We start from the raw sequence: 55486 nt of genomic DNA, 5'->3' as shown, positions 1-55486 counted from the left end.
TCCGACACCAGCGTACTGGCCTCGTCGATCGCCCACGGGCCACTGCGACAGGTGTCGCCGGACAGCCTCGCTTCGATCCGGGCGTCGGCCGAGTTCACGATCCACGTCGTGTCCCCGGCGTCGAGCACGAAGCGTTTGCCGGCGCGCGAGACATGGGCCTGCAGCCACTCGTCGCTGGCGCGGACCTCCGCGAGCCGGCGGACCTCGATCGTGCGCTCGGGTCCGAGGGCGCGGTAGATCGCCACCTTTCCGCCGCCGACGCCGACGAGCGCCGCACCGCCGTCGAGGAACCATACCTTAGCGAGTGCCTTGCCGAGGTCGCGATGGACCGCGTGTTCGGCAGGGTCGGGCGTCGACAGGTCCCACTCGTGGTATCCGCCGTCCTGATCGACGGCGATGAGGCGCGGGGTGTCGCGCACGAACGCGACCGCCGTGATGGGCCGCGAGAGCGGCGTGCGCGGCAGCAATTCGGCGCCGGTCTCGAGATCCCAGGCCGCGATCGCCGAGCCCGCGAGCGCGAGGGCGCCGCCGTCGTCGCGTACGGCCATCAGCGACCGCTCCTCATGCACGGCGGTGAACTTGTGCCGACGCCGAGTGGCCAGCGACCAGACCCCGACGGCGCCTTTATGGTTTTGCAAGATCAACGCGTCATCGGTCAGCACCGCTTCGTAGACCGTATCGTCGGGGAACGGCACGAGGCCCCAGGGCGGCCGGCGGGTTCCCATCCGCCAGATCAGGGGCTCGTTGTCGTTGGAGAAGGTGATGCCCCAGCGGCGGTCTGGGCCGAGCGGCACGTCGAACGGATAGGCCAGCCAGCCATCGTGTTCGATCGGCCGTGCCGGCGCGATCCGCCGCTGGTTCACGAGTCGTCCGTCGACGACCTGGTACACGCATTGATCGCCGGAGTCGTGCAGCGTGAAGAAGGTCCGCTCGTCGGGGCTGAAGCCCATCGAGTAGACGAGCGAGTGGATGCTGGCGCACGCCGTCCCGTAGACGTCCACCTCCTCGAAGCGAAGGGCGGCGCGCCGCGGTGGCTCCGGGAGCGGCTCGGCGACCGGCGCGACGGCGACCGGCGCGGGTGCGGCCTCTGTTCGCGGCGAAGCCGCCTCGACGCCTGCGGCCGCTCGCGGCGGTTCGGCTGCGCCGCACGCGGCCGTCAGCGCCAGCGCGATCGCCCTGCGGAGGCGCAGGCAGGGCTGCGGAGGGGTCGCTGCGGGGGACACGAGCGAGATTCAGAGTAGTCCGCCGTGGAGCCCGGGGCAAGCGCCGCGGGGGCGCTCACGGAGTATGTAGTTTGGGACATGTCCGATAGGACATTGATACATGTCCGCGAGCTTCGCCCTCCCGGTTTGCGCTCTTTCCGAACGGCGCGGTCGTCAGCGAGCACCAGGACGTGTGGGGGGCGGGTCGACGAGGTCGCGCAGATCGCCTGCAAACTCCGCCGAGCGTCTCGCCGTCTTGATGGGCGCCGAGACCGTCGGTCGTCGTCAGTGGCGGCGTTCGAGGCGGCGGCGGCTGGCGAAGATGGTCGAGGTGGACGGCTCGGCGCGCTCCACCTCGGCGATCGCCGAGCAGAGCGTCGACTCCGGGACGGCCTCGCGGCCGTCGAGTTCGTCGAGTTGATCGCCCAACCACGCCAGCTCGCGCGCGGCCTCCTCGTAGGCGCGGGCGCGGACCTACGCCTGCGCGTAGTCGAAGCGCAGGCCCGCGTCGCGCTCGCGGCCGAGCAGCTGCACGCGCTGCACAGTCGCGGCTATCGCCACGCGCGTGCGGTGGCCGCCGTCGCTGGCACAGTTGCGGTCGCGGTCGGTGTCGGAGCCGGTGGCGCCGGCCGACGATTCAATTCGCTTCGCCCTACAAGAACCGGCGGCCGATAGCGAACGCGAATTCATCGGGGCTCGTGTTGCTCGCGTTGCCGAGGACCACGCTCGTCAGGTCGAGCTCGTGGTAGCGGATCAGCATCGTCTGCGCGCCCATGATCTGGCCCGGGCGGCGGTACACGCGGACCATCTTTCCGCCCGCCGGGACGGTGTCGATCCACAGCCCGTAGCCGTAGTCGTCGAGGCCCGGGGTCAGCATCCGCTCGCGGCTGTCCGGCTGCAGCAGCGCGCCGGCGAACAGCGCGTCGGCGAACTTCAACAGATCGTCGGCGGTCGAGACCATCGCCCCGGCGGCGAACCAGTTCTCCATGTACACCGGCAGGTCGTTCGTCAGCGACTGCGAATCGTCGCGGGAGAAGTACGTATCGGCCAGCCGCTCGACCACCTCCGCCTGACGCAGCATCCCCGTCGCTCGCAGCCCGAGCGGTCCCGCGGCTTCTGGTGGATCGCCTCGACGATCTTCCCCAGCAGCACGTAATCGGCGTTGTTGTAGTCGAACTTGCGGCCCGGCTCGGCGGCCAGCGGCCCGCTGTAGAACCGGCGCACCAGCTCGTCGCTCGACATCGGCGTCTGGTAGTGGGGCACCCCCTTCGCCGGATCGGCGCCCTCGTCCGCGTTCTGCATCCCCGACGTGTGGTTTAGCAGTTGGTGCACCGTGACCTTCGTCGCCGCCTCGCCGGCGTAGGACGGTAGGTAGGTGTGGATCGTCGCGTCGAGGTCGAGCTTGCCCCGATCGCGCAGCTGCAGGACGAGCGCCGCGGTGAACAGCTTGGTGATCGACGCGACCTTGTACTTCGTGTCGTCGCCGTGAGGCACCGCGAACGGCCGATTGGCGAGCCCGTAGCTGCGGCGATGGAGCAGGGCCCCGCGCTGCTGGACCGCGATGGTCCCGTGGAACTCGTGCGTCCGCGCGTACTCGTCGATGAACCCGGCGAGCGCGTCCTGCTGGGCCGGCGCCGGGTCCCCAGCCGGCTCGCCGCGAGGCGCGGCCTCCTGGCGAGCCGGCGCCTCCTCTCGCGCCGATGCGTCGCACCCGACCAGCGACGCGAAGGTCACCAGCAGCGCGCCGAGACCCGACCTGCGCAGAACCTCGCCCGGTGCGATCGCCATGTCTCCGAACCAACCTCTCGAGAAGACCGTGCGCGCGCTGCAGTGCGCGTCGACGAGAGCTTGCCGTCGTTCGGCGAGGTGTTCAAGCGCTGGCGCGGGGTCAGCCCCGTCGCGGTTCGGCGGAGAGAGGCCGCGCCGTGACGGTGAACTCGGCGCGGGTTTTTGCCGGAGCGTTCGTCAGTACCACGCGAAGCGGAGCCCGACGTACGGCGTGTGCCGGAGGCCGTCGCCGGGCACGGCGCGGATGTCGTAGAGCAGCGCGACGCCGAGGGCGGCGCTGGCGTTGAGCCAGAACTCGTAGCCGAGGCCCACCACGCCGCCGGCGCCCATGCGGACGCGGCGGCCGTCGCCCTGGGGCACGCCGCCGATGCCGATACCGGTGCGGATGAAGAAGCCGCGGACGATGAAGACGTTGGCCTCGACGTCGCCGCCGAAGAACACCTTGGGGCCGAAGCGGCTCGACATGTACGTGCCGAGGTGGAGGTTGACGCCGAGCGTGAGGCGCTTGCCGACGCCGCCGCCGAGGGCCAGCTCGATGCGGCCGCCGGGGATGAAGGCGGTCGCCTCGTTGAAGGTGCGGGCGAACAGCGGGCTGTCGAAGTACGTGGCGCCGAAGCCGATGCCGGGGCCGATGAAGAAGCCGCGGCGGTCCTGCGGGCCCTCGATCTCGATGCCGCGACGGCCGAGCACGCTGGCCTCGGCGTCCGGCGCGAGGCTGCACAAGCCGAGGTAGGCGCCGACGACCATCAGGAGGGAGTGCAGGGCGCGGAGACGAAGGCGACGACGCAGCATGGGGCACCTCGAGGAGAGCGTAGGAGTGAGACGAAGCGCGAGGCGGGTGACGATCAGCGTAAGCGAGGGTCAGCGCAGGGTGGTGACGTCCAGCACAACGAAGCCGCCGGCCGGGACATCGAACGAGTAGTTGCGGGTCTCGCTGCCCCCGCGGCCTGACGCGACCACGGTGGCGGCGTGCGGGCCCGGCTGCACGGGGACGCGCGCGACCAGGACGAGGCCCGGGAGCAGGGTCCAGGAGCGGGTGTCCGGCCGGTCGGCCGCGAGCAGGGCGCCCTCGGCCGCGAGCGCGGCGAACAGGCCGATGATCGCGCCGCCCTCCTTCGCGCTGTTGCCGGCCGCGCGGGCGCCCTCGGCCACCGCCGCGCGGACGATCAGGCGCGAGATCGCGGCGCCGATGATCTTCGGCTTCATCTGCTCGTACTCGTCGATGACCTCGGTCTGGATGTCGCTGGCGATCTCGAGCCCGACCGGCTGGCCGTCGACGCGCAGCTCGGCGGTCTCGAACGCGCTGCCCGACGGCACCAGCTCGGGGTAGACGACCATCTTGAGCGCGCTGCGCTCGAGCACGCGGCTGTCGCCGGTGATGTAGGCGTGGGCCAGGCCGACGGCCGCGCCGATCGGCATGTGCCGCGCCTCCTTGAGCGGGACCCGGCCGACGCTGACGACCACCACGACCTCGCTCGGCGCCTGGGCTGCCTCATAGGACATGCCCCCGAGGACAGCGTCGAGCCGCGGCGAGCGGTAGCCGGCCAGCGCCGACAGCCGCTGGACCGGGCCGACGAGGCTGGCGAACGGGCGCGCCTGCAGGGCCTCGTCGTAGTAGCGCAGCGCCGACTCGTGCTCGCCGAGGCGCTCGAACACGAAGCCGGCCAGCCAGCTGCCGAACGCGCCGTGGGGGTGGGCGACGTCAGCCTCGCCCTCGGCCCGCGGGCGGCCGCGCTGGTCGTAGCTGGTGAGGTACTCGTGCATCACCGTGAAGCGCTTGGCCTCGACGCGCGCGCCCGAGAGGTCGCCCTGCAGGAGGTAGTTGAGGAGGTTGTAGGCGTTGAGGACCAGCTTCTCCGACGGCGGCGCCTTGTACTTGGTGGAGCTGTCGGAGAACACGTACTTGCCGAGCTGGCCGGCGCCGTCGCGGGCGATGTCGAGGAGCTCGAGCTGCTTCTCGGCGACCGAGAGGTCGCGGGCGCTGAGCTTGTAGGCGCCGCTGGCGTGGAGGATCATGCCGCGCTCGAGCAGGGCGAGCGCGGTGTCCTTCTTCCACTTGGTCGGCATGTCCTTGCTGCTGCGGGTGCCGAGCAGCTTGTTGACCTGCTTCTCCGCGCCGGGCAGATCGCCCCGCTGGGCCGCGCCGCGGGCCTCGCGGGTGCGGTCCGAGTAGGTCGCACAGCCTGTCGTGAGGACCAGGCCGAGCGAGAGCGCGGCGAAGCCGGCTCGCGGGCGCGCGGACGGGGCGGACATGGGCCCTCTAGCGGACGATCGCCTTGCTGCGCTCGGCCTTGTACTGGAAGCGCACCAGGCTGGTCTCGACCTCGATCACCTGGATGAACAGGGTGTACTGGACCCGGCGCTCCTTGTTGAAGAACTCGTCGACGCTGCCGACCTTGCCGGTGACGAAGTACTTGGCGCCGATCTGGCGCGAGATCTGGGCGGCGAAGTTCGGGTCGTAGACCGAGCGGTTCTGCTGCACCGCGGCCTCGCTGGCCATCTCGGCCTGGCGCTCGCGGCTGACCACCTGGACCACCCCGCTGTTGACGAGCTCGGTCTCGAGGTCGCCGAGCAGCGTGTTGAGCTGGTCGTCGATGTGCTCCGAGGTCTCGTTCTTGAACGGCCAGATCGCCACGATCACCGGGGCCGGGAAGCTCGTGATCTGGGCCCAGAAAGGCGAGGCGTGCAGCTTCTCGAGCGAGACTTGCAGCAGGTCCTGCAGGTCCTTGCGGTCGAGCGTGGTGCTCATCGCGCCCTGGTCGAGGTTGGGGTTCTCGGTGCCGGGCCCGCCGCGCACCGCCTTGGGCTTGCAGCCGAGGTTGGCGCCGAGGCCGGAGGTGAGCGCGACGCCTAGGGCGAGGAGCTGGAGGGGACGTGCAGGCATGGCGTGAAGGGGGCTTGGGTGACGGGGGCCGCGCGGTGAGACCCGCGGCGCCGCGGAGACATTCAGGGGCGTGCAGGGAGTGAGCGACGTTCCCACGCTCAAAAGATTAAGAGGACGGCGGGCATGCTGTACAGCCGGGCGTACACCTCCTCGACCTCCTCGACCTGCTCGGCGTGGAGCGTGAACGTGAGGCAGAGGCGGTCGCCCGAGCGGGTCAGTCGTTCGCTCACGGTCACCCGCGCGGGGCCGACCACGCCGTGCGCGAGGTCGACCGCGGCGGCCCGGAACGCGTCGTCCGCGGGGCCGAAGGCCTTGATCGTGTACTCCCCGGGGAAGCTGTGGGCGGCGAGGATCGCCTCGCGCGCGGGGGCCCGGCGCGTCTCGTCGGGCCGGTGGGTAGATCCGGACATGGGGCCGTGGTTAGCACGCGCCGGCGCGCCCGGCACCTCATTGGTTCAGGACGGCGAGGATCAGCTCCGGCCCGCCCGGCTCCGCGACCCCGAGTGCGGTCCCCGAGGGCCACGGCACGAGATCGCCGGGGCGAGCCGCGCCGGTCTCCTCGTGACTGAGGCCGCCCTGGAGCACCAGCACGCGCGCCTCGCTGTGCGGGTAGCGGGACGGGATGACGGCGCCCGGCGCGACGCGGACGATCAGCCGCCGCGGCCAGGCCGCGCGCTGGACCACCGTGATGTCGCTGTCGCCGACGGCATCTGGCTCTTCGGACATGCTCTCCGGGACACGGACTTCGGACCCTGTCTCGAGGGGCAGGATCCGCAGGCCGGCGTCGTCGCGCCAGCCGCGGGGGGCGTCGACGCGGGCGAGGATCTCGCGGGCGTCGTGGAGCGGCAGGCGCAGCAGCGCGGCGAGGTCGTCGGTGAAGGGGCTGAGGCGCTCGGGGCCGGCGATCGCGGCGACCAGGCGCGCGCGCGTCTGCGGCAGCAGGGCGGCGGGGAAGGTGTAGAGCGCGAGGCCGTGGACGTTGTCGCGCTGGGCCGCGACCTCGCTGGCCTGCAGCTCGCCGATCGCCTCGCCGCGGTCGAAGCGGGCGCGGTCCTCGAGCGAGAGCTCGTCGAGCAGATAGGCGGCGGCGAGGCGGTCGTGCGGGCGCGGGACGTCGATGCTCGGCGCGGTGCCGGCCAGCGCGGCCGACAGCCGTCGCAGGCCGTCGGCGACCTGGGCGCGCACGACCTCGGGCGAGGTGCGGGCGCGGTCGGCGATCTCGCCGGCGCCGAGGCCCTCGAAGTAGGCCAGCTGCAGGGCGCTGCGCGGCTCGTCGTCGAGGTCGAGCATCGCCGTCTGCACGGCCTGGCGCAGCGGTCCCACGTCGGACGCCTCGGTCTTGTCGTCGAGGGTGGTGATCTGGGTGTCGTGGACGGCCGCCATGCGAGCGGCGCGGTGCTCCGGCAGGGCGCGCAGGGCCGCGGTGCGGGCGCCGATGGTCCACCACACGCGCACGCTGGCCTGGCGCGGGTCGAACTGCTTGGCGCCGCGCCAGGCGTCGAGGAGGACGCCGTAGACGGTGCTCTCGGCGGCCACGCGATCGCCGAGGATCCGCAGGGTCGCGCCCAGCAGGGCCGGGGCGTAGCTCTCGCACAGCTCGATGAAGGCGACGGCGTCGCCGCGGGCGGCGGCGGCCATTCGCTGCGCGGCCCCGACGTCTCCGGGCACCGCGAAGTTGATCGGGGGGGCGCCTTGCATGCGTTCATGAGGGTTTCGCGGCCGGGTTCGCTTGTCAAGCGCGCGGCCGCGGGGATGTCTCTTGGGGCATGTTCGTGGCGGCCGCGGCGTACGCTCCGGCTCGCTGTCGCCGCCGTCGCCGGCGCGTCGAGCGACGATCGCGCAAGGCCGGGCGAGCGCGCGCGAGGCGTCGCCGCCGCTGGCGAACTCGTCGCGGCCCGGGCATGCTGAGAGCCCCTGGATGCACGCCGACGACGACGACGACGAGGATGAGGCCGAGGCGGGTCCGACCGCCGCCGGCCCCGCCGGTGACCCCGCGCTGCAGTCCGTGCGCCTCGACAAATGGTTGTGGGCGGCCCGCTGCTTCAAGACCCGCGGGCTCGCGAGCGAGGCGTGCGCAGCGGGTCACGTGAAGGTGGGCGGCCTCGCGGCCAAGGCGGCCCGATCGCTGAAGCGCGGCGAGGAGGTCACGATCAAGACCGCCGACGGGGTGCGGATCCTGGAGGTGCTGGGGCTCAGCGAGCGGCGCGGCCCGGCTGCCGTGGCCCGCACGCTCTACAACGATCGGTCGCCGCCGCGCCCGCCGTCGACCGAGGTGCCCGGGATGGTGGTGCGCGATCGCGGCCTCGGCCGGCCGACCAAACAAGAACGCCGTGACATCCGCCGCCTCCGCGGCTACTGACGCCGCCGCTCGCACACGACCTGTCGCCGCCGATGCAAAAGCGCAGCGGCGACATCGGCGCCGGTCGGTATGAGAGAAAAGATCGTGACGTCTCGTGGGGCGAGCTTGTCTCACTCGAGGCGGCCCGGTCCGCGCTCGAGTGAGTGCGCGTCAGGTGGTGCGAGCGCGATCGTCTCGCCCGGGTGAGGCGGGTCGGCGCGCGAGCGTAGGGGTGCGATCGGGTCTGCGCCCGACCGCGGGAGAGTCGTGGTCGAGGTCGGGGCCGCGGTTGTCTCGTCGGGGTCGAGTTCGGGGCCCGCGCTCGAGTCGGGTCGCGGGAGCGCCACCTCCTCGCGGCGCGCGAGTGATTGCGAGTCGGTTCGTGCGAGCGCGACGACGGCGAGGACAGCGACGCGTGCCGGAGCTCGCGCAGGCGAGTGAGAGTGCCGAGTTGGAGCCGTGGGAGTGAGGGCCGGTGAGAAAGAGCGGGCGGAGCTGGAGCGGAGTGAGGACGGTGAGGGAGTGCGTGCTGAGCTGGAGCGCGGCCGAGGTCGCGGGAATGAGGACGGTGAAGATCCGGGCCGAGGTCGAGAGGACGGCGAGTGAGGGAGCCGGAGGTCGAGTCGCTAGCCAGGGGTGGAGAGCGTGCGAGCCGAGGTCGGGAGGGACGGCGAGTACGAGCGCGAGTCAGGTCGTGGGGGCGACGTGAGACGTCCCGCCCGAGGCAGGCCGACGGAACCGGCGGTGAGTGGCTACGCCGGCGGCGGCTCGAGCGGCCAGAACCGCTGCGCCCGCACGACCGCGAGGTGCGGTTCGTCGCGCAGCGGCGATGTCGGGCGTGCCCCGAGACGCCGTCCGATCACGCACACGCGGTCGCCGGGGCGGACCAGGGCCCGTTCGGTGCGCATGCCGACGCCGTGGCGCGTGAGCAGGTCGCGGTGGAAGGCGTCGAGGTCGGTGCCGTGGTCGACGCAGACGAGGACGCGGTGCGGACCCTCGGCCACGAGGAAGTCGACGGCCTGCTGGCGGGCGACGTGGAAGGTCCGCGAGATGACGCTGAGCGCGCCGGCGACGCCGACGACGCTGTGCGGCGGCGCGGCGCGGTAGTCGATGGCGACCGCGAGCTCGCCGCTGACGGGATCGTGGATCGCCTCGAGCGGCTCGACGCTGCCGGCGAAGGTGACGAGCTCGTCACGCCCGGCCCCGAGGATGTCGGACAGTCGTTCGAGGCGACGCGGCCGCGGGGGCCAGAGGTGCTGCCACAAGCTCACGGGTGAGCCGTAGAGTAGCGCGCGTGACCGGGCGGTTGACCGCCGTGGACGGGATTTCCCGCGGCCAGCCGGACGCTGCAGACGCCGCCGCGGACGATGTACGGAAGAAATTCCGCCGGGGTGGCGGCGGCGAGGTGCTATGCTCCGCCCGCCCGATTGCCGGGCTTTTGAACTAAGGAGATCGGACGATGAGGCGGTTCGCCAGCGAAGGCCGCGATCGGAGAGGGCGACTCTCCGGGCCCGGATGGACGTGGATGTTCGTGCTCGGCGCGGCGGCGCTGCCCATGGCGTGCAGCGACGACGACGCCGCGGGAGGTGGGAGCTACGTCGGCTCGGCGACGCAGACCAGCCAGTCGCCGGCGACCACGACCGACGGCGAGACGACGACGACGACGACCGACGAGCCGACGTCGCCCACCACCGTGACGACCGAAGAGCCGACCACGACGCTGGTGACGACCGACGAGCCGCCGCCGGCGCTGGCGGTCGACTGCGGGGCGCTGCCGAAGGGCGCGCAGGGGGCCGAGTACCAGCACCAGCCGACCGCGTCGGGCGGCGTGCCGAAGTACACCTGGGCGGCCTCCGGTCTGCCCGACGGCCTCGCCATCAACCCCGCCAGCGGCGAGATCTCCGGCGTCCCCACCTCCTCGGGCGAGTTCACCGTCGAGATCACCGTCACCGACCTCGAGGACAACGTGGCGACGGCGAGCTGTCCGGCGCTGACCGTCGGCGACCAGCTCAAGGTCGACTACGACGCGCTCGCGGCCGACGGCCCGTGTGTGGCCGCGGGCGGCGACAAGACGATCCTCGACTACATCACCGGCGGCGACGGCTCGCCGATCACCTGCTCGACGCCGTCCGGCTCGGGCGACGGCAAGGTGCCGACGGGCCTCGGCGTCGACGACCAGAGCTGCGCGATCGTCGGGACGATCGGCGAATCGCGCTACGGCAATTGGGCGTGGATCGTCGCGGCCGAGCAGTCGGGCGTGAAGGTGTACGCGCCGTACTGCGCCAAGCAGACTCAGCAGGCGCCGAAGGCCTACGCGATCTCCGGCGACCACAGCGGGCAGATGGACAACGCGCTCGAGCCGATGGTGGTGGACTTCGAGCCCGACCAGCCGCTGCGCTTCGACGGCGACGCCGATCCGCGCTTCGAGGTGAAGAAGGGCACCTGCGGTGATTCGTGCTTCTTCGGCTTCCTCTACCGCGTGACGATGTCGCCGTTCGGCACCGGCGAGTGCAAGGCCGACAAGGACGGCTGCTCCGGGCTGTGCCCGCTGGTCGCGGACGCCAACGAGCCTGACGGCGACAAGGCGATTCAGTGCTCGCTCCTGCCCCTGATGGGCACGCCGAAGACCGGGTTTTCGCACGAGATGTGGGCGAAAGGCGACGTTCCCCCGGAGGAGTTCAAGACGCGCCCGTTCGTGGTCCAGTGGAGCATCGACTACTGCCTGTCGAACGCGGCCCCGGATTGCCAGGGCAAGGACGCGATCCTGGCCAACGGTGACAACTCGAGCTTCGAGTTCCCCGTGATCTTCCGGCCTCAGTGAGGCATCATGGGGCGCAAGCCCGCCCGATGAAGCAGCCCGAGGATCCGTCGCCCGCCCCCGAGGCGACGCTGGCAAGCGCGTCGACGTCGCAGGCTCACCTGCCGTCCGACATGGCCACGCCGTCGGGCCCGACGACGACCGACCCCGGGCTGCGCGCGCCGACGCAGAGCATCCCGGGCATGCGGACGACGATGGCCACCACGCTCGATCGCTCCGGCGCGCACGTGGGCATGGTGCAGCCGCGGCGGCGCGTGCCGAGCGACGTGCGGGCGGCAGCGCTGCAGCCGGGCACCGAGATCGACGGCAAGTACCGGCTCGAGGCGATGCTCGGGCGCGGCGGCATGGGCATCGTCTGGCGCGCCGAGCACTCGCACATGCACGGCAGCGTGGCGATCAAGTTCCTGGCCGACCGCTTCCGCCACAAGCCGCAGATCATCGAGCGCTTCTGGCAAGAGGCCAAGCTGATGGGCGAGATGGGCCACCCGAACATCGTGCGGGTGCTCGACATCTCGCCGGCCTCGGCCGAGCTGCAGTACATCACGATGGAGCTGCTGACGCAGGGCAGCCTGCGCGACCACCTCAAGCGCAGCGGCGGCAAGCTGCCGACCGACGAGGCGGTCGAGCTGATGGACGGCGTGCTGTCGGCGCTGCTGGCCGCGCACAAGCGGGGCATCGTCCACCGCGACATCAAGCCCGACAACTTGATGCTGGCCAACATCCGCAACTTCGAGACCGACACCTTCGAGCTCGGGCTCAAGGTGCTCGACTTCGGCGCGTCGCTGCTGCTGGCCACCAGCACCGAGACCAGCGCGCCCGACGGCCTGCTCGGCACACCTTATTACATGTCGCCCGAGCAGGCCGCGAGCCTGCAGCTCGACCAGCGCACCGACCTCTACAGCGGCGCGGTGGTGCTCTACGAGGCGATCGCCGGCAAGCTGCCGCACCAGGCCGACGACGTCCACTCGCTGGTCTACAGCATCGCCACCGACCCGGCGACGCCGATCGAGCACCACGTCCCGAACATCACCCGGCCGTTCCGCGAGTTCTTCCAGCGCGCGCTGGCCATGGACCCGAGCGCGCGCTTCCAGTCGGCCGACGAGATGCGCGAGGCGCTGCGCAAGCTGTCGCGCCGGCTGGCCGGCAAGGTCCGCAACACCGCGCTCTACCTCGCGTCGGGCGACACCGGCCAGATGCCGACCGTCGACCCGCCGATCCACCGCTCCGACGCGCGCATGGTCCCGTTCCGCAAGGCGCTCGACGAGCGCCCGCCGACGCTCAAGCGCCTGATCCTCCGCGACAACCGACCGGCCGCCCGCCCGGCGGTGATCGTGCTCGGCGCCGCGCTCGGCCTGATCCTCGGCTTCGCGATCCAGGCGCTCCGCTTCGCCGGCGAGCCCCGCACGCACGGCGTCGACACGCTGTTCGTCTGCGTCGCCTTCGCGGGCCTCGGGGCCGGACTCGGCTGGTTCCTGCCGTCGCAGCCGAAGAACCGCCTGAAGTGATACGATTGACGCGTGGTGCTTGACCCGGCCTGGGTCGTACTGTATAGAGTGCGCATCGCCTCTCACCAGGCGGTTCGGTCATGTCTCGCCACTGAGCCACATCCGCTCGAACGCAGGCCCGCTCGCCGCGTCCGTTCGTCTTCGCCCGCGGTCCGCATTTCGGACGCGCGGCCGAAGCAGTCTCCCCGCCGTCTCTCGGTGAGGTGCGTCGCCCTCGTGGCGACGCCCGCCGACCGCGTCGCACTTGCGACGAGGCCCTGACGACGGCGAGGCGCAGGACGCCGCTCTCGGGGCCCAGGAGGCCGTTTCAGGCCGTCCTGGTCGCCCGTGAGCCTTGGCAGCGAGGGCCCGCGCGACGCGGACGGGGCGGCGACGTCTTCGCACGTCGCCGCCCCGTCCGCGCCCGCGGGCCGGCCTGACGCGGCGGCGGAGGCCTCCCATCGTTCATTCGCCATTGCGGCGAATGGGGGCAGCGTCGCCGCGCCTGCCCCGGGCATTGTCGTGTGTCGAGATTACTGCCATGGGCAATTCGAACTGCTGTGATTCCTGGGAGACCCACTCCATCGCCCTTGCGGGCGGAGAGGCGAGGTGTTGATTGCGTTGGGACATGTATGAAGTGATCATCGAGCGGCCGCGCACCGGCGGCGGTTGGGGCGGCAAGGGCCGGCGGGCGGAGATGCGCCGCCGCGCCGAGCCGGAGGCCGCGCCGCACGTCGAGCCGATCAGCCGCGGCCGCGGCTCGAAGCACCTGAACGAGAACCTGGCGCCGCTGCGCCGCTTCCTGCTGAGCCGGGTGGGCCGTCCGTGGGACGCGGTGCACTCGGAGATCGCGGCGCACCTGCGGGTGACGAGCGCGGTGCAGAAGCACGTCCTCGACCACCTGCGCGACATGGTCTACACCAACGTCGTGGAGATCGACGGCCGTCTGCACGAGCACGGCACGTGGGGCGTGCGGCCGATCGGCTATTACCGCAGGGCGCAGGTCTACGTGTGCCCGGAGACGGGCCTGCTGAAGAAGGTGCCGTTCGTGCCGGGCCCGGCGACGCCGCCGCCCGCGATCGAGGTGGTGCCGATCGACCGCGAGGCGCAGTACCGCAAGATCGACGGGCAGTGGTACCGCATCACGCTGTCGCCGCTGCCTCGCGAGCGGGACCGCGAGGTGCACGACCTGCTGCTCGGCGACCTGGGCAAGCTCGGGACGGCGTGGCAGCGCGGCTGGGAGCTGAACCAGCTCTACGGCTACTGGGACCGCTACGCGACGGCGAAGCGGCAGATCGGCAAGCGCGAGCTGCGGCGGCTGCCGCCGGGGGTGCGATGATGGGCGCGAACGAGAAGAGCGTGGGACAGCGGCCGCCGCCTCGAGGGAGCGCGGCGATGGCGACGAACGACGGAGACTTGGGGCCGCTGCAGGCGCCAGGCGGAGGTGCAGGGATGGAAGCGCAAGACAGGCCGGCGGTGCGGATCGTGGCGTCGCCGAAGACGTGGATCGAGGGCGAGGCAGTGCAGCAGCTCGAGCGCACGGCGACGCTGCCGGGGATGATCGCGGCGGTCGGCATGCCCGACCTCCACCCGGGCAAGGGCTCGCCGATCGGGGCGGCGTTCGTCAGCGAGGGGCGGATCTACCCGCACCTGGTCGGCAACGACATCGGCTGCGGCATGGCGCTGTGGTCGACCGAGCTGCCGCAGCGCAAGCAGAAGCTCGAGCGCTGGGCCGACCGCCTCGGCGACCTCGACGGGCGGTGGGAAGGCGATCCGCGCGATTTCCTGGCCGAAAGGACAGTCGCACCGACCGACCACGACGCGTCGCTCGGGACGATCGGCGGCGGCAACCACTTCGCCGAGCTGCAGCAGGTCGACGCGATCGAGGACCCGGCGGCGTGGGCGTCGCTGGGGATCCCGGCGGGCGCGCTGGTGCTGCTGGTCCACAGCGGTTCGCGCGGGCTCGGCGAGGCGATCTTGCGCGCCCACGTCGACCGCTTCGCGGCGGCCGGGCTCGACAGCGCCGGCGAGGACGCGCGCGAGTACCTGCGCGCGCACGACGGGGCGGTCGCGTGGGCGCAGGCCAACCGCGCCCTGATCGCGCGCCGCTTCGCCGACGCGCTCGGCACCTCGATCGCGCCGGTGCTCGACGTGTGCCACAACGCGGTGGTGCCGTGCCCGGACGGGGCGCCGCAGCGCTGGCTGCACCGCAAGGGCGCGGCGCCGTCGACGGCGGGGATCGTGGTGATCCCCGGCTCGCGCGGGACGCTGAGCTATGTGGTGAAGCCCGACCCGAGCCACGCGGAGGCGGGCTGGTCCCTGGCCCATGGGGCAGGTCGCAAGTGGCGCCGCAGCGACGTCAAGGAGCGGCTGCAGGGCCGCTACCGCCCCGACGACCTGGTGCGCACGCCGCTCGGCGGGCGGGTGATCTGCGAGGACCGCGAGCTGCTCTACGAGGAGGCGCCGGAGGCCTATAAGAAGATCGACGCGGTCGTCGGCGATCTGGTGGCGGCCGGCCTGTGCACCGTGGTGGCGACGCTGCGCCCGGTGCTGACCTACAAGACCCGGAGTCGGCGATGAAGGCGTATGTGCTGATCTCGGGCGGTCACGGGCCGCCGGAGCTGGCGTGGGTGGTGCACCGCCTCGGGCCGGTGTTCGCGGCGGCGGCTGCGGCGGCGGGCCTCGGCTGCGAGGAGCTGTCGCGCGCGCCGGGGCCGGCGGCGGAGACTGCGTGGTCGCTGGTGTATGAACTCGAGGACATGTCCGAAGGGGCAGGGATCGCGGCGCTGGTGTCGCAATGGGAGGGCACCGTGCAGTGGATCGGTCGCAGCCCGCTGCGGCCGACGCACCGCCGGCGCAACTGGTTCGTCAAGCTGACGCGCCTGCCGGTCGAGGCGGAGGCGAGCACCGCGGTGCACGAGGCGGATCTCGAGGAGACGGCGGTCCGCAGCGGCGGCGCGGGCGGACAGAACGTCAACAAGCGCAGCACGGCGGTCCGCCTGCGCCACAAGCCGACGGGCCTCGAGGTGGTGGCCCGCGAGGAGCGCTCGCAGGGGCAGAACCGCCGGATCGCCCGCGAACGGCTGGCAGCCCTGCTGCTGGCCGGCGCAGCCGCGCGGCGCAGCGAGGCCGAGCGGGCCCGCTGGGACGAGCACAACGCGATCGAGCGCGGCAACGCCAGGCAGGTGTTCCGCGGGCCGGAGTTCGCGCGCGTGCAGGGGTGAATCGGCGGCTCAGCGAGGGAGCGCGACGACCTCGCTGCGGACCTGATCGGCCTCCGCGTAGGCGATTGCGAGGCGCCCGTGCGACCACGCGAGGCTCGGGCTCGAGACTCCGCGGCGTTGCCACACCGGCGTGCTCGCGCCCTTGTCGTCGAAGCGGAGGACGCTCGCGCCGTCGCCGTCGACCGCGGCGACCATGAACCCGCGATCGCCAGCGCCGACGATCGTCAATGGACCGCCGGCGGCCGTCGCCAGCGTGCGGCTCCACGCGACCTCACCGAGCTGGGACACGAGGTGAACGCGGGAGACGCCGCGGTCGTCGCGAGTGCCGACCAGGCAGCGATCGCGCAGACACCCGAAGCCCACGACGGCCTCGCGGGCGTCGATCTTGACCCTGGCGACCAGGCCCGAGCAATCGCGTGGGCCGCAGAAGTTGAGGTAAGTGTGCTTGCCCTTCCACATCAGGGCGATGTTCCGTTCGGCCGAGGCGATGCCGCACCAGTCGGCCCGCAGTGGCTCGACGGCGGCCGTATACAGGGGCTCGGCGGCGGCGGCGTGCGTCGTCGGGCCGTGGACCAACCACACCTTGCCGTCGCGCTCGATCCACCCGACCGCGAAGCGGTCGTCGCCCGTGGCCGCGCCGTCGCACAGGCGCTGGACCGACTTGCCCCACGTCGACGGCTCCCTCAATCGGCCGTGGTCGTCGAGCGCGGCCAGTCGGACCTTGGTGCCGTCCTTCCAGCCGAGGGCGGCGCCGCGGTACGTCCCCACCAGGCGCGCGTCGGCGTCCAGCGCGACGGAGAGGTCGCGTCGTGGCGCGCCGTTGGAATCGAGCTCGACGAAGCGGCGAGCACCCGGGTCGCCGTGGAGCAGGCCGAAGCCGCTCGACAGCACCGCTAGCTGGATCGCCGCGGTCGACGGCGCGGCGGAGCGCTGAACGCCGAGGCCGATGAATGCCACGAGCATGACGCAAGCGAATAAGGCGAGTCGGGGCCGACGCCATGCGTACAAGCCGAGGAGTTCACCGATTAGGCCGAGGAGCGAGCGAGGACGCGGCATGCCGGCCAAGATAGCGGAGATCGGGGCAGGCATGGCGAGGGGGCGCGGAGCGGAACATTGTTCATATTTCGGCGACTCGCGAATCGATTGACGCTGTGTCCGCGGGCGTGGCAGCGTGACGGTGTGACGAGCGATGATGCGTTGAAGATCTTGGCCCTGACGCGCGAGGAGCTCGAGCGACTGCCGGTCGACAAGCGGTCGGATGTGGTGCGACGGGCGTATCTGCGGGCGATCCGCGCCGCTTCGCCCGAGCGTGACCCCGCGGGGTTTCAGCGGGTCCGTAGCGCCTTCGAGTTGCTGTCCGCCGGGCTCCAGACGTCGACGCCGGGGTGGGGTCCTCGTCCGGGGCCACGTTCGGGAGCGACGCGACAGGCCGAGCCGCCCGGTCCTCGTCGGCCGCAGCACGACGAGGCCTTGCAGGCGTGGGCGCGGCGGAATCACTCCTTGTTGATCGCCGGGGAGGAGACCGAGGTCGCGCTCGGTCGGCCGGTGACGCGGCTGCTCGGCGTGGCGCACCGGCTCATCGACAGCGGTGCGAGCGAAGCGGGCGTCGAGTTGGCCGAGCTGCTGCTGGCTCGCGCCTGCGCCGAGCCGTTCGGCGAGGTGGGCGAGGTCCGGGTGTCGCTGGTGATCGACGTGCAGCTGATGCTGCTGGTCCGGGGCGAGCTGGCGGCGGCGCGGCGGGTCGGCGCATCGAGCCAGGAGTGGCTCATGCTGCAACGCGCGCTCGACGTGCTGGCCGACGAGGGCGAGCGGTGGATCTTCAGCTGTGAGTTGTTGTCGCTGCCGGACGAATTTTCGTCCGTGCTGCGGTCCGAGCTGGCCGAGGCGTTGCTCGAGCAGCGCGACGGAGGACTGGCGCGGGTGTTCGCGGCGCATCCGTTCCTCACTGACGCCAATACGCTCCTCCTCCGGCGCTGGGCCCCGCTGCTCCATGAGCTGTCGTGGCGGGAGCACGACCAGTGGGCGGACCGCTACCGTTACGCGTTCTTGGCCGTCGGCGTGCTCATGATCGTGATCGGGTTGTTGCGATCGATCTCGGGGATCGCATGATCGTCGGCATCGATCTCGGGACCACGTATTCGCTGATCTGTGCGCTCCAGGACGGTCGGCCGTGCGTGCTGGCCAACTCGCTCGGCGAGACGCTCACCCCCAGCGCCGTCAGCCTGCTCGAGGACGGGCGTTGGGTGGTCGGCGCGGCCGCGCGGGCCCGGATCGTCACGCACCCCGAGATGACGGCGGCGGTATTCAAGCGCGACATGGGCACGTCGCGCACGTACACGATCGGCGGGCGGGAGTTCACGCCGCAAGCGCTGTCGGCGATGGTGCTGCGCAGCCTCAAGGAGGACGCCGAGGCGGCACTCGGGCATCCCGTCGAGCGGGCGGTGATCACGGTGCCGGCGTACTTCGGCGAGCTGCAGCGCTCGGCGACCCGCGAGGCGGGGCAGATCGCCGGCCTCACGGTCGAGCGCCTCGTGCACGAGCCGACGGCCGCGGCGATGGCCTACGGGCTCCACGTGGCCGACCGCGAGCGGCGCGTGGTGGTGCTCGATCTCGGCGGCGGGACCTTCGATGTCACGGTGCTCGAGATCATCGAGGGGGTGATCGAGGTCCAGGCGTCCGCCGGCGACGCGCGGCTCGGCGGCGAGGACTTCCTCGACGCTCTGGCCGAGCTGGTCCACGCGAAGGTGGCGAGGACGCGCGGGGTCGACCTCCGTGCCGACCGCCGCGCGTGGTCGCTCTTGCGCGAGCTGTGCGAGTCGGCCAAGCACCGGCTGTCGAGCGTGGAGGTCGTCCAGGTCGCACACCCTGAGCTGCGCGTGGGCCGGGAGCGGGTGACGCTGAGCGAGGAGATCACGCTCGCCGTGGCCGAGCAGGCGTGGCAGGGTCTGCTCGAGCGGCTGCGGCGGGTGATCGTCCGCGCGCTGCGAGACGGGCGGATCGATCCGACGCAGGTCGACGAGGTGCTGCTGGTGGGCGGCGCGACGCGCATGCCGTGCGTGCGTCGGCTCGCTGCGCAGATGTTCGGCCGCCTGCCGCTTTGCACGTTGCCCGTCGACGAGGCGGTGGCGATGGGCGCGGCGGTCCAGTCCGGATTGGTCGCCGGCGACGTGGCCCTCGGCGATTTGGTCGTCACGGACATCACGCCGTTCACGCTCGGCACCGCCGTGGTCAGCCGCTACGGCGGGGCAGGCGTGGCCGACGTGTTCTCGCCGATCATCGACCGCGGGACGGTGATCCCCTGCAGCCGGGTCCGGCGCTACAGCACGGTCCGCGACCGGCAGACCGAGATCGAGTTCCTCGTGTGCCAGGGCGAGCACCCGCAGGCCAGCAAGAACGTGCTGCTCGGCCACGTCGAGGTGAAAGGCCTGCCGAAGCGTCCCGCCGGCGAGGTGGAGGTCGATGTCCGCTTCACCTATGACCTCAACGGGCTGCTCGAGGTCGACGCCGCGGTGGTCGGCACCGACAACAGCGTGTCGGCGCTGCTCCGGGGCAGCGCGGTCAAGCTGACTGCGGCGCAGATCGAGCGCGCGCGCGAGGAGATGCAGCGACTCAAGTTCCATCCGCGCGACGCGCTGCCCAACACGACGGCGTTGGCGCGGGCGACCGCGCTGTACGCCGAATTGACCGGTCCGGCCCGGTCGGCGCTCGGCGAGGCGATCGCGGCCTTCCGCGCCGCGCTGGACGCCCAGGACCCGGTGGAGGTGCAGGCGGTGCGGGAGGGGCTGGTGGCGTTGACGCACCGTCTGGCGGCGCACTGGCGCTCCTGAGCCTGATGACCTTCAGGGCATGTCGCCATGGTCATGCTCTTCGAGCCATGTCTCTTGCGACATGTCCCGGACGGCGTCACGCGCGGCGGCGGCGGACCGACTCGGTCATCTCGATGACGACCTTCCACTGCTCGAGCGCGCGGGTCTTGCTGTCGCCGAGCTCGGCGAGGGCGCGCATGCGCAGGCGGAGGGTGGTCGCGGTGGCGTCGGCGAGCTCGGCGAGCTCGGCCGAGCGGGCGGCGCGGCGGAAGGGGTTCCACTTGCCGATCACCAGCGCGAGCACGACGAGGCCGCCGGCGACGAGGCCGCCGGACAGGCCGTATTCGCCCTGGACGGCGGCGTAGAGGCCGGCGCCGACGATGGCGGCGGCGAGGCCGGCGACGAGGATCGTGACCTGCCGCAGGCGCGAGCCCTGGGTGCGCAGGGCCTGGGCGCTGCGCAGCGCCAGCAGCTCGAGCTCGCCGAGCGGGTTGCTGGCGAACACGTCGGGCGCGGCGACGTCGCGCAGGAGGTCGGCGCTCCAGCTCTTGGGTTCGCGCGTGCCGAAGGCGTCGAGCGCGTTCGAGTGCGCGTGCTCGCGCGGGATCACTGTGGCGCTGTCGGAGCCGCGCGGGACCGTCGGGTGCGGGGCCGAGTCGCGGGCGTCGAGGACGGTGTCGGCGATCGCGGCGTCGCGGATCGCAGCCTCGGCGCGTTGCCGGAGCTTGCTCAGGCTCGCGGCGATCGCGGGGCTGCTGCGGGCGGCTTCGACGAGGAAATCACTCATGCGCACGAGCCCGTGGGGCGTGCGCCCCCGGCCTCCGGGCCTGAGATTTACACAGTCGGCTGTGCCTCGGGGCAGGAATTGTCGGCACGGGTACGAGCGGGCGGGCCCGCGCGCGCTCACAGGTGGGCCTGCGCCCGCCGTCCGCCACCGACGAGGCCGCCGTAGCTCGCCGGGTCGGCGAGTCCGAGCCAGGGGTCGCGGGCAGGCGTCATGAACAACTCGTCGTACACGCGTCGGACGAGTGACTGCAGGTCCGCGGGCGCGGTGGCCCCGCGCGCCCACCAGCCGTGGATCTCCCGGTGGATCTCCTGCTCGTTGCGCAGGGTGTCGAGCGCGAGCGTGCGGCGCAGCGCGACGATCGCCGCGGACCTGTCGGCGGCGTCGCGCGACGCGTCGCCGCTGCGCCACTGTTGCGTGCGTACGAGGCCGAGGCTCGCGCGCGAGAGGGCGATCGTCGGCGCGGTGACGTCGGCGATCCGCTCCCAGCGCTCGGCGACGCGGTCGACGGGCTCGCCGGTGACGCCGAGCAGCGGCGCCTCGACTGCCATCTTGCTCATGGCCAGCGGCGCGGCCTGGCCGGCGCGCGGATCGCCGCCAGCGGGGCGGGCCGCGCGGGGCGGCGGAGACGGGCGCTGACCTGCGGTGAGCGCCTGGCTCTTGAACGATTCGTCGAGGGCGCGCACGCGGGCCTCGTGGTGGTCGGCGAGCGCGTCGCGGAGGTCGCCGCCGGCGAGGACGGCGGTGCGGCGGGCGAGGTCCTCGGCGCGCTGCAGGGCGGCGACGAAGTCGGCGGGGGCGTAGAGGCCGGGGACGACGTCGACCGGGCGTCCGCCGGCGTCGAGGACGAAGTGGGCGCTGTTGCCGGTGATGGTGGTGACGACCTGGCGGCCGTCGCCGAGGTCGATGGTGATCTTCGGCGCCGGCCGTTCGCTGGCCCAGTGGAGCACGAAGCGGTCGCGCAGGAGGGCGCGCACCGCCGGGTCGGGGTAGAGGAGGGCGCGGAAGAAGCGGCTGTTGGCGCAGCTCAGCTCGTCGCGCAGGTCGCCGAGCAGGCGCAGCGAGAGGACGGGCTTGCCCTCGCGCCTGGCCGTTTGGACAGCTTCGTCGAGGTCGGTGTGCCAGTAGAGGCGCGACAGCAGGCAGTCGCGCTGGCCGCACACCGTGTCGAGGGCGGCGAGCAGGCGGGCGCGGGCCGGGTCGGTGAGGCCTGCGGGATCGCGGCGGTCCTGCGGGGCCTCGGCGGCGGCGAGGACCGCGTCGTGGGCGGCGGTCAGCGCCGCCTCGTGGGCGCGCTCGAAGGCGCGGAGGCCCTCGGGGCCGGCGGCGCGCAGACGCTGGCGGGCAGCCCGAGCGACGGCGTCGTCGTCCGCGACGGCGAGTTGTGCGAAGCCCGCGAGGCCGAGCGCCTGACCGAGGATGTCCTCGAGGACAGGTGGAAGGTCGCTCGCGCTCGCGCTCACCGGCGCGCCGAGGGAGAGGAACAGGGCCATGGTGGTCCAGAGCGCGCCGCGGATCTGCATCGTTGCCTCCGACGTCGGGTGTAGCGGAGGACGTGATGGGCGACGGTCAAGGCTGTGTAAAAGGTGGGGGGCCCGTGGGGGCGAGGGGCCGGCGGAGGCGGCCGCGTGACGCCGAGCGCGGTGGAGCGCTGACTGCGAGGTTGCACGCCCGGATGCCTCGAACCATGGGACATGTCTCGTGGAGCATGTCTTCAAGAGCATGCCCGTGAGAGCATGTTCAAAGGGTCATTTGTCGAGGTTGCGCTGCAGCACGAGGATCTTGTGCTGCTCGTCGACGGTGCGGAAGCGCTGCTGGGCGCGGAGGTTGCGGAGCAGCGGCATGTGCTTGGCGTTGATGTCCTCGCGGTGGAGGACGAGGTAGTCGACGTCGAGGCGGGCGGGGAACCAGGCGAAGCAGCGGCGGGCGGCCAGGTGGGCGCCGACGTCGCCGGTAGCGGCGACGCAGGCGTCGGCGGGCAGGGTGCGGGCCAGCTCGGTGAGCCAGGCGTGGCGCTCGCGCTCGGCCTCGGTGAGCGCGGTCGGGACCGGGTGAAAGCCGGCGCGAAAGCTGCCGCCGGGCAGGCCGAACGACCAGCCGAACGCGAGCGCGGCGACGACGATGCCGGCCGCCAGCTCGAGCGCCAGGGGGCGGCCGAGTCGCTGCTGCAGGTTGGCCGCGCCGACGGCCGCGGCGGCGAACACCGCGGGCAAAGAGAAGGCCGAGTAGTGAAAGTACGGATCGGCGACGTACTGGTTGCCGCTGAGCACGAAGATCGCGGCGCCCGGGAGGAGCAGCACGAGCAGGCGGCCGGCGCACACGGGCAGGAGCAGCAGCGGGGCGCCGAGGCACAGCAGGTAGCCGAACTTGTCGGGCCGCAGCAGCTCGAGCGGGAGACGCAGCGGGTTGGCGAGCAAGGCGAGCGCGAGGTCGCGGTAACCTGTCGCTTCGGCCAGGTTGCCGCGCAGGCCGTCGGCGTGGGCGCCCACGCCGGTGCCGGGGGCGAACACGCGGGCGACGAGGGCGAACCACGCGAGGCCGAGGGCGAGCAGGACGAGGCCGCGGCGCGGGCGGGCGTCGAGGGCGGCGAACAGACCGAAGGCGGCGACCACGAGGCCCATCTCCTCGCGCACGAGCAGGAGGGCGGCCACTGCGAGCGCGAGGCCGAGGCGGCGATCGCCGTCGTGGGCCCACAGCGCCCACAGCACCAGCGGGACGGCGAGGGTGAGGTCGTGGAAGTCCCACAGCGCGCTGGCGTGGACCAGCGGCGAGACGAGGAAGGCGAGGGTGACCGCGAACGCGAGGGCGAGGCTGCCGCTGCGTCGGCGTGAAAATAAGTAGAGCGGGAGCGCGGCCGAGCACAGCCACAGCACTTGCACGACGATCAGGGTCTCGGCGCGCGGGCTGACTGCGTAGATCGGGACGAGCGCGAGCAGCAGCGGGGCGAAGTGTTGACTATTAAAAGTGTCGTCGGGGAACAGGCTGGTGGCCAGCAGATCGCCGTGGAGCGAGCGCCACAGGACGTTCTCGAAGATGCCCAGGTCGTGGATGTTGCTGACGAGCGCGTGATGGCGGACCACGCCGAGATGGATGAGCAGCGCGGCGACGCCGAGGCCGAGCGCGAGCAAGACTCCGGCGACGAGGCGCGGTCGCGGGCGGCGTTGCGCGAGGAGGTCGCGCCATCCGGTGGCGCTGGCGGCAGCCAGCAAGCCGAGGCCGAGGCTGGTGACCAGCGGAACGAAGCCGCGGCGCTCGGCGAGGCCGGGGACGGTGAGCAGGATGCCGGCGGGGGCGCCGGCGAGGAGCAGGAGGCGACGGTTCCAGGCGACGGCGAAGTCGGCGAGCGGTCGGCCGAGGCGGCGCGCGGCCAGGAAGTAGCTACCGAGCAGCACGACGAGGCCGGCGAGGCCGGCGCGCACGGCGGCGAGGCGCTGGCCGAGGTCGAGGTCGTCGCCGACGAGCGCGGCCGGGTCGCCGCGCGAGACGGCCCAGGCGGTCCAGCCGGCGGCGAAGCCGAGCAGGGCCGCGAGCAGGCCCCAACGCCGCGCGTGGGCGAATCCGGCGGAGGCGACGGCGGCGAACGGCACGAGTCGTATTGGTGGCCCGGCGCGGGGGAGGACGTCAAGGTCCGTCACTGGGTCGGGTCACGCCAAACCGGGATGCCGAGGTCAGGCGAGCGGCGAGGTCATGACAGGGACGTAAGCATGACGCGTGAGGTCTTTGGGGAGACCGGCGGGGGGCGGCAGAAGCGACCGCGCACGAGTGATGGGCGCGGTGAGGAGACCTCGGCGCGAGGCGAGGTCGTGAGGACGCTCGAAGGAGCAGCGCAGCACGGGAGACATCGGCGCGAGCCGAGGTCGTCTGGACGCTCGATCTCGGCGCGGTCGTGAGGACGCTCGAGGGGGGCGCATCGCGGAGACCTCGGCGCGAGGCGAGGTCGTGAGGACGTCTCGAGGTCGGCGAGGTCGTGATGACGCTCGAGGTCGGCGAGGTCGTGATGACGCTCGAGCTCGGCGCGGTCGTGATGACGCTCGAGTTCGGCGAGGTCGTGTGATGCGCGCAGCGCGGAGAATCAGCGCGAGGACCTTCGCGCTGCGACGGTCTCACGGGCTCGGCGTCGCGGCGGGCGCGGGCGCGGCGGGCGTCGCGGGCTCGGGTGGCTCGGGCAGGCCGGGGATCGGGTCGGGCGGCGGGGAGCTCAGCTTGGGCGGCTGGGGGCCGCCGCAGATCTTCGAGGCGGTCTTGCAGCCGCGGACCTTGAGCTCGCCGGTGATCTCGGCGACGCGGGCCTGGTAGGCCTTGGCGTGCTCACGGTCGCCGGCCAGCTCGAGCGTGAACTTGTACTCGTCGGTGACGAACAGGACGACGGTGTAGAACTTCGGCGCGTCGGTGCCGGGGATCGTGTAGTCGAAGTCGAAGCGGGTGCCCTCGCGGCCGTTCTTGCTGCGCGCCGGCTGCTGGTTGGTGAGGACGTAGCCGCGCTTGCCCAGCTTGGTGACGAGGTCGGCGGCCCAGTAGCCGAGGGTGCCGCCGCGGACGTTGGCGAACCGGTGGACGCGCAGGCCGACGTCGTCCTGGGCCTTCATGCGCGTCTCGTAGGAGTGGCTGCTGACCTCGACGAAGCCGACCGGCGGCTCGATCGCGTACTTCTTGCAGCCGACCAGCAGCCCGGCCATGGCGATGACGAGTGCGAAAGAACAGGTATTTTTGAACATGGCCTTCAGTTCCACTCGGTGGCCTCGACGCCGAGGGTGTCGACCCACGGGAAGGGATCGTTGCTCGACGGGACCGCGTTCTGGGGCCCGCGCTCGCTCATCCGCACGGTGAGCGTGGAGAAGCCGATCTGGTTCTCGAGGAGGCGCAGGCGGCCGAGCGCCTGCTCGAGCTCCATGGTGATGGCGTCGAGCGAGCGCCGGACCTCCAGCGCCTCCTGGACGTTGCGCGCCTGCTTGAGCAGGGTGATGAGCTGGCTCTGGGTCTCGCGCAGCACGCGGATCCGCGTGGTCAGGTCGACGTACTCCTGGGTCACGTCCTGGGCCTGCAGGTTGCGCGACTCGACCACGCCGAGCTTGCCGAGCTCCTCCATGACGCGGCGCAGCTGGGCGGCGGGGATCCGCAGGACGAAGTAGCCCTGCGACATGGTCTGCACGTAGCCGCCGGACTCGAGCGTGAGCGCCTCGGCCCGCTGCATGGCGTCGTCGAGCTTGAAGCACGAGATCGCCATGTCGGCGGTGTAGATGATCTGCCGCGCGAACTGCTTCTGCGGCTCCTTGCCCTTCTCTTCGCCCTGGCCGCTGCTGGCGGTCGGCGTGTCCGCCGGCTTGGGCTCGGGGCGCGTCGGGCCGGCCACGCCGCCCCTCGGCGGGGCCGGGGCGCCCAGCGAGGTCGCGGCCGGGGCGGCGTCCCGCACGGCGGCGTCCTCGTAGTCGTCGGCCTTGGAGGCGACGGTCGGGTACGGCATCTCGGGGGCGGCCGCTTCGCCGCCGGCCATCGCGCCGCCGCCGCCGTAGGACTCCTCCATCGGGGGCGAGGGCGCGGCCGCCTCACTGGCCGACTTGGCGCAACCGAACGAAGTGAGGATGAACGCGGCGGCCAGGAGGTGTCGGAGTCGATGCATCACGGGCTCACGAGGCGGCGAGGGTGCCGATGATAACCGGCGAACGTCGGGCCCCGGGCGCGACTTACAGGCGCGGCGTGTTGTGGCATCATGGCCCCGTGCGCTCGTGGCTCCGGTTCGCCCTCGTCGCGCTGTGCCTGGCCGGCCCGGCGCTCGCTGGTTGCTCGCGCGAGGAGGCGACGATCGAGGCCTGGCCCGAGGGGCTGCCGCGTCCGAAGGACGCCGCCGAGGCCGAGCGGCTCGAGCAGACCGGCACCCGCTGGACCAATCGCCAGGCGCGTCAGCTCTATCTCGAGCGCGTGGCCGCGATCGCCGGCGAGGTCGAGCGCTGGAAGGCCGAGCAGATCCCCGCGGAGGAGCAGGCCCGCCGCGCGTACCAGCTGCGCCACGACGCCCGCATGACCGCGCGCGCGATGATGTCCGACCCCGTCGAGCTGGCGGCCCTGCAAGAGCGCGATCGCGCCAAGTACGGCAACCCCGACGGGCCGACCTTCGACTGGCTGCTCGAGCGCAACCACGCCAAGGGCCTCGCGGGCGAGGCGGCCTACCTGGCGATCGTCGAGAGCGCGCAGAAGACCGACGCCGGCGTCAACCAAAGCCTGGGTTTTTAAAGTTCAAAGAAAGATGCAAATGGACGGGCGGCTGCGGCGAGTCATCGAATGGTCGAAGGGACAGGACCTTTCGGCCATGTATGTGGCGACCGTCGACGGCGAGCGCTGGACGATCCGCCTCGGCGACTTCCCCGACGAGCCGCTCTACGCGCTGGCGATCGACGGGGTCGAGGTGGTGCGCTTCGACGACTGGCCGCCGCTGTGGACGCGGCCGGCGTAGCGCGACGCGCTGGCCCGAGAGACAGGTGTTTTTAGAAAACTGTCCCGAGGGACAGCTACTCCTGGACGCCGCCGACCTCGTCGGCCTTGCCGGCGATCGGCTCGAGCACGCGGCGGAGCGGCTCCTTGAGGCGCTCGAACAGGCGGGTCCTGGCAAGGATCGGGTTCAGCCAGCCGGACGTGATGCAGTAGTAGGTGTTGAACGGCGGCGTGTGGTGGCGCGCGTGGTGCTCGCGGCCGAGGATCAGGCCGGTGCGCTGGAGCCGACGGATCCACGCAGGCGGGTTCGGGTGGTGGGCCCAGCTGTGGAACTGGTTGGTCAGGAAGATGCCGAACAGGAACAGGCCGATGTAGGCCGAGAAGAACAGCGAGGCGGTGCCGTGGATCGGCACGAAGTACCAGGTGCCGACCAGGACCGGCAGGCTGATCAGGCAGTTGGCGCCGTTGACCTCGAGGAAGTCGTGGCGGGTGATCGCCAGGGGGTCGACGTGGTGCTCGCGGAACGGGCGGATGAACACGGGGCCGAAGAAGGGCGTGCGCGTCGAGCCGATGTTGTCGGCCAGGAAGTGCACGAAGCCCGAGACGAAGTCGGCGGTGACGTAGCCGAGCAGCAGCGCCAGCGGCAAGAGCCAGGTCGCAAGGCCGCCGGGCGCGGTGTCGAGGTGCAGGTACACGTCGCGCGCCAGCAGGTACTCGAAGAAGAAGAACACCGACATGCTGGAGGCGTCGACCAGACGCATCCACAGCGAGCCGCTCATGTCGTAGTCGCGAGGGATGTCGTCGGGGGTGGCGGACATCGCGGTCGCTACGATGATCGCGGCAGTTCGGCCGCTTTTGCAAAGGGCTTCCGCGACGAGAGGGTGCGCACGGACCGACGCGGTTGGCGAATCCGCGCGTGCGATCGGGCGCGGAGCGGCGTCCCGCGGGCAAATCTACGCTCGCGCCCGCGAGCTCACGCGTGGGCTTGAGTGGCCGGCGGCGGCGGGCGCGGCTCGAGTACGGGCGGTGGTTCGGCTGGTTTGGCCGGCGCAGCCCGCGGAGCGTGCCACTCCTTGTTGACGATCAGCCGGGCGCCGCGGCGGAAGCGGATATACGACCAGGTCCACTCCCACATGACCTGCAGGCGGTTCTTGAAGCCGATCAGGTAGTAGACGTGGACGAGCAGCCAGGCCAGCCAGGCGACGAAGCCGGCGATCTCCATGCCGGCGAACTGGGCGATCGCGCGGCGGCGGCCGATGGTCGCCATCTGGCCCTTGTCGAGGTAGCGGAACGGCTCGCGCGGCTTGCCCTTGAGCTCGTGCAGGATGTTGCGAGCGACGTGGCGGCCTTGCTGGATCGCCACCGGGGCCAGGCCGGGCAGCGGCGGCTTGCCGGGCTCTTCCTCGAGGTGGGCCTGGTCGCCGATGACGAACACCTCGCGGTGCCCGGGGATGCTGCAGTCCGTCTCGACGAGGATGCGGCCCTGGCGGTCGAGCTCGACCCCGAGCGAGCGGTTGAGCTCGGACGGGGCCACGCCGGCGGCCCACAGCACGGTGGCGGACTGCACCGACTCGCCGCCGAGGACGACGCCCTCGGCGGTGACGTTGGTGACCATGGTGTTGGTCCACACGGTGACGCCGAGCGACTCGAGGTCGCGGGTGGCCTTGTCGGACAGCTTCTCGGCGAAGGTCGGGAGGATCCGCGGACCGGCCTCGATGAGGATCACGCGGGCGCGCTCGGGGTCGATGCGGCGGAAGTCGCGGGACAGGGTGAACCGGCTGATCTCGCCGAGCGCCCCGGCGAGCTCGACGCCTGTCGGGCCAGCCCCGATGACCACGAACGTCAGTAGGCGCCGCTGTTTGGCCGGGTCCGTCTCCTTCTCGGCCAGCTCGAACGCGGTGAGGACCCGGCGGCGGATCTCCGTCGCCTCCTCGAGCGATTTGAGGCCGGGCGCGTAGTCTTCCCACTCCGTGTGGCCGAAATAGCTGTGACGCGAGCCACAAGCGAGGACGAGCCAGTCGTAGTCGAGGTCGCCGAGGCCGGTCGTCTTCAGTTTTTTGTTTTCGAAATCGATGCCGACCGCGGACTCGAGGATGACGCGACAGTTGCGCTGGCGGCTGAAGACGGTGCGGATCGGGACGGCGATCTCGGCCGGGCTGAGGCCGGCCATGGCGACCTGATACAGCAACGGCTGGAACAGGTGGTGATTGCGCCGGTCGAGCAGGGTGATCTCGAGGTCGTCGGCGCCGGCCAGCCCGCGAGCCACGCGCAGGCCGCCGAAACCCCCGCCGACGATGATGACGCGCTTCTTGGCTTTCCCGGCGTTCATTGTGCCGGAAGTGTACTCGAAGACCTCCGAGGGGCCGCTGAAGGGTCCTTTAACCGGGCGGCCAGGTGTGCGCTTGACGCGCGGCGGACGGAAGTGTTAACAAGGCGCACTCATGTCCTCGTCCGAATCGTCTGAGGAGATCAGGCTGTACATGCCGGACCCCAGCACGATCCGCGCGGTCGAGTGCTCGCCGCCGTGCTGGATGGTGCGACTGGCCCTCGAAGAGAAGGGGCTCGACCACGAGTGCAAGCTGCTGAACTTCGCGGCAGGCGAGCACAAGAGCCCCGAGATGCTGGCCAAGAACCCGCGCGGGACCGTGCCGGTGCTGATGGACGGCAACATCGTCGTCTACGAGACGCTGGCGATCTTCGACTACCTCGAATACGCCTACCCGCAGCCGGCGCTGCTGCCCAACACCAACGCGCTGCGCGGGCGGGCGCTGACGCGGCTGCACGAGGCCAACAACCTCAAGCAGGTCGGGATGGCGCTGTTCTCGTACCTGATGAACACCAAGGCGATCGACCTCGACCCGGGCGAGGTCGACCACCTGGCGTCGTTCCTCCACGACGAGCTGTTCTTCTGGGAGTACTACTACGGCATCGGCCACTGGGCGTCCGGCTCGGCCATCGGCCTGGCCGACCTCGCGGTGTTCGCCTACGTCGCCACCGCGGCCCACCTCGGGCTCGAGCTCGAGCAGCGCTACCCCAACCTCCACGCCTTCTGCCTGCGCATGAAGGAGCGGCCCAGCGTGATCGCCACCTGGCCGTCGGTGTGGAAGCAGACGCCTTACTCGTATCTGACCGAGCCCGAGTCGTGAGCGCGCCGCTGCTGGCCGACATCGCTCCCTTCACGGCCCTCCGGGCCTGAGGGCCGCCGACGTTGCTGCTCGACTCGCTCCGTCTCGGCTGGGCCGGCCTTTTGGTCTGCCGGGCATCGTCACCCTCGCGGTGTTCGCCGGCCGGGGGGTGCGTCGGCGCGGGCGCGGCCGCGGGGCGGCGATCGCCGTCGGCGTCGCGGTGTTCGTGGCGCTCGACCTGGTGGCCTACTTCGTCGGGCTCGAGCGGATGTTCGCCGCCAAACGCGAGCGCCGGGAGCTGCTCGCGCCGCCCGTCGAGCAGGCCCGAGAGCCAGGTCCTTCGGGACAGGCCCCTTAGGACAGGTCCCTCGGGACAGGATCAGTCGACCCACTCGGCGAGGAACACGTCGGTGTCGCCGTGGCTCTTGGCGCCGCGGTTGGAGGCGAACACCAGGTGCTTGCCGTCGCGGGTGAACATCGGGAAGCCGTCGAAGGTGTCGCTGAAGCTGACCTGCTCCTGGTTCTGGCCGTCGTCGCCGATCAGGTAGAGGTCGAAGTTGCGGCCCTTGGGGTCGCCCTGGTTGGAGCTGAAGATGATGCGCTTGCCGTCGGGGTGGAAGAACGGGGCGAAGTTGGCCTTGCCGTTCTTGGTGATCTGGCGCTGCTCGCTGCCGTCGGCGTTCATGACGAAGATCTCGAGGCGGGTCGGGCGGACCAGGTGCTCCTTGATGATGTCGTCGTAGGCCTTGAGCTCTTCCTCGCCCTCGGGGTGGTTGGCGCGATAGACGATGCGCTTGCCGTCGGGCGAGAAGAAGGCGCCGCCGTCGTAGCCGACGGTGTTGGTGAGGCGGACGAGGCCGGTGCCGTCGACGTTGATCTTGTAGAGCTCGGGGTCGCCGTCGCGCGTCGAGGTGAACACGATCGCGTCGCCGGTCGGCGAGACGGTGGCCTCGGCGTCGTAGCCGGGCCCGGTGACGAGCGGCTGGATGTCGCTCCCGTCGGCGGCGGCGGTGTAGATGTCGAACTCGGGGTAGAGCTTCCACACGTAGCCGCGGCTGCGGTCGGGGTTGGGCAGGCAGTCGTCGGCGGCCGCGTGGGTCGAGGCGTAGAGGATCCGCTGGTCGCCCGGCAGGAAGTAAGCGCAGGTGGTGCGGCCCTTGCCCGAGCTGACCTTCTTGGCTGTCTTGTCGGCCAGGTCGAGCGTGTAGATCTGGTCGCAGCCGGCCCCGTCGCGGGTGCTCTGGAACACCAGCCGCTTCTCGTCGCCGGCGAAGTAGGCCTCCGCGTTCTCTCCGCCGAAGGTCAGCTGCTGCAGCGACTTGAAGTGACGCTCGCCGGCCAGCGGGACGCCCGGGTCGGGCTTGTCCGCCGGCGCGACGGCGGGCTTGTCGGTCGCGGGCTTGTCGGTCGCGGGCTTGTCGGTCGCGGGCTTGTCGGTCGCGGGCTTGTCGGTCGCGGGCTTGTCGACGGGCTTGTCGGCGGCGGGCTTGCTCTGGCCCTGACACGCGGCGAGGGCGAGGACGGTCAACGGGGCCGCGAGGCGGGCGAGGAAGGGACGCATGGCGGGGAGGATAACAGGATGGCCGCGCGGTTTCGCCGGCTTGCGCGTGCTACGTCGCCAGTGGTATCCGCGCGCCCCCGGAACCCCCCAATGGACGCAATTCACGGACTGACGATCGAAGCCATGGCCGAGACCATGAGCAAACACAACGAGCTGCGGGCGCAACACGGCGAGCCCGCGTTCAAGCCGTACTTCCTGCGCTACCTCGCCACCAAGGGCGTCGACGAGTCGGCCTGGGCGCAGGCGTGGAACAGCTGGCACACCCGCATGGACGCCGACAAGAGCGGGCAGCTGTGGGCGCGCTTCAACGCGGCCCAGACCGCGCTGACGATGCAGGCGCACTTCGGCGACGTCGCCGACATGAGCCAGGAAGTCCGCGGCGGCTTGACGCTCGACATGTTCGCCCGGCTGTCGGCCGAGGCGACCCAGCCCGGCGTCGACTTCGACGGCCTGCTCGCGCGCCACGGCGTCAGCGCGGCAGCGTGGCACAGCGGCCGCGACGCGTGGAACCAGGCGATGAGCCAGGACACGATGCACAAGATCACGACGCAGTACGGCCAGCTGTACGCCAAGTACAACCCAGCCCACGTCGCGGCGATGCAGGCCCAGGCGGCGCAGATGATCGCCAACCGCGCGGCGGTGTCGGCCCAGGAGGAGGAGCCCGAGGTCGAGTACACCGTCGATTCGGCGCTCGCCGAGCTGCAGTCGCCGGTGCCGCGCACCCGCTGGCACGCGGCCCACTTGCTGGCGCAGAAGATCCAGACCGAGCTCGAAGGCGACCGCGCGCGCCAGCGCCAGGCCCTCGCGGCCTGCGTGCCGCAGCTGCTCGACTGCCTCGACCGCCACGACAAGGAGACCGTGAGCTCGGCCGAGGCCGCGGCGCGCGACCTGGTCGAGCTGGGGCAGACCGGCGACGAGGCGAAGGGGGCGGTGACCCGCTGCCTGCTCCGCGGCCGCGAGCACCTGGCGACGGCCCAGGCCGCGTTCGCGCCGATCCAGAACAAGAACGTGCCGGAGCGGATCTACCTGCAGTCGGAGATCCAGGACTACACGTCGCTGGTCGAGACGCTCGAGGAGATCCTCGCCGACTGGAACGACGCCGGCGCGGACGCCGACGAGGCGGGCGGTCCGTCGGTCGGGGGCGACCGGACGGCGGACGACGAGGGGCTCGCGGCGAAGGCGGCGGGCGCCCGGAGCTGGTGGGACAAGATCATGTCGCTGTTCCGCTGAGCCGCGCCGGCCCGACGCGGTAAAATCAGGGCGATGATCGATGTCGTCCTGTCGGGTCCGGGGAAGAACGCGCTGAGCTCGGCGCTGATGCAGTCGCTTCGCGGCCAGCTGGCGCGGGCCGAGGGCCAGCCGGTGCTGGTCCGCGGCGAAGGCGACGCGTTCTCCGCCGGGCTCAATTTCTTCGAGCTGGCCACGCTCGACGCCGCCGGACTCGACGAATTCCTGGCGGTCCTCGAGGACCTGCTCCACGAGCTCTACAACTACCCCGGACCGACGGTCGCGCTGGTCAGCGGCCACGCGATCGCCGGCGGCTGCCTGGTGGCGATGTGCTGCGACCACCGCGTGTGCGCGGCCGACCCGCGGCTGAAGATCGGCCTCAACGAGGTGGCGCTCGGCCTGCACTTCCCCGGCACGGCGCTGGCGCTGGCGCGCCGGCGGGTGAACCCGCAGTCGCTCGACGAGGTGATCCTCGGCGCCCGCCTGTACGGGCCCGAGGACGCGCTGCGCGTCGGCCTGGTCGACGAGGTGGCCGCGGCCGCCGAGGCGGTCGCCCGCCAGCGCCTCGCCGAGCTCGCCAGCCACCCGGCCGACGCCTACGGCGCGGCCAAGCGGGCGATCCGCGGCGGCGTGCTCGACATGGACCCGGCCCAGCGCCGGGCCGAGCGCGCGGCGCTGCTGCCCCACTGGACCGACCCGGCCCTGCGCGCCCGCATCGGCGCGTTCCTGGCGGCGAAGGCCCAGGCGAAGAAGCCGTGAGGGACAGGTCCGAAGGGGCAGGTTCGAGAGGGCATGTCATGAAGGACATGTCCTATCGGTCCTGCTCCGGAGGACATGCGGCTTGGGCGGGGCTGGTCGGGCTGATTTTGCTGGCGTGCGCGCCGGGGCGGCCGTCCCCGGCGGCGCAGCCCGCCGGGGACGCGGGGCGCCCGGAGGTGCGGGAGGTCGCGGCGATCGAGGCCGAGCCGCGCGCGGGGCACTTCGTGATCCGCGGGGCCGAGGTCGTCGGCGTCGGCGTGGCGGACGTCGAGGTGAAGGACGGCCGGATCGCGGCGATCGGGGCGGTCGCCGCGGGGCCGCCGGAGCTGCAGCGCGCGGGGCGGTGGATCGTGCCGGCCGCGATCGACAGCCACGTCCACCTGAGCTACCTCCCCGGCGGGCGCCGCATGCTCGACGGCGGCGTGGCGGCGGCGGTCGACCTGGCGGCGCCGCTGACGGCGCTGCGCGAGCGCGAGGGGCCAGCCGAGCTGGTGGTGCTGCCGAGCGGGCCGATGATCACTGCGCGCGGCGGCTACCCGACCCGCGACTGGGGTAGCGACGGCTACGGGCTCGAGGTCGACGGACCGGCCGCGGCGACCCAGGCGGTCGAGACCCTGGCCGCCGCGGGGGCGAAGCTGATCAAGGTGCCGATGACCGACGCGCCGACGCTGCCACCGGCGACGCTGAAGGCGATCGTGACGGCCGCGCACGCGCGCGGGCTGAAGGTCGCCGCGCACGCGCTGTTCGACCGCCACGCACGCACTGCCGCGGAGGCCGGGGTCGACCTGCTGGCCCACGTGCCAGTGGAGCCGCTGCAGGCGCGCACGGTCGAGGCGTGGGCCGGCCGGACGGCGATCTCGACGCTGTCGGCGTTCGGCGGCGCCGCCGTCGAGAATTTAATAAAATTGCGCGCGGTCGGGGTGACGGTGCTGTACGGGACGGACTTCGGGAACACGCGGCTGGCGGGGATCTCCGGCGAGGAGATCGATCTGCTCGTGGAGGCAGGTCTCGACGGCCAGGCGATCGTGAATGCGATGACGTCGGCGCCGGCGCACTACTGGGGGCTCGATTCGCAGGGGCCGGGGGTGCTGGTGGCGGGCGGGGTCGCGAGCTTTTTGATCGTGACCGCCGACCCGCGAGTGACACCGTCGACGCTGGCGGAGCCAGAGGCGGTGTTCATCGCCGGGACGCGGCGCTGAGGTTCATCGCTCGGGCCATGCGCTCAGGCGCGGATGAGGTCGAAGCGGTAGCGGATCCGGTGCTCCTCGGGGATCGGCCCCCACAGCCACAGCTTGCCGCCGTTCTCGGTCTCGCCGGAGCACACGTATTTGCCGGAGAACTGGTGCCGGAGGTAATAGAGCCCCTCCTCGCCGGGGATGATCTCGAACCGGTACCGCGGCTCGTGGCCTCCGGGGATCGGGCCCCACAGCCACAGCTTGCCGCCGTTCTCGGTCTCGCCGGAGCACACGTATTTGCCGGAGAACTCGTGCCGGAGGTAGTAATAGCCGCCTCCGGTGTCCTGCAGCTCGAACTTGTAGCGGACCTCGTGACCCTCGGGAATGGGCCCCCAGAGCCACAGTTCGCCGCCGTTGTCCGTATGCCCGGAGCAGACGTATTTGCCGGAGAACTGGTGCTTCGCATAATAATATTGCCCGTGCTCGATAGCGGACATGGTAGCGACCTCCGTTCGACGAATCGATCAAGGAGGTAGCACTCCGGTGGTGTCCGGCCATGTGCGAGGAATACCCGGTGATGCGCTGCACGGCCCCGCCAGCGCGGCGCTCGCGGCGTCGCCGGAATGCGCAGAGCTGCTCACGAGGGTGAACCGCCGCGGAAAGCCGTGGCGCGAGGCGAGCGCGGCGATTCTCGGTAGATGTCTTTCAAGACAGGTCGCGCATTCGCCTGCGGGACGGTCGTCGCGGCGACGCGGCTGCGAGCGGCGCCTGGGTGTCCTTCGGGACATGTGGCGACACGGTCGCCGTCACGCCTTGGCGCCGAGGCGGAACAGGTCGGCGGCGCCGAGGCGGAGCGCGCCGGGCGTGGGATCGAAGGCGGCGGTGATGCCCGCGCGGGCGACGATGGCGGCGTCGATCGGTCGCGCCGCGGCGGGCAGGATCGGCGCCAGGGGGCGGAGGATCCGCAGGGCCCAGCGCTCGCCGGTGCGGTGCTCCTGGCGGTCGCCGTCGAGCGGGCCGGGCTGGAGGATGCGGACGCGCGGGAAGCCCAGGGCGGCGGTGTCGCGCTCGAGCTCGCCCTTCATGCGCGAGTAGAAGATCGCGGACTTCGCCGACGCGCCGGTGCTCGACACGAGCACGTAGGCCTCGGTGCCGTGGTGGCGGGCCGCGCGGGCGACCTCGTACTGGTAGGTGTAGTCGACCCTGTACTGCGCCTCGCGCGAGCCGGCGGCCTTGAGCGTGGTGCCGAGGGCGCTAAACAGGTGATCGCCCTTCGCCACGGCGCGCCAGTCGTCGGGGCGGTCGAATTCGACGAGGTGCTCGGTGAGCTTGTCGTGCTGCACGCCGGCGGAGCGGCGGGCCAGGACCGTGACTGCGGCGTAGCGCGGGTCGGCGAGGAGCTGGCGGAGGAGCTCGCGGCCGACGAGACCGGTGGCGCCGACGAGGAGGGCCGTTCGAGGCGGTGGGTGCATGGCTGCTCGCCTGTGTAGCCCGGTTCGCGGCGCGAGGCTCGAGTTTCGCGCCGCGGCGTGATCCTCAGGGGAGCGGGTCGTGGACGATGTGGCCCGGGACGGTGCGGAAGCGGCTCAGCACGAGCTCCCCGCCCAGGGCCTCGACGGCGGCGGCGAGCTCCCTCGCCGCGTCCGCAGGCATGCCGGACGAGACCTCCGCGGGCACGGCTTCGATGGCGGCGCGCGCTCCCTGCACGCCGAGCGGGGTGCGGGTGGCGAGCAGCTTGATGAGGCGCATGCGCTCGGGACCTACGCGGGTGAGCTGCACCGCGCATTGCTCGACCGGCGGGGTCGCGCGGGCTTTCAACGTCTCGGCCAGGCCGTGCCGCAGCCAGGCGCCGTCCGAGTCGGCGGGCAGGGTCAGCGCCGCGGCGCGCAGGACCTCGTCGTCATCGGACCGATCGGACAGCAGGGTGTGCAACAGGCCGGCGGACAGGCGATGCGGCAGGAGCAGCGCCAGCAGCTCGTCCAGCGGCAGGCGGACCAGAGCCGGCAAGACGTCGTCGAAGTAGGTCCAGCGGTTCTTGCGGACCTCGGCGACGAGGCCGTCGTCCCACGCCTCGCCGCTGCCGAAGCGCAGGGCGACGGCGCGGACCTCGTTCGCCGACTGGAGCAGGAGCTCCTGCTCCTCGCCGTCGTCGTCGAGGAGCCGCAGGAAGCGAACCCGCGTGAGGCCGACGCTGCCGGCGTGGGCGAGCAGCATCGCCAGGACGTCGGCGCGCTCGCTGTCGCCCAGGCGCTCGCCGAGGCGGCCGCGCACGAAGTCGAGGGCGCAGCGCAGGCGCGGCGGCAGGCGCGGGCGGATGGCCAGGAACGGCCGCCGATCGTGGCGGTACAGCGCGAACACGAGGTCGTCGACGTACCGGTTCCAGCCGGAGGGGAGGCCGTGATCGCGGTCGTCGGGGATCCGCGCGAGCAGCTCGGCGGCGATCTGCGGCAGGTCGGGCGACGAGGACGGATCGATCATGGCAGTCTCGGCGAGCACGTCGAGCAGCGGCTCGTGATCTTCGATGCGGGTCAGGCGGTGGCGAGCGATGTGCCACATCACCCGATGCCAGTCGGCCTCGCGGTTGCACACCGCCAGGGCGCGATGGATCCGCGACCGGTCCTTGCGTGCGGCCTTCAGCTCGCGCAGCGCCTGGCGCAGCTCGTCGTCGGTCAGGCCCGGGCAGCTCACGAAGGCTGGGTCCGTCATGTCGCCCTCAAGGCGTGCCCGGCGGCGGCGCGAACGTCAAGGGGCCTGGCGAGGTTCCCGATCCTGGCCCGCGGACCCCCGGGACATGCTCTTTGGTGCATGTCCTGAAGTTTGCGACATGCCCGATCGGACATGTCCGGCCGGGCGCTAGCGCAGCAGCTGGTAGAGCACGACGCCGAGGACCAGCAGGAGGCCGGTGACGATGGTGACGACGTCGAAGTACTTGTCGATGAGCTGCTTGGCGCGCGGGCCGGCCAGCTTGATGACGGCGGCGACGAGGAAGAAGCGGCCGCCGCGGCCGAGGATGCTGGCGAGGGTGAAGCCGACGATGTTGATCTGGGCGACGCCGGCGGCCACGGTGAAGACCTTGTAGGGGATCGGCGTGAACGCGGCGATGAAGACGGCCAGCTCGCCGTGCTTCTGGTACTCGCCGGTGACGAGCTCGAAGGTCTCGCGCGAGAACACCGGGCCGATGATGTACGGCTCGAAGGTCGACCACAGGGCGTAGCCGAGCAGGTAGCCGAACAGGCCGCCGAGCACCGAGCCGAGGGTGCACCACAGGGCGAAGCGGAACGCCCGCGTGGGTGCCGACAGCGCCAGCGCGATCAGCAGGACGTCCGGCGGGATCGGGAACACGCTCGACTCGACGAACGCGATCGCCATCAGCGCCGGGACGGCGTATGGGGTGTCGGCCCAGCTCAGCACCCAGTGGTAGATCCGCCGGAGCGGGTTGCGCGAGGCGGCGGGCGCGGGCACGGACACGGGGTCGTTCACCGGCGTGACGGTACCACGCGTGAGCCTCCTGCGGCGCGCGTAAACGCGTGGCGTGACTCACCTGCGCGCGGACGCGAGGAGAACCTGGCGCAAGAGACAGCCGATGGTCGCGCTGCGGCGCCGCGCATCCGCGCTGGAGCAGCGTACCGCGGGCGTGGCTCGGGCGGCGCGTGCGAGCCGATCACGCGCCGGTCGGGCCGCGGTCCTGGCGGTCGAGCGCGAGCGCCTCGTCGTACTCCTGCGGGGTGTTGCAGGTGCGGAGGACGCGGCGGTCGGGCAGCTCGGCGGCGTCGAGCCAGCGCGCGCCGAGGCGGTCGAACATGAAGAGCGGCCGGCTGCCGCTCTTGGCCAGCACCTCGGCCGCCGCGGCGTGAGCGGCGGTGACGCGCACGGCGCTGGCCAGCGGGTGCGGGAAGTGGCGGTCGGCCGGGTCGCCCGAGGCCGGGGCGTCGAACGGCAAGATGCCCCCGAGGCCAGGTTCGTCGACGAGCCGGCGGACCAGCAGGCGCACGTAGTCGGCGCTGAGGAACGGGCTGTCGCACGCGCCGAGGTAAGCGAACTCGGCGCGGTGGGCGAGGAGCACGCCGAGGCCGGCGAACAGGCCGACGAGCGGGCCGCCGTGGTCGAACTCGGGCGGGTCGTAGGCCAGCACGACCTCGGGCGGCAGCGGCGGCAACGGCTGACCGGTCTGGGCGACGACAACGATCGGCCTGTCGCACACCTCGCGCAGGACGTCGACGACGTGGAGCAGCAGCGGCTGCCCGCGCCACGGCAACAGGGCCTTGGGCGCACCCATGCGGGAGGAACGACCGCCCGCGAGGACGATGGCGCCGCAGGACTGGATGGAGGCGTCGGACATGGCGGCCGAGGGCGAGGGTGACAAAGGCAGCCTGCGTTGGCAAGAGAGCCGCGTGCGCCCGCGTCGCGCTCGCGCTGGCGGCGGCGCTCGCGGAAGATCGCGGCTGCGAGTGACTCCAGGATGCAGACCGCCCGGCCATGTGTTCGCGGCGCGAGGCGGACGCTCGTGGCGTCGACGACGCGGCTCAGCGCGGCAGGCCGGTCCGCGGATCGAGGGCCGTGACGTAGAGCGGCGCGCGGACGGTGGGGTCGTCGGCGTCGGCGACGAGGTGGACGCGGACGACGTCGCCGTCGGGCTCGGCCCACACGCCCTCGAACTTGAGGTGACCCGGCAGCGCCTGGCGCCAGACGACGTGGTGCGGCGGGTCGAGGCGGAGCAGCGCCGAGCCGAGGCAGGCGCCGTCGGCGTAGGTGTCGCGCGTGTCCTCGGCGGCGGCGGTCAGCAAGAGGCCGCCGTCGGGCAGCGCCGCGGCGTCGGTGACGCTGTAGGGCACGCCCCCGAGGTCTCCGAGGTCGATGAACGCGAGGTCGCGGATCAGGTCGGCGGTCCACGCCGCGCGGGCGGCCACCGCCGCGGCCACGCCGGCGCGGTCGAGGCGGATCAGCGCGCTGCGGTTGCCGGCCCCGTTGCCGCGCTGCAGCAGCACGAGGTGGCCGCCCCACACCGCCGCGCCCTCGAGGTTGAGCTCCGGCACGTGGCCGGCGAGCGCGGCGTGCAGCGGCGCGAGCGAGAACTCGGAGCATGTCGCGGAGGACATGTCCTCAGAGACATGGACGATCACGCCTGCCCGGCGGTTGGGCCGCGAGCCCGAGCCGAGCGCGAGCAGGGCGCCGCCTTCCCACGGGCACAGCGCCTCGAAGTCGGGCTTGGCCCGCTTGCGCGCGGCCGGCTCGCGCGGCAGCTCCCCCGCCCGCAGCGGCCAGCGGCGCGGCGGGCCGACCTCCGGGTAGGCGTGCAGCTCGAGCTCGTCGTCGGCGACGACGAACGACCAGCCGCCGCGGCGCACCAGGCCGCTCGCGGCCGACAGCTCGAGGTCGCGCAGGTGATGTAAATGAAATGTTTCAACGGACATGTTCATGAAGACATGCTGCAAGAGACAGATCGTCAGGCGTCGAAGCCGGCCGCGCGCAGCTCGGCACGGACTTCCGGGTCTGCCAGAACCTTTAAAAAGAGCTGGACGGCGGGGCGGGAGCGGCGGGGGCGGGGGATGACGAAGTCGTAGTGCTCGAGGCGGATCGGGCAGAAGCGCAGGCCGGCGTCGCGGGCGACCGTGGAGATCGCCACGCCCCAGTCGGCGCGGCCGGAGGCGACGCAGGCGGCCACGCCGCTGTGCGAGCGGGCCTCGTGCGAGTAGCCGGACGGCCGCGGCCCCGGGCCGAGCAGCGCGTCGAGCAAGATCCGCGTGCCGCTGCCGCGGTTGCGGTTGACCAGGAACACCGCGGGGTCGCGCACGCACGCGGGCAGGGCGAACGGCGCGGGGCAGGCCGCGAAGCGCGGGTCGTCCGGGCGGCTGACCAGGCCCTGCATGCGGCCGTAGCCGGGCTCGAGGTCGCAGTCGTCCGGCACGAAGGCGCGGTTGTACGCGTCGGTGCCGGGGTCGAGCAGGTGGATCGGGGCGACGTCGCACAGGCCGCGGGCGGCCGCCGCGAGGCCGCCCTGGCTGCCCTGGGCCAGCAGCCGCACCGCCAGGCCGCGGGCGTGCAGGCGGTCGACGAGGCGCTCGAGGCCGGTGCAGTGACTGCCGACGATCACGAGGTCGGGCGCGGCCGCGTCGCGGTCGATCGGGTGGACCTGCACCGCGGCGCCCGCGAGCAGGCGCTCGGTCTGGCGCGGCACCGCGATGAAGCCGTCGGCCCGGCAGAACGCGGTGACCGAGCCCGAGCCCTTGCCGATCGGCAGCGCCAGCGGGCGGCTGGTCCCGGGGGCATGTTCGGAAGGACCTGTCGTGGTGGGCATGTCCTCGGGGGCATGTCCTTCGGGACCGGCGATCAGCTGGACCAGGGCGTACTCGCGGCGGCCGCGCTCGCTGGCGAGGTCGTGCGGCAGGCTGGCGGCCAGGGCCGGGGCAGCGGCCGCGCGCAGGCCGGCGAGGGCGCGCAGGAGCGGGGCGACGAACTCGTGGAAGGTGAACAGCGCCGAGGTCGGGAAGCCGGGCAGGACGGCCAGCGGGACCCGCCGCTCGCCGACCGCGGTGACGGCGAGGCACAGCGGCTTGCCGGGCTTGAGGGCGACGCCGTGGACGCACACGGCGGGGGCGCCGGGCTCGGGCCCGGGCAGGCGGGCGACGGCGGCCGCGCTGAGGTCGCCGGCGCCCTTGCTGGTGCCGCCGCTGAGCAGCACGAGGTCGCAGGCGTGCGCGTGCAGGGCTGTCCGCAGGGCCAGGTCGAGTCCGGCCGGGTCGTCGCCGACGATCCCGAGGGCCAGCGGCTCGGCGCCGAGCTCGCGGCAGCTGTCGGCGAGGAAGGTCTGGTTGCAGTCGTGGATCTGCCCGGGCAGCAGCGGCGCGCCGGGGGCGACCAGCTCGTCGCCGGTGGAGAGGATGGCGACCCGCGGGCGGCGGACGACGCGGGCGACGGCCCGGCCGACAGCCGCGAGGACGGCGGTCTCGCGCGGGCCGAGGCGGGCGCCCGGGCGCAGCACGACCTCGCCGCGGGTGATGTCGCCGCCGACGACCGCGATCATCGCCCCGGGCACGACGGGGCGGCGCACGAGCAGCTCGCCGCGCTCCTCGTCGGTGTCCTCGACCATGACGACCGCATCGGCGCCGCGGACGAGGGCGCCGCCGGTGGCGATGGCGACGGCCTCACCTGGTCCGAGGGTCATGTCCGGAGGGACGCCCGGGACGACGGCCTCGGGGCGCAGGCACAGCCGCGCGGGGGCGCGCTCGCTGGCGCCGTAGGTGTCGGCCGCGCGCACGGCGTAGCCGTCGACGTTGCTGCGGTCGAAGCCGGGGACGTCGCGCGGGCTGGCCACTGCCTCGGCCAGCACCCGCCCGCACAGCGCCGCCAGCGGGACCTCCTCGCTGGCCAGCGGGACGGGCTGCGCCGCGGCCCACCAGCGGGCGACTGCCACCTCGGGGTCGGCGACCTGAAGGAATTGACGCTGCTCGGTCACGGGGAGAAGGGGTGAAGAGAGGAAGCGTGGGAGGGCTGACGCGGTCGTGGAGCGGATGTCTTGAAGGACAGGCGGCGGCGACCTGAAGGAATTGACGCTGCTCGGTCACGGGGAGGTCAGGGATCGAAGAGATGCACGCGGACGGGCTCGCCGGCGGCGGCGCCCTCGCTATCGGCGTCGACGAGCACGAAGCCGTCGGCGACGACTGTGGACGACAGGTTGCTGGCGCCGCTGGTGGCGACGGGCTCGACCTCGCCGGCGCCGACGCGGCGCACGCGGACGAAGTCGGTGCGGCCGACCTTGCTGGTCAGCTTGCGGGCCAGCACGAGCTCGACGCTGCGGTGCGGGAAGGCCCAAGGGTCGGGCAGGCCGCCGAGGGCGCGCACCAGCGGGCCGACCACCAGCTCGTAGGCGCACAGGCACGAGACCGGGTTGCCGGGGAGCAGGAACGCCGGGCGGCCGTCGTGAGCCCGGCCGAGGGCCGTCGGGCTGGCCGGGCGGACCGCCAGGCCGTGCACGTCGAGCTCGCCGCGCTCGCGGAAGATCTGCGGCATCAAGTCTTCGGGGCCCACGCTGGTCGCCCCGGTGATCAACAGGACATCGGCGGGGCCGGCCAGCAGCGCGTCGAGGCCGGCGCGCAGGGCCTCGGCGCCGTCGCGGGCGCGCAGCGGGGCCAGCCACTCGCCGCAGTCGCGCGCGGCCAGGCCGGCGAGCACGAGCGAGTTGCTGTCGACGATCTGGTGCGGGCCCGGGGGCGTGCCCGGCGGGACGAGCTCGTCGCCGGTGACGAGCAGGCCGAGGCGCGGGCGGCGGACCACCGAGACGGCGGCGAGGCCGAGCGAGGCGAGGGCGCCGACGTCCTGCGGCCGCAGCCGGCGCCCGGCCGCGAGCACACATGTCCCGCGGGACATGTCCTCTCCGACCTGTCCGGTGTGACGCAGCGGCGGCACCGAGCCGAGCAGTTCGACCAGGACCCGCCCGCCGCGCACGACCTCGCGCGCGAGCTCGGCCTGCAGCACTGCGTCGGCCCCGGCCGGCAGCGGGGCGCCGGTGGCGATCCGCACGGCCTCGCCGGGGCGCAGCGCGGCCGGGTACGGGCGCCCGGGCAAGCTGTCCCCGCGGACAGGCAGGACCAGCGGCGCGTCGACTGTGGCGCCGAAGCTGTCCTCGCCGCGCAGGGCGTAGCCGTCGACCGCGGCGCGCACGTAGCCGGGGACGTCGATCGGCGCGAGGACGTCGCCGGCGAGGACCCGGCCGAACGCGGCCGCCAGCGGGACGGACTCGGCCGGCAAGCGGACCGCGCGCTCGCGCAGCAGGGCCAGGGCGTCGGCGAGGTCGGCGCGGGCCTGGAAGCCGCGCATGCGCGGGTCGTCGCTGGGTCGGGAGGTACGACGCGAGGCGCTGGTGAAGGGGGTATGGGACATGCCCGATGGAACATGTCCTTTTGTTTCACTGACGGCGTCGGCGTCGGCCTCGCTCGCGGCGGGCATGTCCTCGGGGACATGTCGACCGGGTCCGCGCTGCGAGACATCGGCGTCGCTACCGGACGCGTCGCCCGGGCTCCCGGGCTTGGCCCCGCCGCTCATGGCCTCCGGGTCGGGCGCGTCGGCGGCAGGCGGTCGAGGATCGACACGACCGGCAGGAGGGCGACCTGGCCGAGGCCGCAGATGCTGGTCTGGGCGAGGGTGCGATCGAGCTGGCGCAGCAGCTCGGGGGTGCCCTCGGCGGCCTCGCCGGCGAGCCAGCGGTCGAGCAGGGCGACTGCCTTCTCGGTGCCGACCCGGCACGGCACGCACTTGCCGCACGACTCGTTGCGGAAGAAGCGAGTGACGTTGGCCCCGAGCTCGAGCATGTCGCGGCCCTCGGCGACGACGATCACCGCGCCCGAGCCGAGCGACGAGCCGGCGCGCCGCAGGTGGTCGAAGTCCAGCGGGGTGCCCAGGGCGTCGGCGCCGAGGAACGCAGTCGAGGCGCCGCCGGGCATCACTGCCTGCACGGAAGCGCCGCCCGGCACGCCACCCGCGAGGGCGATCAGCTCGGCGATCGTGGTGCCGGTGGCGAGCTCGTAGACGCCGGGGCTGACCACGTCGCCGCTGATCGACACGAACTTGAGGCCGGCGCAGCCGCGCAGGCCCTGGGCCTTCCACCACGCGGCGCCGCGGGCGGCGATCGCGGTGGCCATGGTGAGGGTCTCGACGTTGTTGATGAGGGTGGGCTGGCCGAACAGACCGGCGATCCCGGGGTACGGCGGCTTGTTGCGCGGCTCGCCGCGCCGATCTTCGAGCGCCTCGAGCAGCGCGGTCTCCTCGCCCATGATGTAGCCGCCGGGCGAGACGAAGATCTCGAGCGCGATGCCGAGTGCGTCGGCGACCCGCGCCGCGACCTCCTGCTCGCGCGCGAGGACGCGGCGCTCGAGCTCGTACTCGTGGCGCAGGTAGACGATCGCCCGCCGGGCGCCGACGACCACCGCGCCGAGCAGGATGCCCTCCCACACGAGGTGCGGCAGGCTGGCCAGCAGCTCGCGGTCCTTGAAGGTGCCGGGCTCGCTCTCGTCGGCGTTGCAGACGACGAACTTCTCGTCGCTGACGGCGTCGCGGACGGTGCGCCACTTCAGGGCGGTCGGGAAGCCGGCGCCGCCCATGCCGCGCAGGCCGGCCTCCTTGAGCTCGCCGAGCAACGCCTCGGCGGCCGCGGCACCGCCGGCCGCGAGGGCGCGCACTGTCGCGTAGCGCTCGCCGGGGCGCGCGTACGGATCGACGCGATACGTGCGGGCGGCGACCTCGAGGTGCTCGGGGGCGTGCTCGGTATGCAAGGCCGCGAGGGCGGCCGCGGCGCCGGTGTGCGGGTCGTGTTCGACGAGGACGGCCGGGGCGCGGTCGCAGCGGCCGAGGCACGAGACCTCGCAGACCTCGACGCGCTCGCCAGTGGCGGCCTCGTGCGCGGCGGCGCCGGCCTGCAGCTCGGCGAGGCAGTGGGCGCCGCCCCGCATGGCGCAGGCGAGGTCACGGCAGACGTCGAGGCGATGCGCGGCGGGCGGCGTGCGCCGGTAGTGCGGGTAGAACGAGGCGACGCCCTCGATGCGGTGCAGCGGGACGCCGAGGTCGCGGGCCGCGAGTACGAGGTCGTCCTGGCGCAGCCAGCCGTGCTCCGCTTGCAAGGCGTTGAGGCGCTGAATGATGCTGGGCGGTCGGTACCGCATCGTCGCCGACAGGGTAGCGCAACTCGCCGCGCGCGGGCCCGGCGGTCGGTTTTTTGTGCGGGGGGCGCCGGGCGCACGGGGGGTGAGGCGGGGTGCACGGGACAGCGAGCTCTTCGCGTGCACGGGCGACACGGGCGACCCAGCCGAAGTCGCGAGCGGTCGAAGATCCCGCGGCGACGAGACGCCGCGCCCGTCGATCGACGACCTCGGAGGATCGCGAAGGTCACGTGTCGTCGCGCGAGCGACTCGACGAGCTCCGGTCCGCCGTCGCCGGCGTCCGCGAGACACTCGACAATGCGACCGCGAATGTCCGCCGTCGCTGCGGTCGATCTGCCGCGATTGGTGAGACCCGGCGATTCGCTGCAGCGACGGAACGCTGTGATTGTGCAGATCCGCGCAGACATGGCGCGGCGGCGCGCACCGGTGCATCTGCAACGCTGGACGAGGACGCAGCCGCGGTCGCGTGATCTCCGCCAGGCGATGCGCCTCTGATAAAGTCCTCGCATCGCTGCCCTGGTGGGGTTCGCAGTCTAGGAGTCGAACGTGTCGAGTGTGATCGTCCCGAAGTCCCGAGATGAAGTGTTGAAGAGCTTTTCGCCGCTGCTGCAGAAGCACCTGCAGCAGGCCGCACAGCCGGCCACCAAGGCCGAGGCGGCCGAGCGGGCCAAGCTGCGCGAGGCGGTCGAACGCGCCGCGCAATACACCAGCGAGACCATTATCAAGGGGCTCGCGGAGCTGCAGGTCAGCTTCGGCGCCGCGGTCGAGGCGCTGGCCGACCGACTGGCGTCGGAGGCGGTCCGGCTCGACGAGCTGCGCAAGGCGATCGCGGCCGAGGCGACGCGGGTCGAAGACCTGAAGCACGTGCGGATCGCCGCGGAGGCGCTCGAGATCCTGCATCAGGACGACGCCAAGCGGCTGCAGGCGCTGGAGGACAAGTTCACCGCCGAGGTCCGCGAGCTCGAGGAGAAGATCGCCCGCCAGCAGGAGACGTGGGCCAAGGAGGACGCGGAGAAGGCGAGCACGCAGGCCGAGACGGACGCGGCCCGGGGCAAGGAGCGCAAGGCCGACGAGGAGAAGTACGCCTACGAGATCGAGCGCCAGCGCCGGCTGGTGGCCGACGAGTTCGCGGAGAAGCGGCGACTGCTCGAGCGGCAGCTGGCGGAGACGCAGGCGCAGCGCGACAAGAACTGGGACGGGCGTGAGAAGCTGCTCGCGGCCGCGACGGCCGAGATCGAGGCGCTGCGCACCAAGACGACCGCCTACGCCAAGGAGATCGAGGACGCGGGCAAGTCGGCGCGCGAGAAGGTGATCGTCAAGATCAGCGCCGACGCCAAGGTCGACGCCGAGCTGGCGTCGCGCGACAGCGCGGCCAACCTCGAGGTCGGCGAGCTGAAGATCAAGGCGCTCGAGGACCGCATCGAGAAGCAGCGGACCCAGATCGCCGAGCTCAACGCGCAACTGACCGCCGCGCTGGCCCAGACCCAGGGCCTGGCGCAGAAGGCCATCGAGGGCACCTCGGCCCGGAAGTGAGGCGCGCGATGAAGACGTTCACCAGCAAGAGCACGAAGCAAGAGATCCTCGAGGCCTACAACGAGCTGGCCCAGGAGCTGAAGAACCTGAAGGACAGAGGCCCCGTCGCCGCGCCGGCCCGCGCCGCCGCGCCCGAGGCTGCGCCGGCCGCCCAGTCCGCTCCCGCCGCCCAGGAGAACTCCCCCGTGAACTTCGACGACCTGACCCGCGACCTCGACAGCATCCGCACCCGCTTCGGCGACGCCTCGTCGACGCTGCAGCAACAGCTCCTCCGCGAGTCCGGCCGCCTCGAGAACCTGCGCTCCGAGATCTCCGGCTACACCGAGCACCTGAAGACGCTGCACGCGATCGAGGTCGGCGACGACACGACGCGCGAGCTGGTCCGCCGCTACCTCGACACCCAGCGCAGCGCCGATGAAGCATTCGCGGCCCGCAAGCGCAAGGTCGAGGAGGAGCTCGAGGGGCGCAAGGCCGGCTGGCGCAAGCAGCAGGAGGAGCGCACCCGCTCGGTCACCGAGACCGACGCGGCCGGCAAGCTGGCGCGCACGCGCGAGGCCGAGGAGTACGGCTACGCGACCACGCGCGCGCGCACTGCCGACGCCGACGCGCTGGCGCAGGAGAAGAAGCGCCTGCAGGCCGAGCTCGACGGGCTGCAGGAGGTGAAGACGGTCCAGTGGAACGAGCGCGAGCAGACGATCGCGACCCGCGAGCAGGAGTACGCCGACCTCAAGGCGAAGTCGGTGGCCTACCCGAAGGAGCTCGAGGCGGCCACCAACAAGGCGGAGGCCGAGGGCATGGCGATCGCGCGCCGGCAGTCGAAGATCGCGTCCGACCTGGCCCTCAAGGACTTCGAGGGCAAGAAGAAGGTCCAGGAGCTCAAGATTGGCGAGCTCGAGGCCGCCAGCAAGAAGCAGGACGAGCAGATCCTCGAGCTGTCGAAGCAGCTCGCCACGGCGCTCAAGCAGGCCCAGGACCTGGCCATCAAGGCGATCGACGGCGCGTCCAACTCGACGTCGTTCGCGGCGGTCAAGGAGATCGCGCTCGAGCAGGCCAAGACGTCGCAGAAGTTTAAATAAGCCCCTCGGCTGCAGCGGAGCGGCGGCGTCCTCGCGGGCGTCGCCGCTGTCGCGAGCGGTGGTAGCCTCGCGAGGCTTGAGACCTTTCGTCGCCACCGTCGCGCTCGTGATCGCCTGCGGCCCCGGCAAGTCCGACGAGTCGGCGGGCACGAGCTCGACGAGCTCGACGAGCGGCACCGCTTCGTCCGCGCCGACCATCGCAGACGAGACGGCGACGACCGGCGTGACGGCGAGGTCACTCTGTCGTTCAGCGTGAGCGTGGCCGAGACCGTGTCGCCCGGCGGGATCCCGCGGATCGTCGGCGAGTTCGAGCTGCACACCGAGGACGGCGAATGGGGTCTCAGCGGGACGTTCGACGCCGCGTACTGCGGGCCGCTGCCCGACTGGGTGGCGGCCAGCTGTGAGTGAGGCCGCTCGCCATGTGATTGACTGCCAGGCCAGGATTGGCTGCGGACGCCGACATTTTGGCGTCGACCGGGAGCGCCCGTACTGCAGAGCGTTCCATAAATTTTCGGTACGCCGATTGCTGTGACCGCGCATGCTCCACCGTCGCGCAGTCCTGTCGCTCCTCGCGGGTCTCGCCGCTTGCCGTCGCGGGCGGATCCTCTCGCACGAGGAGTACGCGCACGTCGAGCACGACACGCCCTACGTCCTGCGGTTCGCTCGCGGGCGCGGGGCGCTGCTCTTCTTCGGCGCGGCGCACATCTACGATCGTGGCGACGCCCAGGTGGCACGAATCGTCGCGCTGTGGGCCGAGTTTCGCCCGACGCTGGCGTTCAACGAGGGCGGCGATCCGCAGGTCGAGGCGTCGCTGGTGACCGCGGCGGCCCGCTTCGGCGAGTCCGGGGTGGTGCGGTTTTTGGCGCGACGGGACGGGGTGCCGGCCGCGAGCATCGAGCCGTCGATGCGCGCGCAGGTGGAGGGGCTGCACGCGTCCGGCTTCACCGACGAGCAGATCCTGGTGTTCTTCGTCCTGCGCCAGATGCCGCAGCACCGCGCGCGCACCGGCGTGCCGATGGACGAGGCGCGGCTGGCCGAGGTGCTGCGGCACTTCCACGAGGCCACCGGCATCACCACGCCCGCGACCGCGGACGAGCTGGCCGCGGCGTGCGTGCGGCTGTTGCCGCCGCTCCCTCACTGGTCCGAGGCGCCGGCCGCGTGGTTCGACCCGGTGTTCTCGGCGCCTCCCGCGTTCACTAACGTGGCCAACGGCCGCGTCAGCCAGGTCCGTGACGCCTGGACGGTCGAACTGCTCGCGGACCGCGTGCGGCGCGGCGAGCGGGTGTTCGCGACCATGGGCGCGAGCCACGTCGTCATGCAGGAGCCGGCGCTGCGGGCCCGACTCGGCCGGTCGAAGCGGCTGGCGTGAACGCGCGAGCGCACGGCCCGCGGGAATAGGCTGTCCCTTCGAGCGCCGACCCAACGACGAAGGCCAGGCGCCCACCGGGCGCCTGGCCTTACGCGCATGTCCTGAAGGTCAGCGGACGCGGATGGCGTCGGCGATCACGACGAAGCCCTCGGCGGCCCAGCGCGACACGACGACCTTGTTCCAGCCGGCCTTGAAGTTGTAGGTGCCGAGCTGGACCCACTTGCCGCCGTTGGTCTGCTGGTTGGCGTTGACGGTGCCGAGCTTGACGCCGGCGCTGTCGAACACCACGAACGGGGCCGCGGCCGAGCGGTTGGTGCCGGAGGTCCACCAGGCGTCGATCGTCTTGCTGCCGGCGGCCGACAGGTAGAACGAGAACTCGGCGCCGTCGGACACCGGCGCGGTGTTGGCGAACCAGTAGCCGCTGCCGTAGAAGCCCGGGGTGGCGGCCGTCGAGGTCCAGTTGGCCGACACGGTGACCTTGGCCTTGGCCGGGTCGTTGTTCGACGCGTTGCTGTCGACGATGATCGTGCCCGACGGGACCGGGTCGGGGTTCGGGGCCGGCGGCTGGGCGCCGCAGTACTCGTTGACCTTGTTGAGGTAGGTCGTCCACGGCCAGTTCGCGCCCGGGTCGGTGCGGTTGTACGGCTGCAGCTGCGCGTGCGCGACGATGTGGTACTTGTCGCGCACGACCCCGTGACCCTTGGTGATGTCACAGGTCAGCTTGGCCGACTGATTGATCAGGTTCGAGTTCCAGGTCTTCTGGCTGGCGAAGCCGGCGTGCTCGATGCCGACGGTGAAGTTGTTGCAGTTGTAGCCCTCGAGCCCGCACTCTTTCTTGGCGTTGAGGTCGCAGTCGTAGGTGGCGCCGATGTGCCAGGCCTTGTTCGACTCGCGGACGAGCTGGGAGATCTCCGAGCCGTCCTCCTTGACCACATAGTGGGCGCTGACGCCCGACTGCGAGTTGGCCAGCCAGCCCCAACAGCCGGAGTAGTTGCCCTCGCAGGTGTGGATGATGACCATCTTCACCTTGCCGGTCTCGCCCGCGGGCCGGGCGCTGTAGTTCGGCGAGGCGCGCCAGATCGAGCCGGCGTAGTCGGGCCCGGGCGCGAGCGTCGGGTCGCTCGGGGTGGTGAAGTCGGGGACCACGTGCGCCTCGGGCTTGAGCTGGGCCACGGGGGCGCCGGCCAGGTCGAGCACGTCGATGCCGCCCTGGATCGGGCCGTAGACGTCGTGGTGGATGTAATTGACGAGCGCGTCCTCGACGGCGATGTCGCTCATCGAGGCGATCGCCGGGGCCCACGCGCCGAGGTCGTCGCGGTCGAACTCGAGGTCGTCGGCGTAGCTGCGCAGCACCGCCGCGGCGGCGCGGATGTTGGTGCGGCGGTCGTTCTTGACGTCGTCGAGGCTGGCGTCGATGAGCCCGGCGCCGAGGCCGAGGTGCTCGCCGCGCAGCGCCATGATGCCGTACGCGGGCTCCTGGCCCTCGAACTCGGCCTCGCCGGCGATCATCTGCCACTGCGTCTCGGCGTAGCTGACGGCCTGGAGGATCGTCATCGGCACGCCGAACTCCTCGGCCGCGTCGCGGAACTCGTCGTCGAGCCCGCCGAACTGCGCGCCCGGATCGATCTCCGGGACATCCTCGTCAGGGGTGGTCTCGTCGTCGGCGTCGACGCCCAGGTCGGCGTCGCTGTCGGCGGGCTGGTCGTCGCCGTAACAGGCGGGCACGAGGAGGGCGAGGCTGGTGAGGATGCGGAGCGAGCGAATCGTCATGGCGGAACCTTCGAGTGCGGCGATACGTTGCCCTGCGCGCGTGAGGCGACACGTCCTCACGCGCAGAGCCGCGAGCGACACGTCGCAGCCCCGGGCGGCCGGAAAACGGCCATCACAATGACACCATCGTCCTTACGCCGGCTCCCTTGCGGGCGCAAGAGGGGCGCCGCACGGAGCCGCATCGGAACCGGTCGCAGGGCGGTACCAGGCGCCGTATCCGCGCGATTCGGGGCGCCGTCGCGACGACCTCACGGCACACCCGCGAGAAACCGGTGATCGAAACCCGCGAGGTCGTTACTCCTTACGCGCACGGCTCGGACGTGCGCACCGCGCCCACGCAGCCGCGTTCCCGACGCAGAAGACGGGCTTCGCGCGCCGGAGATGCAGCTGTCTCGAAGGACAGATCGCTGGCGTCAGCCGCCGGCTGTCCCGAAAGACATGTCGTCCGATGACCGCCGACGTCGCCGATCGCGGGCGTGCGCGCGGTGCGGCCCGCAGGGGGCCGCGGCTGTCCGTCCATCACGCGCTCGGCCTCATCGCAGGTTTGCGGTGAAGAACGTGAAAAGCTCCTCGGCCTGCTCGAGCCGCTTCGACAGCCGCGACGCTCCGTGGCCGCTGCGGGTGTACACGCGGAGCAGCACGGACGCGGGGCCGGCCTGCGCGGCCTGCAGCGCCGCGGCGAGCTTGTACGAGTGCAGCGGCGCGACCCGGACGTCGTGGTCCGAGGTGGTGATAAGCATCGCCGGGTAGCGCGTCCCCGGGCGCACGTTGTGCAGCGGCGAGATCTTGCGCAGCACCGCGGCCTCCGCGGGCACCTCCGGCGAGCCCATGTCGCCGGCCCAGCCCGCGCCCTGGCCGAACAGGTGGAAGCGCAGCAGATCGTGCACGCCGACCACCGGCACGACCGCGCCGAACGCGTCCGGGCGCTGGACCACCGCGGCCGCGACCAGCGTGCCGCCGCCCGACACACCGGTCGCACCGAGCCGCGACACCGAGGTGTAGCCGGCGCTGACCAGGTGGTTCGCCGCGGCGAGGAAGTCATCGATGCCCGTCTGCCGCTTCTCACGCACGGCGGCCTGATGCCAGGCCTCGCCGTACTCCCCGCCGCCGCGCACGTTGACCAGCGCGAACCGCCCGCCGCGTTCGAGCCACGGGATCGTCGATGCGTCGAAGTACGGCGTGGAGGAGACCCCGCCGAACCCGTATGCGGTCATGATCGCCGGGCTGGTGCCGTCGCGCGGCAGGCCGCGCTTGCCGACCACGAACATCGGGACCCGGGTGCCGTCCCGCGACGTCACGAACACCTGCTCGGTCTCGAATTGGGTCGGGTCGAACGCGGTGCTCGGCCGCTTCCACGCCGTCAGCGCGCCGCTCGCGGCGTCGTAGCGGTAGACCGCGCCCGGCACGGTGAAGCCGGTGAAGTAGGCCGCGCCCTCGCTCGCGCCAGGCTCGGCGGCGGCGAAGTACGCGGTGCCGAGCCCGGGCAGGCCGATCTCCCGCAGCTTCTCGCCCCGCAGGTCGTACGCGACCGCCTCGGTGTGCGCGTCGACCAGCGAGGTCACCACCAGCTGGCGCCCGATCTGGATCACGTCGTGGATCGCGTGCGGCCCCGCCGGGACCACGGTCTGCCACGCCGCGCGCTCCGGCCGGCGCACGTCGATCGCTACCACCCGCTTGTTCGGCGCGTCGGCCGTGGTCATGAACAGCAGCCGTGGACCGTCGCTGCCGGCGAGGATCAGCTCGGTGTCGAAGTCGTCGACCAGCAGACGCGGAGCCGCCGTGGCGCCAGCCCGCAGGTCGAGCGTGGCGATCCGCTCGACCCCGCGGTCGCCGACCTGGCCGTCGCCGATCGTGATCACCAGGTAGCGGCCGTCGGGCGTGACCTCGAGGTCGAACTGCCAGGTCGGGTGCTCGGGTCGCGCGAACACCACGCGATCTTCGCTCGTCGGCCGGCCGAGCCGGTGCACGTGCACCGCGTGACCGTAGTCGAGCGCCTTGATCTCGCCGCCTTTCGGCGGCGCCGGAAACCGGCCGTAGAACACGCGACCGTCGCGCGTGAACACCGGCCGGTAGTACTTCACGTGATCGAAGGTCTCGGGCAGGTCTTTACCGGTCGCCAGGTCGCGCACATGCCAGGTCGTCCAGTCGCCGCCGCCCTCGGCGAGGCCATACGCGAGGTACTTGCCGTCGGGGCTCACGACCCAGCCGGCGAACGTGAACCGCCCGCCCGCCGACACCGTCTCCGGGTCGAGCACGACGGTCGCCGCTGCGTCGAGCGCAGGCGCGGTCATCAGCACGGCCTGGTCGCGCACGCCGTCGCGGTAAGTCCAGAAGTAGCGCCCGCCGCGGCGCACCGGCACGCCGAAGCTCTCGTAGCGATGGACCACCGCGAGCCGCTCACGCAGGGCCGCGCGAGCCGGACCGCTGCCGAGCGCGCCGTCGGTATGACGATTCTCCGCCGCGATCCAGGCCGAGAGCTCGTCGCCGTCGTCTTCGAGCCATCGGTAGGGATCGTCGGCCGGCTCGCCACGCCGGGCCTGCGGATAGGCAGCGCGCGGGTCGGGCGCGACCTCGGCCGTGGCCGTGGGCGTCGCCGCAGCGGGCGAAGCAGGCGAACGGACCGGGGTGGCGGGCGAACAGGCCGCGAGCGCGAGGCCCAGGAGCCCCCAGGGGACGTGGCGAAGCATGGCGAACTCAATACATCACGAAGTGCGCGTCGGCGTCCAGTCGCTCGCGGGGATCGGGTCGGGGGCGCGGCGACCCGGTGATCGCCCTGGCGAATGAGTGGCATGTCCTTCGAGACATGTCGACGGATGCGGGCGCGGCCGCGCGAACGACACATTTGTCGTGTCCCTTCGCAAGCCGCCGCGCTGGAAAGGGCGGGCGAGACGTTCTATCTTGCCGGCCATGAAATGCGACCGACTCTTACTCCTCGGGCTCCTCGGGCTCGGCCCCGCCTGTAGCTCCGACAAGGGCGATACCACCGAGAGCGAGACGAGCGACGCGACCACCGAGCCGGGCACGACCGGGCCGACGACCTCCGGGACGGAGACCGGAGAGACGACGACGACCGGGCCCGGGACCACGGAGACGCCGACGACGACCTCGACGACGACCTCGACGACGGACGAGACGACGACCGACGGGACGACCGGGGGCGGCTTCCCCGACGAGCTGGCGATGGGCTGCGGCTTCACGCGCCCGTGCGACGACGTCCTGCTGCTGTGCGGCAACGATTCATGGAGCCCGGAATGCACCGAGGCGTACACGTCGGAGACCCAGTGCGCGCTCGAGCAGCTGGCGGCCGGCGCGGGGTTCCCCCTGCGCTACGACGTCAACGGGTTCAACGGTGAGGAGGAGTGGTACGACCTCGTGTTCGACGGGGAGGGCGGGGCCCTGCGCCAGAACTGGCTCGAAGACCCGGGCTCCCTCGAAGACGCCCCGGAGGGCCCGGTCGAGCGCTGCGTCCTCAAGCCGGTCGACTTCTTCGCCGACTGCCTGACCCTCGCCGACGACGATCCGGCGCACGCCCAGTGCATGCTGTGGACGGCGTGGTTCGAGAGCTGCGAGGCGGCGGACGAGCCGATGTGCCCGACGCTCTGAGTCTCATGGGACATGTCCTTGAGGGCATGTCCCATGGACACTGCGATCACTGGCAGGTGATCGAGGTGACCTGGGTGCCGTCGTTGCACTGCCAGTAGTTCAGCTGCTGGTTGAGCCAGTTGCCGTCCTGCCAGTCGCACCAGTGCCACACGGCCTCGTCGTAGCCGGTGCAGCCGAACAGCCGGCCCTGCGGCGGGTCGCACGGGCGATTGCCGTAGCCGACCTGGCCGCTCCAGCCGGAGAAGCCGAGCTGGATGCACCAGGCGTTGTAGTCGTTGCCGCCGTGCTGCGCCGGCACCCCGTTCTCGACCGTGCCGTACTTGATGAACGGGTTGTTGCAGGTCTTGTTGTTGTTGGACACGCTCTCGCAGCGGGTGAACTGCTGGTTGGTGCCGTTCTGCGGGCACCAGCCGGTGGTGAAGTTGCCGCCGCACTGCGGCGCCTCGATCTGGCACGAGGCGCTGCAGCCGTCGCCGCCGGAGGCGTTGCCGTCGTCGCACTGCTCGACGCCGGCGTACACGAAGGTGTCGCCGCACACGGCCGCCTGACAGTTGATGCAGGCGTCGGTGCTGACCGCGTTGCCGTCGTCGCAGGCCTCGCCCATCTGCACCACGAGGTCGCCGCAGCTGGCGGCGATGCAGGCGTTGGAGCAGGCGTCGTTGTCGACCGCGTTGCCGTCGTCGCACGCCTCGCCGGGGCCGAGGAAGCCGTCGCCGCACTTCTGCAGGGTGCAGTCGCTCTTGCAAGTGGCAGTGTCGGCGTTGCCCGCCCCGTTGTCGCACTCCTCCATGCCCGCGAGCATGCCGTCGCCGCACACCGGCTCCGACTCCGGCACGCACACGTCGTTTTCGCAGACGAGGCCGTCGTTGCAGGTCTGATCGGCGT

The 55486-nt window shown here is 72.1% G+C and carries 53 protein-coding genes (2 of these 53 cut by a window edge); 21 read left to right on the top strand and 32 right to left on the bottom strand.

What is annotated here, in order from left to right; translation table 11 throughout:
- From OV090_RS16785 to OV090_RS16745, 10 genes are all read right to left on the bottom strand, one after another.
- A protein-coding gene (locus tag OV090_RS16785) for a WD40 repeat domain-containing protein (protein ID WP_267704696.1) crosses the window boundary here: on the bottom strand, positions 1-950 show its 5' portion. 34 nt of this gene lie to the left of the window's left edge; only the first 950 of its 984 coding nucleotides appear in the window; its start codon is at positions 948-950; its stop codon lies beyond the left edge, outside the window.
- A gap of 537 nt (positions 951-1487) precedes the next feature.
- Positions 1488-1631 (bottom strand): hypothetical protein, encoded by a 144-nt coding sequence (locus OV090_RS16780; RefSeq protein ID WP_267704695.1) that lies wholly within the window; start codon positions 1629-1631, stop codon positions 1488-1490.
- Between the two features lie 45 nt (positions 1632-1676).
- Positions 1677-1892, bottom strand: a complete 216-nt coding sequence (locus tag OV090_RS16775) for a hypothetical protein (RefSeq protein ID WP_267704694.1) — start codon at positions 1890-1892, stop codon at positions 1677-1679.
- A complete protein-coding gene (locus OV090_RS50700) occupies positions 1855-2283 on the bottom strand; it encodes a serine hydrolase (RefSeq protein ID WP_346660366.1) in 429 nt (142 codons plus the stop codon). Before OV090_RS50700 ends, OV090_RS16775 begins: the two co-directional genes overlap by 38 nt.
- Positions 2211-2990, bottom strand: coding sequence for a serine hydrolase domain-containing protein (locus tag OV090_RS16770; protein WP_346660365.1), 780 nt, complete (start codon positions 2988-2990; stop codon positions 2211-2213). The genes OV090_RS50700 and OV090_RS16770 overlap by 73 nt, the downstream gene beginning before the upstream one ends.
- A 177-nt stretch (positions 2991-3167) precedes the next feature.
- Positions 3168-3782 carry a hypothetical protein gene (locus OV090_RS16765; protein ID WP_267704693.1) on the bottom strand — a complete coding sequence of 205 codons (615 nt, stop codon included), beginning with the start codon at positions 3780-3782 and terminating at the stop codon, positions 3168-3170.
- A 69-nt stretch (positions 3783-3851) separates the two neighbouring features.
- Positions 3852-5243, bottom strand: a complete 1392-nt coding sequence (locus tag OV090_RS16760) for a hypothetical protein (protein ID WP_267704692.1) — start codon at positions 5241-5243, stop codon at positions 3852-3854.
- A 7-nt stretch (positions 5244-5250) separates the two neighbouring features.
- Positions 5251-5874, bottom strand: coding sequence for a penicillin-binding protein activator LpoB (locus tag OV090_RS16755; protein WP_267704691.1), 624 nt, complete (start codon positions 5872-5874; stop codon positions 5251-5253).
- A gap of 98 nt (positions 5875-5972) precedes the next feature.
- On the bottom strand, positions 5973-6284 hold the full coding sequence (locus tag OV090_RS16750) for a DUF493 family protein (RefSeq protein ID WP_267704690.1): 312 nt from the start codon (positions 6282-6284) through the stop codon (positions 5973-5975).
- A 37-nt stretch (positions 6285-6321) separates the two neighbouring features.
- Positions 6322-7572 carry a hypothetical protein gene (locus tag OV090_RS16745; RefSeq protein ID WP_267704689.1) on the bottom strand — a complete coding sequence of 417 codons (1251 nt, stop codon included), beginning with the start codon at positions 7570-7572 and terminating at the stop codon, positions 6322-6324.
- A gap of 220 nt (positions 7573-7792) precedes the next feature.
- Here OV090_RS16745 and OV090_RS16740 point away from each other — a divergent pair, with 220 nt between their 5' ends.
- Positions 7793-8233 (top strand): RNA-binding S4 domain-containing protein, encoded by a 441-nt coding sequence (locus tag OV090_RS16740; protein WP_267704687.1) that lies wholly within the window; start codon positions 7793-7795, stop codon positions 8231-8233.
- Between the two features lie 731 nt (positions 8234-8964).
- On the opposite strand, the gene OV090_RS16735 is transcribed toward OV090_RS16740, so the two are convergent.
- The gene (locus OV090_RS16735) at positions 8965-9483 is read right to left on the bottom strand and encodes a hypothetical protein (protein WP_267704686.1); all 519 of its coding nucleotides are present in this window, start codon (positions 9481-9483) and stop codon (positions 8965-8967) included.
- A gap of 188 nt (positions 9484-9671) precedes the next feature.
- Between OV090_RS16735 and OV090_RS16730 the strand changes: the two genes are divergently transcribed.
- The 5 genes from OV090_RS16730 to OV090_RS16710 all read left to right on the top strand — a co-directional run bounded on the left by OV090_RS16730 (position 9672) and on the right by OV090_RS16710 (position 15738).
- Positions 9672-11033: an Ig domain-containing protein gene (locus OV090_RS16730; protein ID WP_267704685.1), complete on the top strand. Its 1362-nt coding sequence runs from the start codon at positions 9672-9674 to the stop codon at positions 11031-11033.
- 26 nt (positions 11034-11059) lie between these two features.
- Positions 11060-12535 carry a serine/threonine-protein kinase gene (locus OV090_RS16725; RefSeq protein WP_267704684.1) on the top strand — a complete coding sequence of 492 codons (1476 nt, stop codon included), beginning with the start codon at positions 11060-11062 and terminating at the stop codon, positions 12533-12535.
- A 607-nt stretch (positions 12536-13142) separates the two neighbouring features.
- The gene (locus tag OV090_RS16720; protein WP_267704683.1) at positions 13143-13853 is read left to right on the top strand and encodes a hypothetical protein; all 711 of its coding nucleotides are present in this window, start codon (positions 13143-13145) and stop codon (positions 13851-13853) included.
- A gap of 113 nt (positions 13854-13966) precedes the next feature.
- Entirely contained in the window at positions 13967-15094 is a 1128-nt protein-coding gene (locus OV090_RS16715) for an RNA ligase RtcB family protein (protein WP_267704682.1), read from the top strand.
- Positions 15091-15738: a peptide chain release factor-like protein gene (locus OV090_RS16710; protein WP_267704681.1), complete on the top strand. Its 648-nt coding sequence runs from the start codon at positions 15091-15093 to the stop codon at positions 15736-15738. The genes OV090_RS16715 and OV090_RS16710 overlap by 4 nt, the downstream gene beginning before the upstream one ends.
- Before the next feature lie 9 nt (positions 15739-15747).
- On the opposite strand, the gene OV090_RS16705 is transcribed toward OV090_RS16710, so the two are convergent.
- Positions 15748-16701 carry a hypothetical protein gene (locus tag OV090_RS16705; protein WP_267704680.1) on the bottom strand — a complete coding sequence of 318 codons (954 nt, stop codon included), beginning with the start codon at positions 16699-16701 and terminating at the stop codon, positions 15748-15750.
- Positions 16702-16917: 216 nt separating this feature from the next.
- On the opposite strand from OV090_RS16705, the gene OV090_RS16700 reads away from it, so the two are divergent.
- Complete coding sequence (locus OV090_RS16700) at positions 16918-17847, top strand: hypothetical protein (RefSeq protein WP_267704679.1); 930 nt, start codon at positions 16918-16920, stop codon at positions 17845-17847.
- Complete coding sequence (locus tag OV090_RS16695; RefSeq protein WP_267704678.1) at positions 17844-19565, top strand: Hsp70 family protein; 1722 nt, start codon at positions 17844-17846, stop codon at positions 19563-19565. Before OV090_RS16700 ends, OV090_RS16695 begins: the two co-directional genes overlap by 4 nt.
- Positions 19566-19641: 76 nt before the next feature.
- Here the strand turns inward: OV090_RS16695 and OV090_RS16690 are convergent, their stop codons facing one another.
- The 5 genes from OV090_RS16690 to OV090_RS16670 all read right to left on the bottom strand — a co-directional run bounded on the left by OV090_RS16690 (position 19642) and on the right by OV090_RS16670 (position 25945).
- The gene (locus tag OV090_RS16690; protein ID WP_267704677.1) at positions 19642-20331 is read right to left on the bottom strand and encodes a hypothetical protein; all 690 of its coding nucleotides are present in this window, start codon (positions 20329-20331) and stop codon (positions 19642-19644) included.
- A 116-nt stretch (positions 20332-20447) separates the two neighbouring features.
- Positions 20448-21851 carry a hypothetical protein gene (locus OV090_RS16685; RefSeq protein WP_267704676.1) on the bottom strand — a complete coding sequence of 468 codons (1404 nt, stop codon included), beginning with the start codon at positions 21849-21851 and terminating at the stop codon, positions 20448-20450.
- Between the two features lie 225 nt (positions 21852-22076).
- On the bottom strand, positions 22077-23915 hold the full coding sequence (locus tag OV090_RS16680; protein WP_267704675.1) for a DUF2079 domain-containing protein: 1839 nt from the start codon (positions 23913-23915) through the stop codon (positions 22077-22079).
- Between the two features lie 516 nt (positions 23916-24431).
- Positions 24432-25043, bottom strand: coding sequence for a hypothetical protein (locus OV090_RS16675; protein WP_267704674.1), 612 nt, complete (start codon positions 25041-25043; stop codon positions 24432-24434).
- Positions 25044-25048: 5 nt separating this feature from the next.
- Positions 25049-25945 carry a DUF4349 domain-containing protein gene (locus OV090_RS16670; protein ID WP_267704673.1) on the bottom strand — a complete coding sequence of 299 codons (897 nt, stop codon included), beginning with the start codon at positions 25943-25945 and terminating at the stop codon, positions 25049-25051.
- A 98-nt stretch (positions 25946-26043) separates the two neighbouring features.
- Between OV090_RS16670 and OV090_RS16665 the strand changes: the two genes are divergently transcribed.
- Positions 26044-26556, top strand: a complete 513-nt coding sequence (locus tag OV090_RS16665) for a hypothetical protein (protein ID WP_267704672.1) — start codon at positions 26044-26046, stop codon at positions 26554-26556.
- 76 nt (positions 26557-26632) lie between these two features.
- On the top strand, positions 26633-26776 hold the full coding sequence (locus OV090_RS16660) for a hypothetical protein (protein WP_267704671.1): 144 nt from the start codon (positions 26633-26635) through the stop codon (positions 26774-26776).
- A gap of 55 nt (positions 26777-26831) precedes the next feature.
- Here OV090_RS16660 and OV090_RS16655 read toward each other — a convergent pair whose 3' ends face one another.
- On the bottom strand, positions 26832-27572 hold the full coding sequence (locus OV090_RS16655) for a fatty acid desaturase family protein (RefSeq protein WP_267704670.1): 741 nt from the start codon (positions 27570-27572) through the stop codon (positions 26832-26834).
- Positions 27573-27727: 155 nt separating this feature from the next.
- Positions 27728-29083, bottom strand: coding sequence for an NAD(P)/FAD-dependent oxidoreductase (locus tag OV090_RS16650; RefSeq protein WP_267704669.1), 1356 nt, complete (start codon positions 29081-29083; stop codon positions 27728-27730).
- A gap of 112 nt (positions 29084-29195) precedes the next feature.
- Between OV090_RS16650 and OV090_RS16645 the strand changes: the two genes are divergently transcribed.
- Both OV090_RS16645 and OV090_RS16640 read left to right on the top strand, forming a co-directional pair.
- Positions 29196-29900, top strand: a complete 705-nt coding sequence (locus OV090_RS16645; RefSeq protein ID WP_267704668.1) for a glutathione S-transferase family protein — start codon at positions 29196-29198, stop codon at positions 29898-29900.
- Positions 29901-30030: 130 nt separating this feature from the next.
- Complete coding sequence (locus tag OV090_RS16640; protein WP_267704667.1) at positions 30031-30237, top strand: hypothetical protein; 207 nt, start codon at positions 30031-30033, stop codon at positions 30235-30237.
- Between the two features lie 21 nt (positions 30238-30258).
- Here the strand turns inward: OV090_RS16640 and OV090_RS16635 are convergent, their stop codons facing one another.
- Entirely contained in the window at positions 30259-31440 is a 1182-nt protein-coding gene (locus tag OV090_RS16635) for a hypothetical protein (protein WP_267704666.1), read from the bottom strand.
- Between the two features lie 135 nt (positions 31441-31575).
- On the opposite strand from OV090_RS16635, the gene OV090_RS16630 reads away from it, so the two are divergent.
- The 3 genes from OV090_RS16630 to OV090_RS16620 are packed head-to-tail and all read left to right on the top strand — an operon-like array spanning position 31576 to position 34625.
- Positions 31576-32670, top strand: a complete 1095-nt coding sequence (locus tag OV090_RS16630) for a hypothetical protein (RefSeq protein ID WP_267704665.1) — start codon at positions 31576-31578, stop codon at positions 32668-32670.
- 33 nt (positions 32671-32703) lie between these two features.
- A complete protein-coding gene (locus OV090_RS16625; protein ID WP_267704664.1) occupies positions 32704-33426 on the top strand; it encodes an enoyl-CoA hydratase/isomerase family protein in 723 nt (240 codons plus the stop codon).
- 47 nt (positions 33427-33473) lie between these two features.
- Complete coding sequence (locus tag OV090_RS16620) at positions 33474-34625, top strand: hypothetical protein (protein WP_267704663.1); 1152 nt, start codon at positions 33474-33476, stop codon at positions 34623-34625.
- 23 nt (positions 34626-34648) lie between these two features.
- On the opposite strand, the gene OV090_RS16615 is transcribed toward OV090_RS16620, so the two are convergent.
- From OV090_RS16615 to OV090_RS16575, 9 genes are all read right to left on the bottom strand, one after another.
- Complete coding sequence (locus OV090_RS16615; RefSeq protein WP_267704662.1) at positions 34649-35098, bottom strand: RICIN domain-containing protein; 450 nt, start codon at positions 35096-35098, stop codon at positions 34649-34651.
- 309 nt (positions 35099-35407) lie between these two features.
- Positions 35408-36073: an NAD(P)H-binding protein gene (locus OV090_RS16610; RefSeq protein ID WP_267704661.1), complete on the bottom strand. Its 666-nt coding sequence runs from the start codon at positions 36071-36073 to the stop codon at positions 35408-35410.
- 64 nt (positions 36074-36137) lie between these two features.
- Complete coding sequence (locus OV090_RS16605; RefSeq protein ID WP_267704660.1) at positions 36138-37307, bottom strand: ribosomal protein L7/L12; 1170 nt, start codon at positions 37305-37307, stop codon at positions 36138-36140.
- Positions 37308-37454: 147 nt separating this feature from the next.
- Positions 37455-38081, bottom strand: coding sequence for a VTT domain-containing protein (locus OV090_RS16600; RefSeq protein ID WP_267704659.1), 627 nt, complete (start codon positions 38079-38081; stop codon positions 37455-37457).
- 181 nt (positions 38082-38262) lie between these two features.
- Positions 38263-38940, bottom strand: coding sequence for a molybdenum cofactor guanylyltransferase (locus OV090_RS16595; protein ID WP_267704658.1), 678 nt, complete (start codon positions 38938-38940; stop codon positions 38263-38265).
- 184 nt (positions 38941-39124) lie between these two features.
- Positions 39125-40012, bottom strand: a complete 888-nt coding sequence (locus OV090_RS16590; RefSeq protein ID WP_267704657.1) for a hypothetical protein — start codon at positions 40010-40012, stop codon at positions 39125-39127.
- Positions 40013-40044: 32 nt separating this feature from the next.
- A complete protein-coding gene (locus tag OV090_RS16585; protein WP_267704656.1) occupies positions 40045-42054 on the bottom strand; it encodes a molybdopterin biosynthesis protein in 2010 nt (669 codons plus the stop codon).
- A gap of 116 nt (positions 42055-42170) precedes the next feature.
- Positions 42171-43478: a gephyrin-like molybdotransferase Glp gene (glp, locus tag OV090_RS16580; RefSeq protein WP_267704655.1), complete on the bottom strand. Its 1308-nt coding sequence runs from the start codon at positions 43476-43478 to the stop codon at positions 42171-42173.
- A 158-nt stretch (positions 43479-43636) separates the two neighbouring features.
- Entirely contained in the window at positions 43637-45253 is a 1617-nt protein-coding gene (locus OV090_RS16575) for an NAD(P)H-dependent oxidoreductase subunit E (RefSeq protein WP_267704654.1), read from the bottom strand.
- Positions 45254-45796: 543 nt separating this feature from the next.
- Between OV090_RS16575 and OV090_RS16570 the strand changes: the two genes are divergently transcribed.
- The 5 genes from OV090_RS16570 (at position 45797) to OV090_RS16550 (ending at position 49228) form a co-directional block, all read left to right on the top strand.
- Positions 45797-46783, top strand: a complete 987-nt coding sequence (locus OV090_RS16570) for a hypothetical protein (RefSeq protein WP_267704653.1) — start codon at positions 45797-45799, stop codon at positions 46781-46783.
- An 8-nt stretch (positions 46784-46791) separates the two neighbouring features.
- Entirely contained in the window at positions 46792-47859 is a 1068-nt protein-coding gene (locus tag OV090_RS16565) for a hypothetical protein (protein ID WP_267704652.1), read from the top strand.
- Between the two features lie 76 nt (positions 47860-47935).
- Complete coding sequence (locus OV090_RS16560; protein ID WP_267704651.1) at positions 47936-48115, top strand: hypothetical protein; 180 nt, start codon at positions 47936-47938, stop codon at positions 48113-48115.
- A gap of 2 nt (positions 48116-48117) precedes the next feature.
- Positions 48118-48267, top strand: a complete 150-nt coding sequence (locus OV090_RS16555; RefSeq protein WP_267704650.1) for a hypothetical protein — start codon at positions 48118-48120, stop codon at positions 48265-48267.
- A 130-nt stretch (positions 48268-48397) separates the two neighbouring features.
- Positions 48398-49228 carry a hypothetical protein gene (locus OV090_RS16550; RefSeq protein WP_267704648.1) on the top strand — a complete coding sequence of 277 codons (831 nt, stop codon included), beginning with the start codon at positions 48398-48400 and terminating at the stop codon, positions 49226-49228.
- A gap of 108 nt (positions 49229-49336) precedes the next feature.
- Here OV090_RS16550 and OV090_RS16545 read toward each other — a convergent pair whose 3' ends face one another.
- Positions 49337-50998, bottom strand: coding sequence for an N-acetylmuramoyl-L-alanine amidase (locus OV090_RS16545; protein WP_267704647.1), 1662 nt, complete (start codon positions 50996-50998; stop codon positions 49337-49339).
- Positions 50999-51531: 533 nt separating this feature from the next.
- Positions 51532-53685, bottom strand: a complete 2154-nt coding sequence (locus OV090_RS16540; protein WP_267704646.1) for a prolyl oligopeptidase family serine peptidase — start codon at positions 53683-53685, stop codon at positions 51532-51534.
- Between the two features lie 220 nt (positions 53686-53905).
- Between OV090_RS16540 and OV090_RS16535 the strand changes: the two genes are divergently transcribed.
- The gene (locus OV090_RS16535; protein ID WP_267704645.1) at positions 53906-54601 is read left to right on the top strand and encodes a hypothetical protein; all 696 of its coding nucleotides are present in this window, start codon (positions 53906-53908) and stop codon (positions 54599-54601) included.
- Between the two features lie 46 nt (positions 54602-54647).
- Here OV090_RS16535 and OV090_RS16530 read toward each other — a convergent pair whose 3' ends face one another.
- Positions 54648-55486 carry the 3' portion of a DUF4215 domain-containing protein gene (locus OV090_RS16530; protein ID WP_267704644.1) on the bottom strand. It continues 214 nt past the right edge of the window, so only the last 839 of its 1053 coding nucleotides appear in the window; its start codon lies off the right edge, out of view; the stop codon is at positions 54648-54650.

It is taken from the genome of Nannocystis sp. RBIL2, from assembly GCF_026626745.1.
Taxonomy (GTDB): domain Bacteria; phylum Myxococcota_A; class Polyangia; order Nannocystales; family Nannocystaceae; genus Nannocystis.
The sequence above is the reverse complement of the archived record's forward strand: the minus strand, read 5'-3'. Positions and strand labels throughout refer to the sequence as shown.

Excerpts from the sequence above, each read along its gene's own strand:
- OV090_RS16775 (WP_267704694.1), bottom strand. The coding sequence starts at position 1,892 with ATGAATTCGCGTTCGCTATCGGCCGCCGGTTCTTGTAGGGCGAAGCGA.
- OV090_RS50700 (WP_346660366.1), bottom strand. The coding sequence starts at position 2,283 with ATGCTGCGTCAGGCGGAGGTGGTCGAGCGGCTGGCCGATACGTACTTC.
- OV090_RS16770 (WP_346660365.1), bottom strand. The coding sequence starts at position 2,990 with ATGGCGATCGCACCGGGCGAGGTTCTGCGCAGGTCGGGTCTCGGCGCG.
- OV090_RS16765 (WP_267704693.1), bottom strand. The coding sequence starts at position 3,782 with ATGCTGCGTCGTCGCCTTCGTCTCCGCGCCCTGCACTCCCTCCTGATG.
- OV090_RS16760 (WP_267704692.1), bottom strand. The coding sequence starts at position 5,243 with ATGTCCGCCCCGTCCGCGCGCCCGCGAGCCGGCTTCGCCGCGCTCTCG.
- OV090_RS16755 (WP_267704691.1), bottom strand. The coding sequence starts at position 5,874 with ATGCCTGCACGTCCCCTCCAGCTCCTCGCCCTAGGCGTCGCGCTCACC.
- OV090_RS16750 (WP_267704690.1), bottom strand. The coding sequence starts at position 6,284 with ATGTCCGGATCTACCCACCGGCCCGACGAGACGCGCCGGGCCCCCGCG.
- OV090_RS16745 (WP_267704689.1), bottom strand. The coding sequence starts at position 7,572 with ATGCAAGGCGCCCCCCCGATCAACTTCGCGGTGCCCGGAGACGTCGGG.
- OV090_RS16740 (WP_267704687.1), top strand. The coding sequence starts at position 7,793 with ATGCACGCCGACGACGACGACGACGAGGATGAGGCCGAGGCGGGTCCG.
- OV090_RS16730 (WP_267704685.1), top strand. The coding sequence starts at position 9,672 with ATGAGGCGGTTCGCCAGCGAAGGCCGCGATCGGAGAGGGCGACTCTCC.
- OV090_RS16725 (WP_267704684.1), top strand. The coding sequence starts at position 11,060 with ATGAAGCAGCCCGAGGATCCGTCGCCCGCCCCCGAGGCGACGCTGGCA.
- OV090_RS16720 (WP_267704683.1), top strand. The coding sequence starts at position 13,143 with ATGTATGAAGTGATCATCGAGCGGCCGCGCACCGGCGGCGGTTGGGGC.
- OV090_RS16715 (WP_267704682.1), top strand. The coding sequence starts at position 13,967 with ATGGAAGCGCAAGACAGGCCGGCGGTGCGGATCGTGGCGTCGCCGAAG.
- OV090_RS16710 (WP_267704681.1), top strand. The coding sequence starts at position 15,091 with ATGAAGGCGTATGTGCTGATCTCGGGCGGTCACGGGCCGCCGGAGCTG.
- OV090_RS16705 (WP_267704680.1), bottom strand. The coding sequence starts at position 16,701 with ATGCTCGTGGCATTCATCGGCCTCGGCGTTCAGCGCTCCGCCGCGCCG.
- OV090_RS16695 (WP_267704678.1), top strand. The coding sequence starts at position 17,844 with ATGATCGTCGGCATCGATCTCGGGACCACGTATTCGCTGATCTGTGCG.
- OV090_RS16690 (WP_267704677.1), bottom strand. The coding sequence starts at position 20,331 with ATGAGTGATTTCCTCGTCGAAGCCGCCCGCAGCAGCCCCGCGATCGCC.
- OV090_RS16685 (WP_267704676.1), bottom strand. The coding sequence starts at position 21,851 with ATGCAGATCCGCGGCGCGCTCTGGACCACCATGGCCCTGTTCCTCTCC.
- OV090_RS16675 (WP_267704674.1), bottom strand. The coding sequence starts at position 25,043 with ATGTTCAAAAATACCTGTTCTTTCGCACTCGTCATCGCCATGGCCGGG.
- OV090_RS16670 (WP_267704673.1), bottom strand. The coding sequence starts at position 25,945 with ATGCATCGACTCCGACACCTCCTGGCCGCCGCGTTCATCCTCACTTCG.
- OV090_RS16660 (WP_267704671.1), top strand. The coding sequence starts at position 26,633 with ATGTATGTGGCGACCGTCGACGGCGAGCGCTGGACGATCCGCCTCGGC.
- OV090_RS16655 (WP_267704670.1), bottom strand. The coding sequence starts at position 27,572 with ATGTCCGCCACCCCCGACGACATCCCTCGCGACTACGACATGAGCGGC.
- OV090_RS16650 (WP_267704669.1), bottom strand. The coding sequence starts at position 29,083 with ATGAACGCCGGGAAAGCCAAGAAGCGCGTCATCATCGTCGGCGGGGGT.
- OV090_RS16645 (WP_267704668.1), top strand. The coding sequence starts at position 29,196 with ATGTCCTCGTCCGAATCGTCTGAGGAGATCAGGCTGTACATGCCGGAC.
- OV090_RS16635 (WP_267704666.1), bottom strand. The coding sequence starts at position 31,440 with ATGCGTCCCTTCCTCGCCCGCCTCGCGGCCCCGTTGACCGTCCTCGCC.
- OV090_RS16630 (WP_267704665.1), top strand. The coding sequence starts at position 31,576 with ATGAGCAAACACAACGAGCTGCGGGCGCAACACGGCGAGCCCGCGTTC.
- OV090_RS16625 (WP_267704664.1), top strand. The coding sequence starts at position 32,704 with ATGATCGATGTCGTCCTGTCGGGTCCGGGGAAGAACGCGCTGAGCTCG.
- OV090_RS16620 (WP_267704663.1), top strand. The coding sequence starts at position 33,474 with ATGTCCTATCGGTCCTGCTCCGGAGGACATGCGGCTTGGGCGGGGCTG.
- OV090_RS16615 (WP_267704662.1), bottom strand. The coding sequence starts at position 35,098 with ATGTCCGCTATCGAGCACGGGCAATATTATTATGCGAAGCACCAGTTC.
- OV090_RS16610 (WP_267704661.1), bottom strand. The coding sequence starts at position 36,073 with ATGCACCCACCGCCTCGAACGGCCCTCCTCGTCGGCGCCACCGGTCTC.
- OV090_RS16605 (WP_267704660.1), bottom strand. The coding sequence starts at position 37,307 with ATGACGGACCCAGCCTTCGTGAGCTGCCCGGGCCTGACCGACGACGAG.
- OV090_RS16595 (WP_267704658.1), bottom strand. The coding sequence starts at position 38,940 with ATGTCCGACGCCTCCATCCAGTCCTGCGGCGCCATCGTCCTCGCGGGC.
- OV090_RS16590 (WP_267704657.1), bottom strand. The coding sequence starts at position 40,012 with ATGTCCGTTGAAACATTTCATTTACATCACCTGCGCGACCTCGAGCTG.
- glp (WP_267704655.1), bottom strand. The coding sequence starts at position 43,478 with ATGTCCCATACCCCCTTCACCAGCGCCTCGCGTCGTACCTCCCGACCC.
- OV090_RS16575 (WP_267704654.1), bottom strand. The coding sequence starts at position 45,253 with ATGCGGTACCGACCGCCCAGCATCATTCAGCGCCTCAACGCCTTGCAA.
- OV090_RS16565 (WP_267704652.1), top strand. The coding sequence starts at position 46,792 with ATGAAGACGTTCACCAGCAAGAGCACGAAGCAAGAGATCCTCGAGGCC.
- OV090_RS16550 (WP_267704648.1), top strand. The coding sequence starts at position 48,398 with ATGCTCCACCGTCGCGCAGTCCTGTCGCTCCTCGCGGGTCTCGCCGCT.
- OV090_RS16545 (WP_267704647.1), bottom strand. The coding sequence starts at position 50,998 with ATGACGATTCGCTCGCTCCGCATCCTCACCAGCCTCGCCCTCCTCGTG.
- OV090_RS16540 (WP_267704646.1), bottom strand. The coding sequence starts at position 53,685 with ATGCTTCGCCACGTCCCCTGGGGGCTCCTGGGCCTCGCGCTCGCGGCC.
- OV090_RS16535 (WP_267704645.1), top strand. The coding sequence starts at position 53,906 with ATGAAATGCGACCGACTCTTACTCCTCGGGCTCCTCGGGCTCGGCCCC.